Consider the following 53,721-nt stretch of genomic DNA (forward strand, 5'->3'; position numbering starts at 1 on the left):
GCGACGGGCTGAGCGGGGGCGCTTGGGGCGCCGCGCGGGGGCGCGCGGGCGGCGCGGGCCCCGGTGCCGCGGGGCGCGTCAGCGCGGGGTGGGGCCCGCGAGGATCGTCGCGCCCGACGGGTCGGCCGCCGCGTCCCAGGGGGTCGGCATGCCGATCGGGTTCGGCTGCGGGTAGAGCGGCGCGCAGGCGTTGGCGAGGGGGGCGAGCGCCGCCGCGACCGCTGCGAGCCGGGCATCGCTGAGGCCCGACCAGGGGGTGGTCGCGAGGCGGTTCGTCAGCTGCTCGGCGCGGTCGATCGTGTCACGGCCGGCGGAAGTGATGAGGCCGTCGGAGTCGAGCATCCCGCGGTCGACGAGGTCGGACTGTTCGTCATCCCACTCCTCGTCGCTCCAGCCGCGCGACCGCTTCATCGACGAGGTGTCGAGGTCGAGGCCGCTCCGCAGAACGACGGTGGTGAGGCCCGCGATGTTCTCGGTGACCAGGGCGAGCACATGACCGTCGCCGCGGTGCTCGCGGAGGGTGGCCGTCGCCTGCCAGAGGTCGCGGTACGGGTCGCCGGTGGCGGTGAGGGCGCGGTTCGCTGCGGCGAGCGGACGCCCGATGGTGTCCACTTCGGCCGCGATGGGGGCGAGGGCCGCGACGGCGCGGGCCGCGACATCCTCGTCGGGCACCAGGGTTCGGAGGGTGGATGCCGCACCGGCCGCCCGGGCATCCAGAACTGCGGCGGGCGAAGCGACCGACCACGCAGCGGGCAGCGCGCGCTCGACGAGCATCGGGGCGAACCCGCTGAACAGGGCGGTGACGGGGGCAGCGGACACCGCGCCGAGCGGGGCGGACCGACCCGCAAAGTAGCCGTCCCAGTAGCGTGTCAGGCCGATGGCGGCGAAGGCCGCACGCGACTCCGCCGAGAAGTACGTCACCGCGTGGATGGGTTCGAAGAGGGTCCAGAGCCCTCTGACCAGTGTGTCCCTCGACGTCATCGTTGCCTGCTTCCTCGACTGCACCACGTGGGCCCGTCCGGCCGTGGCCGGTGCCCGAGCCCAGTCTAGGATGGTGGCGTGACCGTCAGCGAAGACCCGCAGCCCCCGTCCGTGCTGGCTTCCGGCGCGCTGCCGCCGGAGGTGCTGGTCCCCGCCGTGCTTGTCCCCGCCGTCCTGGTCATCGGGGAGGCGCTCGTCGACATCGTCGTGCGGGACGGCGACGCGAGTGCCGCAGACGACAGAGCTCCGGTCGTGCATCCGGGTGGCAGCCCGCTGAACGTCGCCTACGGGCTCGCGCGGCTGGGCGTGCCCACGACCTTCCGCGCGCAGGTCGGCTCAGACGAGTACGGGCGGACCATCATCCGGCACCTCGAGCAGGCCGGCGTGGTGCTCGAGCAGGCCACGGCTCTGGATGCCCCGACCTCCACCGCCACGGCGCACCTCGACGCCGAAGGCCGGGCCAGCTACGAATTCGACATCGTGTGGGAGCTCGACCGCGGCGAGATCGCGGACGGCACGAGTATGCTCCACACCGGATCGATCGCGTCGGTGCTGCGTCCCGGGGCCGGCGAGATCCGCCGGTTGTTCGCGGATGCCCGGGCGCGAGGCGACGTGCTGCTCAGTTACGACCCGAACGTCCGGCCGAGCATCACACCCGACAGGGAATCGGTCGTGGCTGATGTCGAAGCGCTCGCAGCGGATGCGCATGTGGTGAAGCTCAGCGATGAAGATGCCGAGTGGCTGTATCCGGGCGTCGATCTCGAGACGGTCGTCTCGCGCTTTCTCGATGCGGGGAGCCTACTCGTGGGTGTGACGCGGGGAGGGGAGGGCTGCCTGCTCGCGGCCCCCGGCGTTCGCGTGGCACTGCCCGCGCAGCCAGTCGAGGTGGTCGACACCATCGGAGCGGGCGATTCGTTCATGTCGGGGATGCTGTATGCGATCCTCCGCGACGGACTCGTGCCCGAGATTCTGGCCGGACGCCTCGACGGTGAGCAGGTAGAGGCCATCGCGCGCACGGCGCTCGAGAGTGCCCGCATCACGGTCTCCCGGGCCGGGGCGCACCCGCCATCGCTCGCCGAGCTCGGTTGACTCGGCGATTTCGGTGAACTCGCTGCAATCTGACGTCCGGGCCGCCCGCGGGCCTACGATCGGGTCATGGCTCTTCTTTACAAAGCGGTACTGACCCCATCGAAACTCGAGCTGCTGCAGGGGTGGGTGCCCGGGCAGCCGTGGTTCAGTGCTGCGGACGAGCCTTCGCGAGGCACGGATGCCTCCAGCGGCGCGTTGGCGCAGGTCGGCTCCTTCCGGTTCGACGACCCCGCGGGTGAGGTGGGCATCGAGACGATGCTGCTCCGGGCGGAGGAGGGGGAGACCGCTGGGCCGGTGCTGCAGGTTCCGGTGACGTACCGCGCGGCCCCGCTCGACGGAGCCGACGCTTCACTGATCGGACGAGTCGAGCACTCGGTGCTCGGCACGCGGTGGGTGTATGACGCCTGCGGTGACCCGGTCTACGCGGCGGTGCTCGCCACGGTCATCCTGAACGGCGGAAGCCACGTCGAGCAGCACTGGGTGGTCGACGGCGAGGAGGTGGCGAAACCGCTCGACACGCTGGTCGAGGGCACGGGCGGGCGAGCGGTGCTCGGCAGCGGTGGGGCGGGGCCCGGTGGGGGCGCAGGCGCGGATGTCGGTGCTATGGACGGAGGTGCTGTGGACGGAGGTGCTGTGGACGGCGGGGATGCGGATGGCGGAGGTGGCGCCGGCGCACACAGTGGTGGGGGCGCCGACGCTGATCCCCGGCCGGAGTCGACCGTGATCGTCGCCGTCGAGACGGGAACCGAGTCGACGCTGATCCGTACCGGCGACCTGGTGATCGAGGTGCTGCGCCGGGTGACCGGCGAGGGTGCGCTGTCTGCTGCCGAGGCGGCGTCTGCCGCCCGCGCCGACTCAGCGGCGGCGATCGCGGGCACGAGCGCAATGCTGCTCGGCCGGTGGCCCGGTGAGCCCGAGCCGCGTCTGTTGGCGAGCGCCACCGCCGCGGCATCCGGGGCCTGATGGAGGTGGCCGGCGGCGCGACCGGCTCGAACGGCTTAAAAGCCCGCTGATAGCCTGATCCGCGCTTCCGGCGCTCCGAAAATCCACCCCGTCCCCGACAGCGAGACCGCCACTTCGGGCCGAGACCGCCGAGTGGAGCTGGCGATCCCGACCGCACCTGGCGGTCCCGAGGGAGGGTCGGGCGGGACGGGCCGAGCGGGAAGGCTCGGGCCGGAGGGCGCGGCGCCCGCTACCTGGCGGCGGCCGTGGCCAGCAGTGGCACGAGCTGGTCGAGCACGACGGGGATGCTCAGCACGCTGGCCGCGCTGTACGCCTTCGTGACCTCGGCGTCGGGGTCGAGGATGACCGAGCAGCCCCGGGTCGCCCAGGGGGTCGCGAGTGATGGCCTGCATGAGGGCCCCGCCGAGGCCGAGCGCGCTGCCGACGAGGAGGGCGAGAAGCATCCGGGGCACCCTGAAGTTGTTGACGAGCAGCAGCAGGAGGAGCAGCAGTGCCAGCAGGAAGAGCGTGCGGCGGCTCGCGGTGGCTGCGACCGCTCCGCACGGGGGAGCTTCTGTGCGCGTGCGCGGCAGAGTCGACGCCACGGTAAGCCTTACCTTACCGTCGGCACCTGTGTTGCCGCCTGTGTCGGCGCCGGGCAGGTGCTGAGTTGAGCGTCGGGTCTCAGGGCAGGCGGAAGACGATTCCCGCGTAGGTGAGTCCCGCGCCGAACCCGACGGAGAGCACGAGGTCACCCGACTTCAGCGTGCCGGCCTCGCGCATGCGCGCGATAGCGATCGGGATCGACGCCGACGATGTGTTGCCCGTCGTGACGATGTCGTCGGCCACGATCAGGTCGTCGCGGGCGCCTGCGTCCTTCACTTTATGGGCGATCGCCTCGACGATCCGGAGGTTCGCCTGATGCGTGACGAGCGCGTCGATGTCCCCGAGGGCGACCCCGGATGCGTCGACGGCACGCAGGGCGACAGGAGCGATCGCGGTCGACGCCCAGCGGAACACCGACTGGCCCTCCTGGAAGATGAACGAGTCGCGGTCCTTGATGTGGATGGTCGACACGAGTTTCTCGGCTGAGCCCCACGCCACCCGGCCGATCTCATCGACCTCGCTCGCCGTCACCACGACGGCTCCCGCGCCGTCGCCGAAGATGATCGCGTTGCCACGGTCGGTCTGGTCCACCCAGTCCGTGAGCTTCTCGGCGCCGATCAGCAGCACGTTCCTCGCGGCGCCGTTCTTGATGGCGCTCGACGCAACACCGAGGCCGTAACAGAACCCTGCGCAGGCGGCATTGAGGTCGAACGAGCCCGGAGCTTCGATGCCGAGTCCGGCGGCGACCTGCGTCGCGGCGTGCGGGATCTGCGACGGCATCGTGCAGGTGGCCACGATGACGGTGTCGATGTCGGCGGGCAGCATCCCGGCATCCTCGAGGGCCATGCGGCCGGCTGTGACAGCCATGGAGACGACGGTCTCGTCGGCGGTCGCGAAACGGCGCTCACGGATGCCGACCCGGCGGGTGATCCACTCGTCGTTGGTGTCGAACGTCTGGGACAGATCGTCGTTCGTGACGATGCGCGAGCCCCTGTCGAAGCCGAAGCCGGCGATGCGGGCCCCGGGCGAGGTGGGGGCGGGAACGATCTGCGCTGTGCTCATCGGATGCTGGCTCCTCTTGGTACGAAGTACCTCGTCAACGATAACGACAATCGCCCCCGTGCGGTGACGGCTCAGGCGAAGGCGGAGACCCCCGTGATGGAACGCCCGATCAGGAGGGCCTGGATGGTCTCGGTGCCCTCGTAGGTGTGCAGCGACTCCAGATCGGCGAGGTGGCGCGCGACCGAGTGCTTCAGCAGGATGCCGTTGCCGCCGAGCAGGTCCCGCGCGTTGGACGCGATGGCGCGGGCGGTTCGCGTGCTGGTGAATTTCGTGAGACTGGCCTGCGTGGCCGTGAGGGCGCTGCGGGCATCCAGAGCCGTCGCCTGGAAGCAGTACAACTGGATCGTGCCGAGCTCGCTCAGCATGCGGGCGAGCCGCTCCTGCACGATCTGCGAAGCGGCCAGGGGACGGCCGAACTGGCTCCGCTGGGCCGCGTACTGCACCGCCGCCTCGTAGCAGGCGGTGGCGTGCCCGAGGGCGGCCCAGGAGACTGAGAGGCGGGTCGCCTGGATGGATCGGGCCGTCTCGCGGAACGAGGTCGCCCCGGGCAGAAGGGCATTCTCCGGCACGAACACCTCACGAAGTACGATGTGCGTCTGCCAGATCGCGCGGAGTGAGGCCTTCTGCTCAATGACCGTGGCCCGGTATCCGGGAGTCTCCTGGTCGACGAGGAAGCCGCGCACCGCCCCGTCGGCCGTTCGTGCCCAGACGATCGTGAGGCCGCCGAGGGAGCCGTTGCCGATCCACTTCTTCTCGCCGTTCAGGAGGTAACCGGCGGTACCGTCCCGGGTCGCCTCCGTCGCGGTGCTCTCGAGCGCCACGGAATCCGAGCCGTGCGTCGGTTCGGTGAGGGCGAAGGCGCCGAACTCCGTCGCGCGGGCGAGGGGTTCGAGCCAGCGGCTCTTCTGCTCGTCGGTGCCGAAGGCCGCGACCGACCGGAGCGCGAGCCCGCCCTGCACGCCGATGAACGCCCCGAGCGAGCCGTCGCCCCGATTGATCTCGAGGTTCACGAGCCCGGCGGCGAGTTTCGACATCGGAGCGAACCCCGGGATGTCGGTACCCTCCCGCAGCAGGTCGAGCTCGCCGAGGCGGCGGGCGAGCTGCGCGGGGAACTCCGCGCGGTCCCAGTAGCCGTCGATCACCGGCAGCACCTCGACCTCGACGAAACCGCGCGCGCGGGCGGCGTAGGCGAGGTCTTCGGCGGGCAGGCCCTCGAACAGCCCGAGGGGATCGGTGTCGAGCGCGGTCGTGAGCTCGTACTCGGGCTCGGTGGTGCCGACTTTGGGTGCGCTTCGCTGGGCCACCTGGTGCTCCATTCAAGAGAGAAGGGCCCCCGCCGAAGCGAGGGCCCTTCCCAGTATGCGGTTGCGGGTTACGCAGCGCCGCCTGAGGTGTTCAGGTCGCCGTTGACGCCGGCCGGGAAGAACCCGCCCTTCTTGACGGCCTTCGGGTTCAGGTAGGCGATGTTCAGCACCTGGCCGGGCGTACGGCTGTAGGTGATGCCGTTCGAGTCGGTCGGAACGAGGTTCGCCTTACCGTTGACCGTGATGCCCTGGTCGAGGCTGGTCGAGCCGTCGAGGCTGTCGCGGGCGGCCGAGATCTTGTTGACCGTGTCGATGACCGCGGGGGTCTCGACGCCGATGCGGTAGAGGCTCGTGCGCACGATTCCGGCGTGGTACGCCTCGACTGAGAGGATGCCCGCAGCGGCTTCGAGGTACGTCTTGTTGGTGACGAGAGCTGCTGCACCCTTGTAGGCGGTGACTCCGACGTCTTCGAAGATGAAGGCACCGATGAGGAAGCTGACCTCGTCGGCATACGGGTCGAAGGTCTGGCCCTGCTTGATCACGCCGGCCGCGACGGCAGCCGAGGTGAAGGCGTCCGAGATGTTGATCGCGGGGCGCGAGACGGCAGCGGAGCCGAGTGCTGCACGCAGGAACGCGACGTGCGCACGCTCGTCGGCCGCGATCTCCTCGGCGTAGGCCTTGATCGCGGGCGTCGCGAACTTGACCTGCTTGCCACCGGTCACCGCACCGACGGTCTGCTTGCCACCGGTGAGGCTCGCGGGCAGACCCGCACCCGTCACGGCGTGCAGGTAGAACTCAGCCTCGAGGTATTCGAGGTTGAGCGCGAAGTTCAGGATCGAACCGTCGCTGATGCCGGCAGCCGAGACGGCGGGGGCCGCGACAGCGCCGGCGGCCGGGGCGAGAACGGCGGCGCCGATGCCGGCGGCACCGATCCCTGCGGCTGCGAGCAGCTTGCGGCGGTCGAGCTTGGTCTCAGCGCTGCGGTTGATGGCGTTGGTGATGAATTTCTCGTCGAACATGTGGAGCTCCAAACGGGTGAGAAGAAGAAAAGAGAAAGGTGTTCAGTGACGCCAGTGGTGAAGCTGACGCCAGTGGTGAAGCTGGCGCGAGAGGTGACGCCGAGGCGTTACGCGTTCGCCTTGCGACGGAAGGCGAAGACCACGCCGGCTCCGACGAGCAGGAATCCACCGGCGAGGGCGCCGATGCCTGATGCGTCGAGACCCGTGTTGGCCAGGCTGCCGGTTCCGCTGCTGCCGGATCCGCTGCCGCCCGATCCGCTACCGCCACCGTTGGCCGGTGTGGTGGGGGTCGGCGTCGGGGTGGGGGTCGGCGTCGGGTCGGCGACGACCGTGAAGGTGCCGGTTGCCACTCGCGCGGAGCGGTCACCCGTCAGGGCGACGGTGTAGTCGCCGACGGGGGCGTTGGCCGCGAGGATGATCGCACCCTTGGCGCTGCCGTCCTTCGCATCAGCGAAGAGCTGGGCGGCCGTGTCGGCACCGGGCAGAACGACGACCGTGCCGGTCGGATCCTTGATGAGGAGCGTGAGCGACTCGGCGGGGCTGAAGCCCGTGGCCGTGAAGGCGATTCCGGTCAGGGCGGTGTTGGAGACGGTGGTCGAGGTCGGGTCGAGCGTGAGGCTCAGCGGGATCAGCGGCACCGGTGCGGTCGCGAAGTAGAACACGATGGCCTGGCGGTCGGCTCCGGGGAGTTCGTTTCCGTCGGCGTCCGTCTGGTAGGTGAGAACGCGGATGCCGTCGGTCTCGACGGTGCCTCCACCGGGCTCGAGGTCGCTGAAGTCAGTGGTGATCGACCACGTCTTGTCGGCCTTGACGGTGGTCTTGCCGGCGCTGTCCTGGTTGCCTGCGCGGCCCGTGTACTGGATCTCGACGGTGGCACCTGGGGTGCCGGTTCCCTTGAAGACCGGGGTGGCCGTGTCGACGGTGCTCAGCTGCTCGGGCGAGGTGACCGCAAACGGATCACCGGGCACGGGTGCGTCCTTGAAGGTGAAGGCATAGGGAGGGAGGGTCGCGACGACGGTTCCTGCTTCGTTGTCCTTCAGCTCCTTGACCGTGACGTTGACCAGGGTCTGACCGGGCGCGAGGGCGCCGAAGTTCGCGATCGCATTCCAGTTGCCGTCGCCGTCGACCTGAACGCCGCCGAAGATGGCGGGCGTGTTCACGGTTCCGTCGGCAGCGGTGTAGTACACCTGCACGGTGTCGCCAGCGTTGAGGTTTGTGCCGGTGAAGCCGGTGAGGCCGGGGCCGGCCTGCGCGACGTTGGTGTCCCCGGCTGCGGGGGAGGTGACGCTGAATTCGCCAGCAGCGAAGGCTGCGGGGGCGAGAGCGAGCGACGGTACGACAGCGAGAGCCGCTGCTGCGCCGAAGATGGCCAGTCTTTTCGCGAGACCGCGCGAAGCCGGTGGCCGGCTCGTGGCGCGCTCAGGTAGGGAAATACCGTGCATGGGTGCTCCTGAAGTGGAATTGACAAAGGAAGAGCGCCCCCTGCGACGGCGACATCGGGAAGAACGTATCCGATGAGACATGCATTTGTCACTTGTTTTTTCATATGTTCACCTTTTTGACTTCAAAGCAGACTTTCAGCTATAAGCACTGTTTGGCGTGTCCACCTTTTTCGGCCTACAGTCAGCTATTCGAACGTATCTTCGAACAAACAGGAGGAGGCGCGTGGTGCAGGTCGACGAGGTGGTGGCCGTCTGGCTGAAGGAGGGGCGGCCGAATCGGCTCGTCTGGGGCTCCCGGAGGTTCCGGGTGACGGACTCGCCGACGCGCCCACCAGCATCTCTGGCAGTTGCTGAGAACGTATGACTGAACTCGCGATATAGCTTGACGCGCAACATCCTGCTGCCTACTCTGGGTAAAACGCGATATAGCTCGAAGGAGAAAGTACATGGCGCTGGAGAAATGGCTCATCGGAGGGCCCAAAGTGATCGACCTCGAACTGGTGCGTTCGGTGAAGATCAGCCTCATCGGCGGCAGGATCGATGTCATCGGCCACGATGAGCCCGGCGCGCGCGTCGAGATCCACTCGGTACAAGGCAAGGACCTGAAGGTGTCGATCGACGACGACCTACTCGAGATCGACCACCCGCAGCTCCGCTGGGACAACTTCATCGACGTCTTCGCCTCCTTCCGGGGAACGGCGAAGGCCGACATCAGCCTGCTCGTCCCTCGCCACATCGCCCTGAAGTTCGGCGTCGTATCGGCGAGTGCCCTCCTCTCGGGGCTGGCGGCCGACGCCAAGGTCAGCACCGTCTCCGGAGACATCGTGATCGACGGGGTCGCCGGCAGCCTCGAGATCAACACGGTCAACGGTGAGGTCTCCGTGCAGAACCACACGGGGCCGATCGTGGCGCACAGCGTCTCGGGCGATCTCACGGTGAGTGGCCGCATCCCGACGTTCTCGGCCGACGGCGTCTCCTCAGCCGTGTTCCTCGACATCACCGGCCCCGTCGACGCCCTGACCAACAACACGGTCTCCGGCGACTTCACCGTTCGGCTCGACGAGGGCTTCGGCGCGCGTTACAACGTGAACACGGTCTCGGGTGTTCTGACCCTCGACGGTTCGACCTTCCGTTCGACGCGCGGCAAGGGCAACAACTTCACCAGCGGCTCGCTCGACGGCCACTTCGTGGAGGTTCGTGCCAACTCCGTCTCGGGCGACATCACCTCGATGAGGAGAGTGGATGCTCCACCGACGACCGGCGAACCGGGGCTCCTGCCTCAGGGCGGAGTGCCCGCGTGAACCCCGTCTTCGGCCACGGTCACCTGCGGCTGTACCTCCTGAACCTCCTCGCTGAACAGCCCCGGCACGGCTACGAACTCATCCAGGCCCTCAGCGACCGCTTCGGCGGCACCTACAGCCCGAGCGCCGGCACGATCTACCCGCGCCTCGCGAAGCTCGAAGAAGACGGCCTGGTCACCAAGTCCACGGATGGCCGGAAGACCGTCTACGAGATCACCGATGCGGGCCGCGCAGAACTGGACTCCCGCCTGCCCGAGCTCTCGAACATTGAAGACAAGGTGACAGACTCGGTACGGATGCTCGCCGACGGCCTCAGGGCAGGCGTGAACGATGCGATGCGAAGCCTCCGTGCCGAACTCGCGGCGGCGGCGCGTGACACGCGCGACGGCGCCGATCAGTCGGCCGCTGCAGCATCGCAGAGCGCTGACGCCGTGCGCACCCTCAACGCGTCGACCCTCCGCGAGGTGGATGTTCTGCTGAACAGCTTTCGCGCGGCCGTTCGCACAGAACTCCGGAAGCGCGCAGCCGACGGAGCACTCGACCAGGCGGCCGTCGCCACCTTCACCTCGGAACTCCGCCGTATCCAGTCCGACCTGAAACAGAGCGTGCGTTACTGACGGTGTCGGCCGGGAATCAATCCGGGGGTGCGCGGTTAGAATGAGCGGATAGATTGCCGCATTCGAAGGTGGGAAGCATGTCGGAGACCAGGGGACTGACCCTCGCAGAGAAAGTCTGGAACGACCATCTGGTCGTCAAGGGTGAAGACGGTGCCCCCGACCTCCTCTACATCGACCTCCACCTCGTGCACGAGGTGACGAGCCCGCAGGCCTTCGACGGCCTGCGGCAGGCTGGCCGCCCGGTGAGGCGTCCCGACCTGACCATCGCCACCGAAGACCACAACACCCCGACACTCGGCATCAACAAGCCGATCGCCGACCTGACGAGTCGCACCCAGATCGACACCCTCCGGGGCAACGCGAAGGAGTTCGGCGTGCGCCTGCACTCGCTCGGCGACGTCGAGCAGGGCATCGTGCACGTCGTCGGCCCGCAGCTCGGGCTCACCATGCCCGGCATCACGGTGGTCTGCGGCGACTCGCACACCTCGACCCATGGCGCGTTCGGTGCGATGGCGTTCGGCATCGGCACGAGCGAGGTCGAGCACGTGCTGGCCACGCAGACCCTGCCGCTGAAGGCTTTCAAGACGATGGCGATCACGGTCGAGGGCGCGCTCCGACCGGGCGTCACGGCAAAGGACATCATCCTCGCGGTCATCGCGAAGATCGGCACCGGCGGCGGGCAGGGCTACGTGCTCGAATACCGTGGATCGGCCATCCGGAGCCTCTCGATGGAGGGGCGGATGACCGTCTGCAACATGTCGATCGAAGCCGGTGCGCGGGCGGGCATGGTCGCGCCCGACCAGATCACGTACGACTATCTCGAAGGCCGCCCGCATGCTCCCGCCGGAGCCGACTGGGACGACGCCGTCGCCTACTGGAACACCCTCCAGACCGACGACGACGCCGTCTTCGACGCCGAAGTGTTCCTCGACGCAGACACCCTCGAACCGTTCGTCACCTGGGGTACGAACCCCGGCCAGGGCGTCTCGCTGAGCGAGAACGTGCCCGACCCGTCGACCATCATCGATGCGAACGACCGGGCGAACGCCGAACGGGCTCTCGAATACATGGCGCTCACCGCCAACACCCCGATGAAGGAGATCGCCGTCGATGCGGTCTTCATGGGGTCGTGCACGAACAGCCGCATCGAAGACCTACGGGCCTTCGCCTCGGTCATCAAGGGGCAGAAGAAGGCCGACAATGTTCGCGTCATGGTCGTTCCGGGCTCTGCCCGGGTGCGCATCGAGGCCGAAGCCGAGGGGATCGACAAGATCGTCGAGGAGTTCGGCGCCGAATGGCGCTTCGCCGGCTGCTCGATGTGCCTCGGCATGAACCCCGACCAGCTTGCGCCGGGTGAGAGGTGCGCATCCACCTCCAACCGCAACTTCGAGGGCCGCCAGGGCAAGGGCGGGCGCACCCACCTGGTGTCGCCGCTGGTCGCGGCCGCGACCGCGATCCGTGGAACGCTGTCGAGCCCGTGGGACCTCGAGCAGGCCCCTGAACTCGCCACCACAGACGAACTCGCCACCACAGCACCGAAGGCGGTCTAGACCATGGAAGCCGTTTCCGTCATCACCGGCATCGCCGCACCGCTGAAGCGGTCGAATGTCGACACCGATCAGATCATCCCCGCCGTCTTCCTGAAGCGGGTCACCAAGACCGGCTTCGAAGACGCTCTCTTCTCCGGCTGGCGCCAGGATCCCGAATTCGTGTTGAACCAGCCCGCGTTCGCCGGGGCGAAGGTGCTCGTCGCCGGCCCCGACTTCGGCACCGGCTCCTCTCGCGAGCATGCCGTCTGGGCGCTTCGTGACTATGGCTTCGCGGCCGTGCTGAGCTCCCGTTTCGGCGACATCTTCCGGGGCAACTCGGGCAAGCAGGGGTTGCTCGCGGCTCAGCTCACCGAGGCCGACATCGAGTCGATCTGGGCCGCGATCGACGCCGAACCCGGCCGGGAGATCACCGTCGACCTGCTCTCGAAGACGGTCTCTGTCGGGTCGCTCACAGTCCCGTTCGACATCGATGACTACACTCGATGGAGGCTGCTCGAAGGTCTTGATGACATCGGGCTCACTCTGCGAAGCGAGGCAGAGATCACAGATTTCGAGAGTCGCCGGCAGAGCTGGCGACCGAAGACCCTCCCAGTGAAGTAGGCAGCACCCTTATATGAACACTCTCCTCCAAGACGCCCAGCTCGTTCTCGACGCACAGAAGGCGGCGGCCCACGTGGGTCTTCTCTCCGACACGATCATCGTGCACGGCGGTCGCCCGCTCCGGGGCCGGATCGACGTGCGCGGCGCGAAGAATCTCGTCACGAAAGCCATGGTCGCGGCCCTCCTCGGTGACACCAAGAGTGTGCTCCGCGACGTGCCCGACATCAGCGACGTGCACGTTGTGTCGCGTCTCCTCGAGATCCACGGCGTCGAGATCACCGGGAGCCCCGAGTCCGGCACCCTCGTGCTCGACCCGGCCAATGTGGCGATCGCCCAGAGCGCCGAGATCGACGCGCTCTCGGGCTCGTCGCGCATCCCGATCCTGTTCTGCGGCCCGTTGCTCCACCGTCTCGGGCACGCCTTCATCCCCGACCTCGGCGGCTGCCGCATCGGTGACCGCCCGATCGACTTCCACCTCGATGCGCTCCGTGCCTTCGGCGCCGTCGTCGAGAAGCTCCCGAGCGGCATCAACATCACCGCGCCCCACGGGCTGAAGGGCGCCAACATCGAGCTGCCCTACCCGAGCGTCGGCGCCACCGAGCAGGTCCTGCTCACCGGTGTGCGCGCCCAGGGCACCACCGAGCTGAAGAACGCGGCCATCGAGCCCGAGATCATGGACCTGATCGCGGTGCTGCAGAAGATGGGCGCGATCATCTCGATCGAGCCGAACCGCGTCATCCTCATCGAGGGCGTCGAGAAGCTCAAGGGTTACGACCACCGCGCGCTGTTCGACCGCAACGAGGCCGCGAGCTGGGCATCCGCCGCCCTCGCCACCAAGGGCGACATCTTCTGCGTCGGCGCGAAGCAGCAGGAGATGATGACCTTCCTGAACGTCTTCCGCAAGATCGGTGGCGACTTCGACATCGAAGAGGACGGCATCCGCTTCTTCCACCCGGGCGGCGACCTCAAGCCCGTCGTGATCGAGACCGATGTGCACCCCGGCTTCATGACCGACTGGCAGCAGCCGCTCATCGTCGCTCTCACCCAGGCGATCGGAACGTCGACCGTGCACGAAACCGTGTACGAGAACCGCTTCGGTTTCACCGACGCTCTCGTCGAGATGGGCGCCGACATCGAGGTGCACAAGAACGGCCTCGAGGGCGGCAACCGCCGCGTTCCCCGTCGTGCGCTCGAGCAGGCCGCGGTCATCACCGGCCCGACCAAGCTGCACGGTGCCGACATCGAGGTTCCCGACCTGCGGGGCGGCTTCAGCCACCTCATCGCAGCTCTCACGGCCCAGGGCACGTCGCGCGTCTCGAACGTCGGGCTGATCAGCCGCGGCTACGGCGACTTCACCGGCAAGCTCAAGAAGCTGGGAGCCGACTTCTCCTTCGAGGCGTAGGCGTGGGCGTGGCTGGGGGCCAGGCCGATTCGCGCCGCTCGGAGAAGAACCTCACCTTTCGCCTGCTGGCCGCCCCGGTCATCCCGGTGGTCGCCCTGTTGGCGAAGCTCGAGGTTCAGGATGCCCAGAAGCTCCCGCGCGCGGGAGCCTTCGTGTTGACACCGAACCACTACAGCGACATCGATCCGGTCATCATCGGCTGGTCGGTCTGGCGGCTCGGTCGGGTTCCGCGGTTCCTCGCCAAGGCGTCGCTGTTCGAGGTTCCGGTGCTCGGCAGGGCGCTCCGGGCGATCAAACAGGTGCCCGTCGAGCGGTCGGGCCGTACGCACGGCAACAATCCGCTCGACGCGGCTCTTTCGTTGACCTCGGCGGGGGAGGGTGTGATCGTCTACCCCGAGGGCACGCTGACCCGAGACCCTGGGCTCTGGCCGATGCGGGGCAAGAGCGGCGCCGTGCGGATCGCGCTCGAGAACGGTCTGCCGGTCATCCCGGTCGCCCACTGGGGAACCCAGGCGATCCTGCCCCGGTGGAGCAAGAAGATCAGCGTGTTCCCGCGGAAGACGGTTCACATCAAGTACGGCGACGAGGTCGACCTCGCGCGTTTCCGGGGAGCGCCGCTCACCCAGTCGGCGCTTGCCGAGGCGACGGCGCTGGTGATGGATGCCATCACCAGACTTCTCGAAGACCTTCGGGGCGAGAGAGCGCCGACCGAGCGCTGGAACCCGGCCGAGCACGACCAGAGCGAATACGGGCGACTGTGAGAACCCGACGGTGAGCCCCCTCTTCGGGCGGCGGAAGCCCCCGATCGTCGTTCCGCCCGTGCCGCAGGTCACCATCCTGGGGGCGGGCAGCTGGGGCACGACGTTCGCCAAGATCCTCGCCGACGGCGGTGCCGACGTGACGCTCTGGGCCAGGCGACCCGAGCTCGCGCGGGAGATCGGCCTGGCCAAGCGCAACAGCGACTACCTCCCGGGCATCAACCTGCCGCCGAGCATCCGGGCGACGTCGTCGCTCGCGGAGGCCGTCGGGTCGTCAGCGTTCGTGTTCGTGTCGATTCCAAGCCAGTCGCTGCGGTCCAACCTCGCTGCGCTCTCTGGGCTGATCGGGCCCGAGACGATCGTCATCAGCCTGATGAAGGGGGTCGAGAAGGGCACCGGCCTCCGGATGAGCGAGGTGCTCGAACAGGGGCTCGTCATTGATCGGGACCGGCTGGCCGTGGCATCCGGGCCCAACCTCGCCCTCGAGATCGCCAAGGAACAGCCGACGGCCGCGGTCATCTCGTCTGCCTCGCTGGCGACCGCTGAGGCTGTCGCAATGGTCGCCACCAATCGCTACTTCCGTTCGTTCGTGAACACGGATGTCATCGGTACCGAATTCGGCGGGGTGCTGAAGAACCTCATCGCCGTGGCGATCGGTATCGTCGACGGGGTGGGCTACGGCGAGAACACGAAGGCGTCGATCCTGACCCGTGGGCTTGCCGAGATGACCGATTTCGCCGTGGCCTTTGGTGCGCGCCCCGAGACGATGTCGGGGCTCGCCGGTCTCGGGGATCTCATTGCGACCTCCTCGTCTCCGCTCTCCCGCAACAACACGGCGGGCCGCCTGCTCGGCCAGGGCTACAGCTTCACCGATGTCGTCGCGCGCATGCAGCAGACCGCCGAGGGGCTCGCGTCGGTCGCGCCGATTCTCACACTGGCGGCAGCCCGCGGGGTCGACATGCCCATCGTGCAACAGGTGAGCCAGGTGCTTGCCGGTACGCTGAACCCTCGGGACATCGCGCCCCACCTCACAACCGATTCACTCGAACCCCAGGGCGAAAGGCCGATCGATGGCAGAAAGAACCGTGGTGGCCCTGCTCTTCGGCGGCCGTTCCAGCGAACACTCGATCAGTTGCGCAACGGCGGGCGGGGTGCTGGCGGCCATTGACCGCTCGCTCTACGAGGTGATCCCGATCGGTATCACCCGTGACGGAGCCTTCGTGCTCGAAGACGATGACGCTTCGAAGTTCACGCTCGACGCATCGGCCATGCCGTCGGTTCTCGACAACGGCACGCGGGTGGCCTGGCCGTCGTCTGCCCTGTCGCGCGAGCTGACGGTTCTGGATGCCGCGGGCGCCGCACGCTCACTCGGAGACATCGACGTGGTGTTCCCGATCCTGCACGGGCCGTGGGGCGAAGACGGAACCGTCCAGGGCCTGCTCGAACTCGTCTCTCTGCCGTACGTCGGGTCGGGCGTGCTCGCGTCGTCGCTCGGCATGGACAAGCACTTCACGAAGACCGTGCTCGCGGCATCCGGCATCGCCGTCGCGCCCTGGCAGACGGTGACTGCCGCGGCGTGGGCTGCGACGCCCACAGCGGTTCAGGATGCCGCGGCGTCTGCGCTCGCACTGCCGGTGTTCGTGAAGCCGGCGCGCGCGGGTTCGTCGGTCGGCGTGAGCAAGGTCAAAGACTGGTCCACGTTCGCCGCGGCAATGGAGGTCGCCTTCGCCGAGGACGACCGGGTGCTCGTCGAGGAGGGGATCGTCGGGCGCGAGGTGGAGTGCGGCGTACTGGGCTCCCTCGGTGGGGCGGAGCCCCGGGCATCCGTCGCCGGGGAGGTCGTGATGACCGACCGCGAGTTCTACGACTTCGATGCCAAATACCTCGGGGCTGCGGGCATCGAGCTGGTGTGCCCCGCCGTGTTGACCGACGCTGAGCTGGCCGAGATGCGGGAGCTCGCCGTGCGCGCCTTCACCGCGATCGGCTGTGAAGGGCTCGCGCGGGTCGACTTCTTTCTCACGCCGACAGGTTTCGTCGTAAACGAGATCAACACAATGCCCGGGTTCACGCCCATCAGCATGTTCCCCGCCTGCTGGATCGCCACCGGGGTCTCCTACCCCGCCCTGATCACGCACCTCCTTACCCTGGCCCTCGAGTAGCCCCCCGCCCCCGCCCCCTGCCCTCCCCCCGCCCCCTGACCACCCGACGCGATCCGCGGGCAAAAATGCACCCAAAACCGGAGTTATGGGTGCATTTCTGCCTGTCGTGGCCGTGGCGGGCGGTAGGAGAAGGAGAAGGTGAGGGTGCGGGTCAGTCGGGGATGTAGTTGAACTCGTCGGGGTTCGGGCCCGTGCGCTCGTCGCGGTTCAGGCCATCCAGGGCCGCGAGGTCAGCGTCGGTCAGTGCGAAGTCGAAGAGGGCGAAGTTCTCCTCGACGCGGGAGCGCGTCACCGACTTGGGGAAGACGATGTCGCCGCGCTGGATGTGCCAGCGCAGGGTGACCTGGGCGGGGGAATTTCCGAGGCGGTCGGCGATGGCCGTGATGGCCTCGTCGTCGAGCACCTTGCCCTGGGCGATGGGCGACCAGGCCTCGGTCGCGATGCCGTGTTCGGTGTCGAAGGCCCGCAGAACATCCTGCGTCAGGTACGGGTGCACCTCGATCTGGTTGACGGCGGGCACGATCTCAGCCTCGTCGAACAGGCGCTGCAGGTGGTGCTGCTGGAAGTTCGAGACGCCGATGGCCTTGACCCGTCCCGAGGCGAGGATCTCCTCCATCGCCTTCCAGGTCTCGAGGTAGTCGCCGACCTTCGGCAGCGGCCAGTGGATCAGGAACAGGTCGAGGTACTCGAACCCCAGTGCCTCGAGCGTGCCGTCGAACGCCTTGAGCGCGGCATCCCGGGCGTGGAAGCCGTTGTTCAGCTTGCTCGTGACGAAGATGTCCTCGCGTGCGAGGCCCGACGCGGCAACGGCCTGCCCGACCTCTTTCTCGTTGCCGTACATCTCGGCCGTGTCGATGTGGCGGTAGCCGACTTCGAGGGCGGCGAGCGTGGCGTCCTTCGTGTCGGTGGGATGGATCTGGAACACGCCGAAGCCCAGCTGGGGGATCTCCACGCCGTTGTTCAGGGTCACTGTGGGAACTGTCATGCTTCCAACGCTACGCTCGCTTCGACAAGGCAGGCCAATTGGCAGCTGACCCTTGCGCTCGCGCGTCTGGATGCTCGTCATAGGCTTCAGGGCATGAGCAATCCGTTCTTCGAGTCCGGCACCGTGCCGTATGCGTTGCCGCCGTTCGAGGGGTGGCGTGCCGCAGAGATCGCTCCGCTCCTGGCGCGCCGAGGGCTGGACGGCTAGCGCTCGGGCGTGCGCGGCCCGACCGGCCGGGCCCGCAGGGCCCTGCGGGCGGTGGCGTCGAGCGCGGTGACGACGGCGATCCCCGCCGCGTAGGCGAGGAGGTCGACGGGCGAGAAGGTACTGCCGAGCAGCAGTGCAGCGGGTGGGAACGTGCTCGCGATGCTCAGGGGAACACCGGTGAGCTGGAAGAGCTCCACCGCGGCGCAGAGGACCAGGGCAACGAGGCCGACGCGCACCGGGTGCACTCGCGGTGCGATCACAGCGACCACGAGGTAGACGAGCACGGCGTAGAGCGCGTCGCCGGCGATGTCGCCAGGAGCGCCGGTGGCCTGGGTGTGCACGGAAAGCCCGGCGACGATCGTGACCAGCGCCGCGGAGCCCAACGCGAGGCGCCTCCGCAGTGTGCGGCTCCTCGGCAGTCCGTCGTGCGGCGGAATACCCGGGTCCGGAGCGGAGGCCGTGGGATCCATCAGGGCGGGGCGGGGGCGTCAGCCGGCCGGAGTCGGCGGAGTGGTCTCGATGACGAACGGCGCGCCGGTGTCAGCGGGTGCGGACGTGGCGGGATCGGGTATGGGGGCGGTGGCTCCGCCTGTTGCTCCACCGGTGGCGGGGTCGGTTGCCCCGCCCGTCGCTCCGCCCGTGGCGGTGCCTCCCGTTCCGAGCACATTATCGGGATTGGTGCAGACCGACGTCTGCGGGATGGAGGCGATGGCGCTCTGCAGGTCGATCAGCACGGTGGTCGCAGAGACCGCAGTGGAATCCACGATCACCTGGGTCGCAGGGTTCCGGCCGAACGTCGTGTAGGTGTAGCTGGGCTTCTCGGAGTCGTCTTCGATCCACTGGATGCTCTGGCCGGTCTGCCCGGTCGTTGTTCCGATGTCGAGGCAGGGGAGCGTCGTCGGGCCGTACTCGGCCACCCCGCAGCGGAGAAGCACCGAGGCAGGCGAACCCCACGCCGCCGTCGCCTGGGCATTCGTCTCACGGCTCGACTCGTCCGCGACCGTCAACGGAAGCCTCACCATCACTTCGGCGCACCCGGGGTCGGTGGCGCCGGCTGCGGGATCGAGAGCCACGGTCGGAGCGCAACCTGTCACGGCTGCGACGACGAGGGCAGCCGCGAGGGCACCCGGAACCAGGAGGCGTTTACGGGGAGGCATCACCAACAGGCTACCGTTGAGCTGTGGACACCCGTGGGGCAGACCCTCAGCTTTCGCGCGAAGACGCACCCGGCAACCCGCGTGCCGGAGGGCAGGCCGCCGCTTCGCCGGAGGACACCCTCGCCAGCGTCGGCGAGGTCGCTGCCCTGGCGCGCATCTTCCCTCGGCTGCCGGATGCCGACGCGGCGCTGGTCGGCCCGGGAGACGACGCCGCCGTCGTGGCCGCGCCCGACGGTCGGTTCGTGGTGACGACGGACACGATGATCCACGGCCCCGATTTCCGGCTCGCCTGGTCGACGCCGCACGATCTGGGCTGGAAGGCCGCCGTGACGAACCTGTCGGATGTCGCAGCGATGGGAGCCACGCCGAGCGCACTCGTCGTGGCTATCGCTGCACCACTCGGCACGACGGTCACTGCCCTCGAGGGCATCGCCGACGGGCTCCGGGACGCCTGCGCGGCGCTCTCACCCGGCACCGGCGTGGTCGGCGGAGACCTGTCGGTGTCGAACACCCTCGTGCTGGCGGTGACGGCGTTCGGAGACCTGGCTGGACGTGCGCCGGTACTGCGGTCGGGGGCGCGCCCGGGCGACCGGGTCGCCGTGGCGGGAGCGCTCGGCCTTGCGGGGGCGGGTATCGCCAAACTGTTCGCCGAGGGGCAGTCCGACGCCAGCGCGCCCGACGGCCTGCCACCAGGCACGCAGCACGGCCTGCCAAAAGTCGTGCCAGCGACCGGCCGTCAGGCCGGCATCCTCAGCCCCGACGTCGCCGCCGGGCGTGCTGTGCGTGCTGCGCACCCCGCCATTGTGGAGGCGCAGCTGGCGCCGGTCTCGCCTCTGGCAGCCGGACCGCGCGCGGCCGATGCCGGTGCCACCGCGATGCTCGACGTGTCTGACGGGCTGGTGCTCGACGCGGGGCGTATCGCCGTGGCGAGTGGGTGTTCTCTCGAGTTGTTCCATGACGCCATCGAAGCCGAAGGCCGGACCCTCCGGGAGCTCGACGGCTCGATCGGTGGAGACGCAGAGGATTTCGTGCTCTGTGGAGGAGAGGACCACTCCCTCCTTGCGACCTTCCCGCCGGGTGCGACACTGCCGGAGGAGTTCCGGGTGATCGGCGAGGTGCGCGAAGGGGAGGACGGGCATCCGCGGGTCACCGTGGGCGGCAGAGCCTACGTGAGGCCGGGTGGCTGGGACCCGTTCGACGACTGGAACGGCGCAATCGGCTGAGTCTGGATCCCCGATTAGACTGTGGGATTGTATTGGCGCGATCGAGCAGTGAACGCGTGACCTGGCTGAACGGAATGAGCGCGAACATGGGCAAACTGATCTATGGCACGCCTGGTGTGGAGATCGAGTTCGACGACCGGGTGCTCGCGCACCTGCGAGTGGTCATCGTCACGAAGCTCCGCCGGGCCGAGTCGTTCACAATGCAGTACGCCTACGGTCCGGATGCGGGAGCCGGTCACGCGTCTCTCTGGATGCATCCGTCGATTCCGCTGCAGTTCAAGTTCTACGGCAGCAAGGAGCCGGTGCTGAACCGTGCCTGGATCGAAGCGCTGATGCTCGGTGCGAGCACCACCGTCGGCCTGCAACTGCTCCCGGAGCCCGACCCCGGGCGCTGACGTTCCGACCCTCCCGAAACGCAGAGCCGACTTTCCCGTTTGCGCCGCCCTTCGGGCGTTTTGGTGCACAAACGGGAAAGTCGGCGTGGGTGGGCGAGGGGCGCGCGGGTGGGCGGACGCTCAGCGGCTGAGCGACGCACCTTCGGTAGCGGGAGCTGCGTCACGGTCGAGCGTCGTCGCCAGAGGCTTCTCCTTCACGAAGAAGAGCAGAACCGTCGCGATGAGCACTAGCGGCACCATGTAGAGGAACACTGGGGTCAGAGCGTCGTTGTACGACCCGACGATGATGTCGCGCACCGCGGACGGCAGGCTCCGCACCAGATCGGGTGTGAACGAATTGCTGCCACCGGCCGTGCCCGCACCGGCGGGAAGGCGCTCGGCCATCAGCGAGGTCAGCTTGGCGACGAACAGCGAACCGACCACGGCGGAGCCCAGTGAGGCACCGATCTGGCGGAAGTAGTTGTTCGACGCGGTCGCCGTGCCCACCTCACGGAGGGGGAAGGAGTTCTGAACGATGAGGATCAGTATCTGCATGCACATACCGAGCCCGATACCCATGATCGCGAGGTAGGCGCAGATGATCCAGACGGGCATCCCGGCAGTCATGGTCGACAGCAGCAGGAGCGCGACCGCCGTGATGACCGTGCCGATGATCGGCAGGAACTTGTAGTGGCCCGTGCGGCTGACCAGCTGGCCAGACCCGATCGAAATGACCAGCAGGCCCGCCATCAGCGGAATCAGCAGCAGACCGGCCTGGGTGGCGGTCGCCCCCGTCACCATCTGCATGTAGGTCGGCAGGTACGCCAGGGCTCCGAACATCGCGATGCCGATGATCAGGCCGGCGATCGTCGTCAGGTTGAAGTTGCGGTCCTTGAACAGATGCGGAGGCATGATCGGCTCCACGGCGCGCCGTTCGACCATGATGAAGGCGATCGCCGCCAGCACGGTTCCGGCGATCAGGCCGACGATGGTGGGCGAATCCCAGGCGTAGGTGTTGCCACCCCAGGTCGTGGTCAGCACGAGGCCGGTCGACGCGAGGGCCAGGAGCACCATGCCGGGGAAGTCGATCCGCGGCTTCGTCTGGGACCCCTTCGGCAGGTGCAGGAACATCACGGCTGACAGGATCGCCAGGAGGCCCAGGGGGATGTTCATCCAGAATCCCCATCGCCAGCCGGGACCCTCGGTGAACCAGCCGCCGAGCAGCGGACCGGCAACCGACGACAGCGCGAACACGCCGCCCATGATTCCCATGTACTTGCCGCGCTCGCGGGCAGGCACGACGTCGGCGATGATGGCCTGCGAGAGGATCATCAGCCCGCCGCCACCGAGGCCCTGGATGGCGCGGCCCACGATGAGCTGCCCCATGTCGGGGGCGAGCCCTCCTACGATCGAGCCGAGGATGAACAGGCTGATCGCCGCGATGAAGAGGCCCTTGCGGCCGATGAGGTCGCCGAGCTTGCCGTAGACCGGCAGCATGATGGTGGATGCCAGGATGTAGGCGGTGGTGACCCACAGCATGTACTGCACGCCGTTCAGTTCACCGACAATCGTGGGCAGTGCGGTGCTGAAGATGGTCTGGTCGAGCGATGCGAGCAGCATCGTCACCATCAGGCCGGCGAAGACGAGCAGGATGTTGCGTCTGGTTGCCTGATCGGCCGCAGGCGTTGGTGCTGCGGCGACTTTCGGTGCGGTTGCGGTACTCATTGGATCTTCTTCGTTACCTCTCTGACGAGCGAGACCGCTCGTGATTCAAGCTGTTCTGGGGGAGTTGTGCTGCCGGTGGCGACCCACTCCCTGATCGCGATCCGAACGCCGCTGCCGCAGAGCGCGAGCAGCATCTCGGCGTTGGTCTCTCGAGGGGACGGATCGGGATCGCTCTCGACGAGCGTTCTGACGGCGGCGATGAGTTCATCGGCCATGCGCGTCATCTGGTTGAGCTGCCGGGAGAGCAGCTCGGGGTGCGCCTTGACGAGGTTCATGCGCTGTTCGCGGAGGTCGGTCTCGCCGATCATCGGCGCGATGACCGCGAGCAGCAGCCGCACGACAGACGACACGAGCTCGCTGCCGTCGGCGCGAACGGTGTAGAGGCCGATCGTCTGGCTGGTGAGCTGGAAGTCGCGCACGCCCAGTACGGCGTCTTCCTTACTGTCGAAGTAGTTGAAGAACGTGCGCGGCGAGACTCCCGCTTCTTCGCTGATCGCATCGACGGTCGCCGGGGCCAGTCCGTCCCGAAGCGCGAGCGTGACCGCAGCGAGTTCAAGCCGGGCTCGTGTCTCGATGCGCTTGCGATCGCGCAGCCCGAGCTCGGAGGGAATATTCATAGCCGCAACTTTACGCTTTATGCAAAGTTACGCAAGTGCAAACTTGCAGTACTGCAGCTATTACTCAGATTGGGTGCGAATTCTGAGAGAACTCAGATCACGCCGTAGTGAGCCACCACAGCGTCGTCTCGCCGTAGTCCTTGCGGCGATCGGCCACCAGGGTCGCCGGAAGTGTCGGCTGAGGGGAGCGGGAGGTGCGTTCGACCACGATCACGGCGCCCGGCATGACCCGGGAGCCGAGCATCCGCAGACCGTCCGCCAGCTCGTCCTCGGGCAGGTCGTAGGGCGGGTCCACGAAGACGATGTCGAACGTCGAGACGGTCGCGGCGAGAAAATGCGCCACCGACTGGGTCAGAACGTGGATGCGCGGCTTCCCAGCGCCGCGCTGCCCGGCACCGGCGGCCGCCTTCTGGATGACCGCAGCATTGTTCTTCGCCACGCGGGCAGCCCCGGGGTTCTTCTCGACCAGGGTGATCTCCGCGGCGCCGCGACTGGCGGCTTCCAGTCCGAGCGCTCCCGAGCCGGCATACAGGTCGAGCACTGCGGAGCCGGCCACGACGCCTCGTGCTTCGAGGGCCGAGAAGATCGCCTCGCGCACGCGGTCGCTGGTCGGGCGCGTGCCTGTCGGCGGGACGGCGAGCCGCTGGGATCCGGCGTATCCGGCGATGATGCGGGTCATTGAAGAAACCCTAGCGCTCCCGCTGTCGGGGGCGACGCCTAGAATCGGCGTATGAATGCGGCGGCAGGTCCATCCGGAGGCAGGGCGAGTCGTGCAGCAGCCGCGCTCGCCGCACCGATCGACCCCGACATCGGGAAGGTGCCGCCGTCTCCCGCTGTTCCCCGGGGCAGCGCGACGCTCGACTCGAAGGTCGCGGCCATCCTCGGCGGCCGCACTGCCGGCGCCCTGCAGAAGGCGTTCGGCATCAGCACGGTCGCCGACATGCTCGCCCACTATCCGCGCCGTTACGCACGCCGGGGTGAACTGACCGCCCTCGACGAACTGCCCAAAGGCGAGACGGTGACGATCGTCGCCGAGGTGCGGTCGGTGTCGGAGCGCAGCATGAAGGCCCGCCGCGGCTCGATCCTCGAGGTCTCGATCTCCGACGGCCACGGCATCCTTTCGCTCACGTTCTTCAACCAGTCGTGGCGCGCGAACCAGCTCCGCCCCGGGGTGCGCGGAATCTTCGCCGGCAAGGTCTCCGACTACCGGGGGGCGCTGCAGCTCGCCCATCCCGACTACGAACTCTTCGACGACCTCACTCTTGACACGGGCTCCGCGTCGGCCAAGAAGTGGGCGGAGATGCCGATCCCGATCTATCCGGCGAGCGCGTCGATGGCGAGCTGGCAGGTGCAGAAGTCCGTCGAACTGGTTCTGGATGCCCTGGGTGCCGTCGGCGACCCGGTGCCGGTCGACGTGCGAACCGAGCGCGGTCTCGTCGACTTTCGTGAAGCGCTCGAACTCGTGCATCGCCCGCAGCGCGACAGCGACTGGAAACGGGCGCGGGAGGCGCTGCGGTACCAGGAGGCGTTCGTGCTCCAGATGGCACTGCTCGAACAGCGCCAGGCCGCGCATGCGCTGAAGGCCGTGCCACGCGTGCCGAAGCCCGGTGGCTACCTCGAACGGTTCGACCGTGCGCTCGCCTTCACCCTGACCGGCGACCAACAGCTCGTGGGCAGCGAGATCAGCACCGATCTGGCACGCGGCGAACCGATGAACCGCCTCGTCCAGGGTGAGGTGGGGTCGGGCAAGACGCTGGTGGCGCTGCGGGCGATGCTCGCCGTCGCCGACTCGGGCGGTCAGGCGGCCCTCCTCGCCCCCACCGAGGTGTTGGCCTCGCAGCATCTCCGCTCGATCGTCCGAACACTCGGCCCGGACCTCGCCGCCGAACTCGTTCCCACCCTGCACACCGGCCAGCTCCCCGTCGCGGCCCGGCGCAAGGCCCTGCTCCGGATGGTGTCGGGCCAGGCCAAGATCGTGATCGGCACCCATGCGCTCCTGAGCGACAACGTGCAGTTCTACGATCTCGGCCTCGTCGTCGTCGACGAGCAGCACCGCTTCGGAGTCGAACAGCGCGAGGCGCTCCGCAAGAAGGGCGCCCAACCCCCGCACGTGCTGGTGCTGACGGCCACGCCGATCCCGCGAACCGTGGCGATGACCGTGTTCGGCGACCTCGACATCTCGACGATCAGCGAGCTCCCTGCGGGTCGGCAGGGCATCTCGAGTTTCGTGGTGCCTCTCGCCGAGAAGCCCGGCTGGGTCGGGCGGATCTGGGAACGGACGGCCGAGGAGCTGGCGCTCGGTCGGCAGGCCTTCGTGGTCTGCCCCGCCATCGAACCCACCGTGGCCGAGAACGCCGACGCTCTCGAAGACGACAGTCTTGAAGACGACACTGAGGAGGCCGACGGCCCGGAGGGCGGGGCCGGGCCGAAACGCCCGCTCGCCTCGGTGTCGACCGTGCTGCTCGAGCTCCGCGCCAATCCCCTGCTGGCCAGGGCGCGCATCGAGCCCCTGCACGGCCGCATGACGGCCGATGAGAAAGACCAGACCATGCAGGCCTTCGCGGCCGGCGAGATCGACCTCCTGGTGGCCACAACGGTCATCGAGGTGGGTGTCGACGTTCCGAACGCCTCCACCATGGTGGTTCTGGATGCCGAGCGGTTCGGTGTCTCACAGCTGCACCAGCTCCGCGGCCGGGTGGGGAGAGGCAGCGTGCCGGGGCTCTGCCTCCTGGTGACGAACGCACCGCTCGAGACGCTCGGACGGGAGCGAGTGGATGCCGTGGCCTCCACCATCGACGGCTTCGAGCTCGCCCAGATCGATCTCGAGCTCCGCCGGGAGGGCAACGTGCTCGGCAGCAACCAGTCCGGCGGCCGGTCGTCGCTTCGTTTGCTCCGAGTGGTGAGCGACGGCGACCTCATCGGCGAGGCGAGGCAGGCCGCGGCAGAAGTGCTGGCCTCCGATGCCACGCTCGCCGGGCATCCGGAGCTGCGGGCGGCCCTCACGCGTCGACTCGACGAGAACGATCGGGCCTTCCTTGCGAAGAGCTGAGCCGGGGGCTTGCTAATCTGAGGGCATGAGCACCATTGCGGTCGTCCCCGGTTCGTTCGACCCGGTGACCCTCGGCCACCTCGATGTGATCGGGCGTGCCGCCGGGATCTTCGATGAAGTCCACGTGCTGGTGGTGCACAATCCCGACAAGTCGGCTCTGCTGCCGATCGCCCAGCGTGTCTCCCTCATCCAGCAGGCGATCGTCGACGGCGGTCTGCCGGGAAACATCATCGTCACCTCATGGAGCGTCGGCCTGCTGGTCGACTACTGCGTCGAGGTTGGCGCGAAAGTGCTCGTCAAGGGCATCCGCTCGCAAGTCGACGTGGCCTACGAGACGCCGATGGCGATCGTGAACCGCAACCTCTCGGGCGTGGAGACGGTCTTCCTGCTGCCCGACCCGGGGCACGCCCACGTCTCCAGTTCGCTCGTGCGCCAGGTCGCCGGTCTCGGTGGCGACGTCTCGCCCTACGTGCCGCCGGTGGTCGCCGAGTTCCTCCAGTCCCCCCGCTGACCTTGCCGGGCGTGAACGTGCCTGCGATCCAGGTGTATGCCGTCGCCGGCATGGGCGAGGTGGCGGCGGGTGATTCGCTCGACGAGCTCATCGCCGAGGCTCTCGCGGGGCAGGGCCTCGACGTCGAAGACGGCGACATCCTCGTCGTGACCAGCAAGATCGTGTCGAAGGCCGAGGGGCGTTCAGTGCGGGCGGATGATCGGGAAGAGGCCATCACGGCCGAGACCGTTCGCGTGGTCGCCACTCGCGCGCATCCGGGTGGCGTGACGCGGATAGTGGAGAACCGTCTCGGCATCGTGCAGGCCGCAGCCGGCGTGGATGCGAGCAACACGCCGGCCGGCACCGTGCTGCTGCTGCCGGTCGACCCCGATGCGTCGGCCAGGCGGCTCGCTGCAGCCCTCCGCGAGCGGCTCGGGGTTCGGGTGGGCATCCTCGTCTCCGACACGCTCGGGCGCGCGTGGCGCGAGGGCCAGACCGATGCCGCGATCGGTTCTGCCGGCGTGCTGGTCGTCGACGACCTGCGCGGGGGAATCGACACGTTCGGGCAGAGGCTCGAGGTCACGCAGATGGCCGTCGCCGATGAGATCGCCGCCGCCGCAGACCTGGTGAAGGGCAAGGCGAGCGGGATGCCCGTGGCGCTGGTGCGCGGGCTCTCGCAGTTCGTCGTCGAATCGCTCGAGACGCCTGCGCGGGCGTTGACGCGCACCGGGCCGACGGACATGTTCCGGCTCGGAACCGACGAGGCGCTCGCCGAGGGCCGGGCGGCCGGCTACGCCGAGGGTTTCGAGGCCGGGCGCCTGTCCGGGCTGGCCGAGCGGCCGTGATGGAGTGGATCGTCGTCGTCCCGGTGAAGGGATCGGATCTCTCGAAGACCCGGCTTGCGGATCTGCCTGCCTCAGTGCTCGAGCGGCGACGACTGGCCCTGGCTTTTGCGCTCGACACCGTGGAGGCGCTCCGCGCCTCGTCGCAGGTCGCGGAGATCCTCGTCGTGACGGGCGACACCGAGTCGGCCGCCGCGCTGTCGTCGCTCGGCGCCCGCATACTGGCCGACCCCGGCGAGGGGCTGAACGCGGCCATCACGGTGGGGATCACCGAGGCGCGGTGCCGACACCCTGAGGCCCCCGTCGCCGCGATCACGGCTGACCTGCCGTCGCTCACCACAGCGGATCTCGACGATGCGCTGCACGCTGCCGCCGGTCATACCGCAGCGTTCGTAGCTGATCTGCAGGGTGTCGGAACGACCACGATCACGGCCCAGCCCGGTGTGCCTCTCGTGCCCCGGTTCGGCCAGGGATCTGCGGCCGCTCATAGAGCGGCCGGGCTGGTGCCACTCGCGCTGCCGTCGTTTTCGACGATCCGCCGTGACGTGGATACCCCAGCTGATGTAGTGGATGCGGTGTCGACTTTCGGTAGATACACCCAACAGGTGTTGGCCGCCGACGCTGCAGACCCCCGAAGTTTCCCGGACCGGAGATGAGATATAATCGACTACGGGGCCGCGCCCGGCTCCACTGAATCCATTCGAATGGAGGTGACGTCGATGGGTACCATGAAACCTTCGCCGCGACCTTAGTCGCAAGCGTCACCGACATGATCTCCCGCACTGGGCGATGGGGAGTCGGTGGCGTCAAGGTCTGTCATGGGTTTGGCGCCTGAGATCCAGTTCCGCAGCTCGTGACCGGCGAGCACGCGCGGCGGATTGTGGTCGCCCACCGGCCAGCCCGGTGCTGCGAGGAGGTCGAGTGAGCGGTTCGAGGCGAGGATCACGATGTTGCCGGCGCGAACAGGGTCGGGAATGCTGTGAGGCTCCGGATCGGGACGGGTGTCGTCAAACATCCGCCTGTCCATCGTGACCACAACGTGATCGAAGAGCAGGCTGAGTGAGGCCGCCTGCCGACGGATGTACGCACATCCGGGCCCGTCGAGGAGGTTGACGGCGAGCATCCCGCCCGGAGCGCACATCGATTCCAGCTGAGTGTAGAACTCGATACTCGCGACCTGCGACCCGATTGTCGATCCCGCCCAGAGGTCGACCACAGTGACGTCGGCGCTCACCCATGGCGCGCGCGGATTGCCCGAATCGCTACCCGCACCACCGTCGACGATGGCTCGTGCGTCACCGAACAGGAGGCGCACATCGCTGCCCTCGCCGAGCGGCAGGATGCCGAGCACGTCGATGGTGCGCTCCGCCTCCGACTCCACCGCGTACTGCACCGATCCTGGCCGGGTGGCCTGGACGTAGCGGGGCAGGGTCAGGGCACCGGCGCCGAGGTGGGCGAAGACGAGGGGGACTCCCGCCGCTGCCCGGGTGTCGATGGCCCGGGCGATATGGCGGGCATAGTCGAAATCGACCAGGGTGGGGTCGGCCAGGCAGATCTGAGACTGTGGCACACCGTCGACGGTCAGGCGGTAGGTGCGTGTCGGTTCGTCGACGACCGATAGTTCTGCCTGCTGGCCGTTGACGACGCTTCGGTAGATGATCTCGTCGGCTGGCATTCCTCTACTCTATGACAGACGACAAAAACTCATCAACTGTGAGCTTTCGGTTTGGGCGCCCGTAACGAACACGTGTGATGAACCCCAGTGACCTTCCCACGTTCGCCCGCGACTACGGGCATTTCGGCGTGAGCTCCGATCCGGAGGCCTTCGGGCTCGAGACCTCCGTTGTCGACACATCGGCCGGGCCGATCACGGTCCGGCACGGCCGCCGTTCTCACCGGGCCGACGCAAGGGCGATCATCCTGCTGCACGGTGCGGCGGGCTCCTGGAGTACCTTCACGCCACTCCTGGCGGCTGCTTGGTTCCTTGCGGAGGCCGGCGGGCCCGCCCCGCTCGAAGACCTGGTGATTCCCGATCTCGCGGGCTGGGGCGATTCCGCTCTCGCGGCCAAGGCCGACGATCGCACCATTGAGGCCGTCGCCGCATCGGTGGCGGAGGTTGCCCGCTCCCTCGGCTACGGCCGGTGGATGATCGTGGGCCACTCCCTCGGCGGCTTCGTCGCCCTCGAACTCGCCGCCGCCCAGCAGACGGCCACCGAGCGTGTGCTCCTGGTCTCGCCGACGACGTTCGGCGTCGCAGCGGCCGTGCGGCACCCGTTCCGGGAGCTCCGGAACCTGCCCGCCTACGTCGGCATGCTCGGGGTGATGCGGGTGCTCTCGCGCCTCGGCCGGTTCGGCACGCGATTCGTCGCTGTGATCGGGCCGACCCGGTTCTTCCGACGGTCGATGGGGCCGCTGTTCGCCCACCCAGGCAGGATCGCGCAGAGTGTGTACCGTGCGCTCGCCGCCGAGGCTCGGCCCCTGTCGTTCGTGCTGGCGTCGGCTCGTGCGGGCGAGTACGACGCCAGGCGCTGGGCGGGCATCCGGTGCCCGGTTCGTTCGCTCCGCGGCAGCAGGGATGTCTTCGTCGCCGACGATGACCACGTTCGGCTGGCGGCGACGATCCCTGACTTCGAGGGCGGCATCCTCGACGATGCGGGCCACTTCGGTCAGATCGAGCGGCCCGTCGAGGTGCTCGAGCGGCTGTTCCCGGCCACCAGCGCGTCGGCGGCGAGCTGAGCAGCCTGGTCGACGGTGTTCATCCAGAGCGGAACGACGCTCACCCGGAGCCCGGCGGCCTGGATCCCGTCGGCGAGGGAGGCGTCCGATTCGTCGATCAGCCAGGCATCCAGAAGCCCGCCGTTCGCCCGGGAGCCGTAGTGCATCCCCACCGCATCGGCGGCCACGGCCACGCCGATGGCATCGAGACAGGCCTTGGCCATTCCGCGCACCGGCGAGCCCGAGATGATGGGTGAGACGCCGACCACGGGCGCGAGTGTCGACTGCAGGGCCTCCCGGATGCCCGGCACCGGCAGGATCGTGCCGATCGAGACCACGGGGTTCGACGGGGCGACCAGCACGACATCCGCGCCGAGAATCGCCTGCACGACGCCCGGCGCCGCCGTGGCGGACTCGAGACCGTGCTGTTCGAAACGAAGGGCCGGCAGTGACGCGCGGTAGTGCACCCACCACTCCTCGAAGTGCATGGTGCGGGTGCCGTCGGCCGCGTCGGGCCCGCCGACGACGCCGTTGCCGTCAGCAGCCACCACCACGTGCGTCTCGACCGGCTGGTCGCTCATCGGGAGCAGCGTGACCCCGAGATTCCAGCGCGCGGCGATCTCGGCCGTCACCTCGCTCAGTGTGAGTCCCTCGCGAAGGAGATGGGAGCGGGTGATGTGGGTGCCGAGGTCGAGGTCGCCCAGGGTGAACCAGGGCCAGCCCACCCCGTAGGCGGTCAGTTCGGCGCTCACCCGCTCGGATTCGCCGAGCCGTCCCCATCCGCGTACCTCATCGTTCGCGCCGCCGAGGGTGTACATGATCGAGTCGAGGTCGGGGCAGACCCGGAGCCCGGTCAGCCAGAGGTCGTCCCCGGTGTTCACGACCACCGTCACCTCGGCGCTCGTGCCACCGCTCCCGTCGGGGAGGGTGTCACGCAGATGCTGCCTCAGCCCCCGCAGGAACTTCGCTCCACCAACGCCACCGGCCAACACGGTTATCTTCACATTCCATCCTCACACCTGTGCTGCCGCCGACGAAACCGTGCGCCGCGCGGGGGCTCCGGCTCAGCGCCAGCCATCGAGCCGGGCCGCGACCTCCTCGAGCACCGACTCCGAAGCGGCATACACGCCCTCGGCCCGCGGCCAGTGCGTGATGACGTCGGTGAAGCCGAGACCGGATGCCCGCTCCACCATCCGCTCGAAAACCCCGGCGTTCGCCAGCGACACCTGCCCGCCCGAGTCGAGCGACAGATACCGGTCGATCGTCGCCGGGTCCCGTCCCTCCGCGTCTGCTGCGGATTCCAGCCGTTGCACCAGGGTCTCGACCGCGGCCCACCAGTCTTCGCCGACCGCACCGTCTGCCCCCGTGGTGACCCAGCCCCGGCCGAATCGGCTCACGAGTGCCAGGCCCTTCGGGCCGTTGGCTGCCAGAACGAAGGGAACGCGCGGCTCCTGCGCCGGCTGGCCCACCATTCGCGCATCGCGGGCGGTGTACCACTCGCCGTCGAACGTGATTCCGGATGATTCGGCCGCCCCCGGGGCATCCGGAGCCGCTTCAAACCGCAGCAGCCGGTCTGTCAGCTCGACGAATTCGGCGAAACGCTCGTGGCGCTGACGGGGCGTGAGCTCCTGCTGGCCGAGCACGAAGGCGTCGAAGCCGGTACCGCCGGAACCCACCCCGAGCAGGAAGCGGCCGCCTGAGATGTCGTCGAGGGTCGCCACCTCCTTCGCGAACGGAACGGGGTGACGGAAGTTCGGTGATGACACGAAGGTTCCGAGCCGGATGCGCGAGGTGACCGTTGCGGCTGCCGTGAGGGTCGGCATCGTCGCCCCCCACGGTTCACCGGCCAGCGATCGCCAGGAGAGGTGGTCGTAGGTCCACGCGTGGTCGAAGCCGAACTGCTCGGCGGCCTCCCATTTCGGGCGGGCCACGGCCCACGGGTCCTGGGGGAGGATGACGATTCCGAAGCGCATGCGCCCAGTCTAGGGATGCCCGCCGACACCGGCCCGGCGCAGAATGGATGGCCCGGTCAGACCGCCCGGATCACCCCGGGAGGCGTCTCCCCGAGGGCAGCCGCGGCGAGCAGTGCGGCAACCTCCTGCACGTCGTTCTGCACGAGACCTGCCGTCACCCTGACGTGCGCGCGCTGGCCGCCCCCGGGTTCCGTCGACGGCTGGAACGAGGTGCCCGCAGCCACCCGGATACCGCTCGCGGCCAACGACACCATGGCCCCCTTCTCGTCGCGCACCGGCAGCCAGAGGTTGATGCCGTCTGCCGAAGCGACAGTGAGCCCGTGGTTCTCGAGTGCCGCAGCGAGAGCCTGCTGGCGTGCCCGGTAGGTGTCACGGGCCTCGGCGACCTGCGCCGCCGACTCCGGAGCGGTGAGCAGCTCGAACAGGATCACCTGCAGCATCCGCGAGGTCCAGCCCGGCCCGAGCATCCGTCGCGCGACGATACGGTCGATGAGCGCGGACGGACCCGCGAGGGCTCCGATCCGCAGGTCGGGGCCGTGGGACTTCGCATAGCTCCGGATGTGCAGCACCCGGTGCGGCAGCCACGAGCCGAGGCTGAGCGCGGGCGCAGAACTGATCTCGGCCGAATGGTCGTCTTCGATGATCACCGGGTCTGTCAGGTGCGAATGCGCCCGCAGCACCCGCACGAGTTCCTCGGCGCGCCTCGGGGTCATGGATGCGCCGGTCGGATTGTGGGCCCGCGGCTGCAGGATGATCGCGGCCGGGTTCGTGGCGAGGGCCCGGGCCAGGGCTTCCGGCCGCATGCCGTGTTCGTCGATGGCGACGGGTACCCGCTCCGCCCCGAACTGTTCGAGCAGGTCGAAGAACGGCGGGAACGAGGGGTCTTCGACGAGCACCCGGTCGCCGTAGCGCACCACCATCTCGAGCGAGCGGGAGACCGCATCGAGTGCGCCGTCGAGAATCGTCAGGCTTTCGGGTGAGTAGGGCCAGGATGCCCGGAGCTGGCGTTCGAGTTCTGGCAGCACCCGCTGGGTGAGGTAGCTCGACGTGTCGGCCCGAGCGGGTACGCGGGCCAGGGCCAAGCCGAGGGAGGGGAGGAGGGCCGGATCGGGTGTGCCTGAGGAGAGGTCGAGGCGGGCCTCGACGTGAGTGCCGGCGAGTTCGGCGAAGTGGGAGGGCATCCAGGGCGTGCCGGCCTTCAGCACGAAGCTGCCTGCGCGGCCCCGGGAGGTGATGAGGCCGACCCCGGCGAGGGCCTGCCAGGCGCTCGAGACGGTCGCCGGGCTCACCCCGAGAGCGCGTGCGAGATCACGCACGGTGGGCAGCCGGTCGCCGGAGGCGATGCCGCCCGACCGTATCAATCGGGACACCGCCGCGGCGATGGCCTCGGGCGTCCTGTTCTCCACAGCCTCGACGATCTGGTCGATCATCCACACCTCTTGACTTATTTTTACGCCTGCGTCACAGTCTGAAACACGAGAGAAATGTTCAGAACCAATAATAACAAAACGGGCTTCGAGAGGAATTGCACCAATGACGGTTGTACGCGCAGCGATCACGCAGACGACCTGGACAGGCGACAAGGAGTCGATGATCCAGAAGCACGAGCAGTTCGCGCGGGATGCGGCGGCTGACGGTGCCCAGATCATCTGCTTCCAGGAGCTGTTCTACGGCCCCTACTTCGGAATCACCGAAGACAAGAAGTACTACCGCTACGCCGAGCCCGCCGACGGGCCGATCGTGCAACGGTTCGCCGCGCTCGCCAAGGAGCTGAACCTCGTCATCATCCTGCCGATCTACGAGGAGGACATCACGGGTGTGTACTACAACACCGCGGTGATCGTCGAATCTGACGGCACGATCCTCGGCAAGTACCGCAAACACCACATCCCGCACGTCGACCGGTTCTTCGAGAAGTTCTACTTCCGCCCGGGCAACATGGGCTACCCCGTCTTCGACACCTCTGTCGGCAAGATCGGCCTGTACATCTGCTATGACCGGCACTTCCCCGAGGGGTGGCGGGAACTCGGGCTGAACGGCGCGCACATGGTCTTCAACCCGAACGCCACCAAGCCGGGGCTGTCGAACCGTCTCTGGGAGGTCGAGGGGCCGGCCGCTGCGGTCGCGAACGGTTACTTCGTGATGCAGCCCAACCGGGTGGGCCGCGAAGACAACGAGTACGGCGAACTCGCCGTCGACTTCTACGGCACCAGCCAGGTGATCGACCCGCGCGGAAACTTCGTGGGCGAACGCGGATCCGGTACCGACGAAGAGATCCTGATCCGCGACCTCGATCTCGACCTGGTGCGTGAGATGCGCGACGACTGGCAGTTCTATCGCGACCGCCGGCCCGAGTCGTACACCTCGATCCCCAAGCCGTAGGTTGTTCGAAACGAGGGAGTTGAACCGATGAAGACACTCATTTCCAATGGCACCGTGGTGAACGCGACGGGTGTCGCCACCGCCGACGTGCTGATCGACGGCGAGACGATCGCGGCCGTGCTGGCGCCCGGATCGGCCCTGCTCGGGTTCGACGTCGCGGCCAACGTCGACCGGGTGATCGACGCGCGCGGCAAGTACGTCATCCCGGGCGGGATCGACGCACACACGCACATGGAGATGCCGTTCGGCGGCACCTTCGCGAGCGACACCTTCGAGACCGGCACCCGTGCGGCGGCGTGGGGCGGCACCACCTCGATCGTCGACTTCGTCGTGCAGTACGCGGGCGAGAACATCCTCGACCAGTACCAGGCGTGGCACCAGAAGGCCGCGGGAAACTGCGCCATCGACTACGGCTTCCACCAGATCCTCTCGGACGTGCAGGACTCCTCGCTCACGGCGATGGATGAACTGCTGAACGAAGGCGTCAGCTCGTTCAAGCTCTTCATGGCCTACAAGGGCGTCTTCCTGAGTGACGACGGCCAGATCGTCAAGGCGATGCAGCGCGCCAGCGAGAACGGTGCGCTGATGATGATGCATGCCGAGAACGGCAGCGTCATCGACCTGCTCGTGCAGCAGGCTGTGGCCCGCGGCGACACGTCCCCGTACTTCCATGGCACCACGCGTCCCTGGCAGGCCGAGGAGGAGGCCACCCACCGCGCGATCATGCTCGCGAACCTCACCGGTGCGCCGCTGTACATCGTGCACGTGAGCGCGAAGCAGGCCGTCGAACAGATCGCCATCGCCCGCGATCGCGGCCAGAACGTGTTCGCGGAGACCTGCCCGCAGTACCTCTACCTCTCGCTCGAAGAGCAGCTCGGGGCATCCAGTGCCGAATGGGGCGACTTCGAGGGTGCGAAGTGGGTCTGTTCCACCCCGTTGCGCTCGCGGGCAGAAGGTCACCAGCACCACATGTGGCAGGGGCTCCGCACGAACGACCTGCAGGTCATCTCCACCGACCACTGCCCGTTCTGCATGAAGGGCCAGAAGGACTTAGGGGTAGGCGACTTTTCGAAGATCCCGAACGGCATCGGTTCGGTCGAACACCGCATGGACCTGATCTACCAGGGTGTCGTGATGGGCGAGATCAGCCTGCCGCGCTGGGTCGAGCTCACGTCGACCACGCCCGCCCGCATGTTCGGCATGTACGGCAAGAAGGGTGTGATCCAGCCCGGAGCCGACGGAGACGTGGTGATCTACGACCCGAACGGCCACACCTCGATCGGCGTGGGTGAGGGCCGCTCGCACCACATGAACATGGACTACTCGGCCTGGGAGGGCTACGAGATCGACGGCCACGTCGACACCGTCATCTCCCGCGGCAAGGTCATCGTCGACGACAACGAATACCTCGGCACCAAGGGCGACGGCAAGTATTTCAAGCGCGGCCTTTCGCAGTATCTGATCTAGCCATATTCTGCGCAGCCGGTCCCCGCCCGGCTGCGCGTACGACACTCGGCCCCACCTCCTCGACAGAAAGCACCACATGGAATTCGGAGCAGTTCTCCAGACCCACCCGCCGGCGTCGCGCACCCTCGCGCTCGCGAAACTCGCCGAGCAGCACGGATTCGACTACGCGTGGACGTTCGACTCCCACCTGCTCTGGCAGGAGCCGTACGTCATCTACAGCCAGATCCTGAACGAGACGCACCGCATCAAGGTCGGCCCGATGGTGACGAACCCGGCGACCCGCGACTGGACGGTGACGGCATCCATCTTCGCGACCCTCAACGAGATGTACGGCAACCGCACCATCTGCGGCATCGGCCGGGGCGACTCAGCGGTGCGCACCACGAACGGTGCCCCGACGACGCTGAAGACCCTGCGGGAGTCGATCCACGTGATCCGGGAGCTGGCGAACAGCCGCTCAGTGGAGTACAACGGCGCGACCGTGCAGTTCCCCTGGAGCCGTGGCTCCGAACTCGAGGTCTGGGTGGCGGCCTACGGCCCGCTCGCGCTGAAGCTCACCGGGGAGGTCGGTGACGGCTTCATCCTGCAGCTCGCCGACGTCGACATCGCCGAATGGATGATCAAGACCGTCCGGAATGCGGCCGAGAAGGCCGGGCGTGACCCGATGTCCATCAAGTTCTGCGTGGCGGCGCCGATGTACGTCGGCGACGACTGGGAGCACATGCGTGACCAGTGCCGGTGGTTCGGAGGCATGGTCGGCAACCACGTGGCCGACATCGTGTCGAAGTACGGCACCGATTCGAACGTGCCGAAAGCGCTCACCGACTACATCGAAGCGCGCCAGGGCTACGACTACAACCAGCACGGCCTCGCCGGCAATGAGCACGCGAACTTCGTTCCCGACGAGATCGTCGACCGCTTCTGCCTGCTCGGCACGGCCGACCAGCACATCGAGAAGCTCAAGGCGCTGAAGGAGCTCGGCGTCGACCAGTTCGCGGGCTACCTCCAGCACGACAACAAAGAGGAGACCCTGCGGGTCTACGGCGAAGCCGTCATCCCGGCGATGCGAGAGCACATCACGGCGACCGCATGACGATGACAACGGGAGCGGGCCTGGCGCGCCGTCGCTGGAGCGCCCTGCTCTGGGGCCTGCTCGGCGTGGTGCTGCTCGCGGTCCTCTGGGAGGGCTACAAGGCGATCGGCCCGCCGACCGGCGTGGTGCTGTTCGACACGAGCATCCTGCCGAAGACCGACGACCGCTCCATGCCGCACCTCGTCGACATGCTGTCCCGGGCGATCGAGCCGGTGAACACGTCCGCAGGATCCCCGCCGGTCTGGGTGGCGGTCATCGGCGCGGCGCTCACCAGCCTCGGCGTCGCCGCAGTGGGCTGGGCGATCGGGTCGGTGGTCGGCTTCCTCATCGCGCTCCTCATGCAGCGCCTGCAGGTCGCCGAGCGCGCCGTGCTGCCCTGGCTCATCCTCAGCCAGACCGTGCCGCTCATCGCTCTCGCTCCGGTGATCGTCGCCTGGGGTGGCAAGATCCAGATCGGTGCCTTCTCCTGGGATCGCTGGATGTCCGTGGCCGTCATCGCCTCGTACCTGGCGTTCTTCCCGGTGGCCGTCGGTGCACTCCGCGGGCTGCAGTCGCCCGACACGATCCATGTCGAACTGATGCGAACGTACAACGCGGGCTGGTTCCGCACGCTGCTGAAGCTCCGGCTGCCCGCCAGCGTTCCCTACCTGCTTCCCGCCCTCCGGCTGGGGGCCGCGAGCGCCATCGTCGGCACGGTGGTGGCAGAGGTCTCGACCGGCTACAAGGGTGGCATCGGTCGCATGATCATCGAGTTCGCACAGTCGGGCACCTCCGACCCGGCCAAGGCCTACGCGCCGATCGCCGGCGCAGTAGTGCTCGGGCTGGTCTCGGCGGGAATCGTCGCGCTGATCGGCCTCACCCTCAAGCGTTTCAACCGACAGGAGGCGGCCTCATGACCGATACTGCCCGCACCACCGCTCCCACACCCTCCGAGGTGCTTCCGGCCATCTCCGTGCGTTCGGCCGGCAAGATCTTCACGGTGGCGAAGGGTGCCGAGGTTCAGGCGCTCACCGGCATCGACCTGACCGTCGCCCCGGGCGAGTTCGTCTCCCTCATCGGCCCCTCGGGCTGTGGCAAGAGCACCCTTCTCCGTCTGATCGCCGACCTCGACTCCGCCACCAGCGGCGAGATCCTCGTGTTCGGCAAGACTGCCCGGCAGGCCAGGCTCGACCAGGAGTACGGCATCGCCTTCCAGAGCGCGGGGCTCCTGCCGTGGCGATCTGTGCAGGCGAACATCGAGCTGCCGCTCGAACTGCACGGCGTGGGCAAGGCCGAGCGCGCCGCGCGAGCCGAAGAACTGATCGAACTCGTCGGGCTCACAGACTTCCGGAGCCGCTTCCCCGACCAGCTCTCCGGCGGCATGCAGCAACGGGTGGCCATTGCCCGCTCGCTCGCCGAGAGGCCGAAACTGCTGCTGATGGACGAACCGTTCGGCGCCCTCGACGAGATGACCCGCGAGCGCATGCAGCAGGAGCTCGTGCGCATCTGCTCGGAGACGGGCGCCGCTGTGGTCTTCGTCACGCACTCGATCCCCGAGGCCGTGTTCCTCTCCGACCGGGTCGTCGTGATGTCGCCGCGGCCGGGCCGCATCGTCGACATCGTGTCGGTGGATCTCGGTCCGGGTACCTCCCGCAGCGACTCCCTCCGCGAGAACCCGGCGTTCTTCGCCGGGGTGACCGCCGTGCGGGAAGCGCTCCACGGATCACCCGTCGCCCCCCTCGGAGCGGATCTCCGATGACGACCACCGTCTCCGCCGCTGCCATGGTCACCGATCCGTCTGCCGGCGGAGCGAGCGCCGGCCGAGGGGCCGCAGGGCGATCCGTCGCGCGCTCGGTGCTTCCCCCTGTCGTTCTCGGGGTGGCCTTCCTGCTCGTCTGGCAGCTCGCCGTGGTCGCCTTCGACATCAAGCCCTACCTGCTGCCGAGCCCGACCGACATCGTCGGCCAGATCGTCGTCGTCTTCCCGTTGCTCTGGTCCTCCCTGCTCGCAACCGGCCTGAATGCGCTGATCGGGCTCGTGCTCGGCGGTGTCCTCGCCGTCGTGCTCGCCCTTCTCGCCTCGCGGGTCACGATCTTCGACCGGATGATCGTGCCGATCGTCGCGGCCGTCGCCGTCGTTCCGATCGTCGCTCTCGCGCCCATCCTGAACACGATGTTCGGTTCGACCTCCGACACGCCCCGGCGGGTCGTCGTGCTGATCGTCGTCTTCGCGCCGATCTTCATCAACACACTCCGCGGCCTCCGCCAGGTGCGGCCGGTGCATCGTGACCTGATGCGGGCCTACGCCGCCTCGAACTGGCAGCTCACCCGTACCGTCACGCTCCCGGGGGCCGTTCCGTTCATCTTCACCGGTCTCCGCATCGCGGCGCCGCTAGCCGTGATCTCTGCCATCGTCGCGGAGTACTTCGGCGGGCTGCAGAACGGTCTCGGTTCCCGCATCACCTCCGCCGCGGCGAACAGCGCCTACCCCCGGGCCTGGGCCTACGTGTTCGGCGCGATCATCCTGGGCCTCGTCTTCTACGGCGTCACCCTGCTGCTCGAACGGCTCGCGAGCCGCCGCCGGGCCTGAGAACGTTCCACCCGCACCACCGTTCCACCTGCACCACCCCCGCATCACCTTCACCGCACCACCCGTCCAGCACACAGATCAACGGAGGAAAGATGAAGCACAGCAGACGCATCACCCTCGGCGCGGCAGCCATCGCCGCGTCGGCAGCCCTCATCCTGAGCGGATGCTCGAGCTCATCGGGCACCGGCGACACTGCCAGCTCGAGCGGGGGAGCCCTGACCCCCGTGAAGCTGCAGTTGCAGTGGTTCACGCAGGCGCAGTTCGCGGGCTACTACGCCGCCCTCGACCAGGGCTACTTCGCCGACGAGGGCCTCGACGTCACCATCGTCGAAGGCGGAACGGACATCGTTCCCCAGACCCAGCTGGCCGACGGCGCCGTGGACTACGCCGTCGCCTGGGTTCCGAAGGCGCTCGCATCGCGCGAGCAGGGCGCCGGCATCACCGATGTCGCCCAGATCCTTCAGAAGTCGGGCACCCTGCAGGTGTCGATGGCCGACAAGAACATCACGACCGCCGCCGATCTCAAGGGCAAGACCGTCGGCAACTGGGGCTACGGCAACGAGTTCGAGATGTTCGCCGGCATCACCAAGGCGGGTCTCGATCCCGCGACCGACGTCAAACTCGTTCAGCAGGCGTTCGACGAGTCGGGCCTCCTCGACGGGTCGATCGACGCCGCGCAGGCCGAGACCTACAACGAGTACGCGCAGATCCTCGAGACCATGAACCCGGCGACCGGCAAGCTGTACCAGCCGAGCGACCTCAACGTGATCGACTGGAACACCGAGGGCACCGCAATGCTCCAGGATGCGATCTGGGCGAACACCGAGAAGCTCAACAGCGACCAGGCCTACCAGGACCAGACCGTGAAGTTCCTCACGGCCGCGCTCAAAGGCTGGATCTACGCCCGTGACAACCCCGAGAAGGCTTCTGCCATCGTCGTGGCCAAGGGATCGCAGCTCGGCGCGAGCCACCAGCTCTGGCAGACCAATGAGATCAACAAGCTCATCTGGCCGTCGGCAGCCGGCGTCGGAATCATCGATGACGCCTCCTGGAAGCAGACCGTCGACGTCGCCATGACGGCCAAGAACCTCGAAGGCACCACCGTCATCACGAAGGCGCCCGACTCCGACGCGTACACGAACACCTACGTGCAGAAGGCGCTCGACGCGCTGAAGGCAGAGGGCGTCGACGTCACGGGCACCTCCTACAAGCCCATCACCGTCACCCTCACCGAGGGCGGCAAATAAGAATCCGCACCACCCCGGGCCGGGCATCCGTCGTCGCCCTCACAAGCGGCAGGCACCGGATGCCCGGCTCACCACTCGACACGAAGAAGGCACCACTCATGGATCTCAACCCCGAAGACGGAAAGCTCGCCTACGAACTCGACCGCGCCCACGTCTTCCACTCCTGGTCGGCTCAGGCCGCGCTGAAGCCGATGGTCATCGCCGGCGGCCTCGGCAGTACCGTCTGGGACTTCGACGGCAACCGCTACCTCGACTTCTCGAGCCAGCTCATCAACGTGAACATCGGTCACCAGCACCCGGCCGTGACCGCGGCCATCCGCGCGCAGACCGAGGTGCTCACCACCGTCGCCCCCGCAGCGGCGAACCTCGCGCGGGGCAGAGCCGCCCAGCGCATCCTCGAACGGGCCGGCCACGACTTCAGCAAGGTCTTCTTCACCAACGGCGGCGCGGACGCCAACGAGAACGCCTTTCGCATGGCCAGGCTCTACACCGGGCGAGACAAGATCCTCTCGACCTACCGCTCGTACCATGGCAACACCGGGGCAGCGGTCGTCGCGACAGGCGACTGGCGGCGGATGCCCAACGAGTACGCTCGCGGCCACGTCCACTTCTTCGGGCCCTACGAGTACCGGAGCGAGTTCTGGTCCTCGAGCCCGGAGGAGGAGTCGGCCCGAGCCCTCCACCACCTCGAACGGGTGATCGTCTCCGAGGGGGCGTCGGGGATCGCCGCCATCGTGCTCGAGACGATTCCCGGCACCGCGGGCATCCTCGTGCCGCCGCCCGGCTATCTCGCCGGAGTGCGGGCGCTCTCGGACAAGTACGGCATCATGCTCATCTTCGACGAGGTGATGTGCGGGTTCGGGCGCGCGGGCGGCTGGTTCGCGTTCCAGGCGCTCGGCCAGGTCGAGGGCGAGACGGTCGTGCCCGATCTCATCACCTTCGCGAAGGGCGTCAACTCGGGGTATGTGCCGGTCGGCGGGGTCATCATCCCGCCCTACATCGCTGAAGCCTTCGATGACACCGTCTTCCCCGGCGGCCTGACCTATTCCGGGCATCCACTCGCCATGGCCTCCATCGTCGGCGCGCTCGATGCAATGGCAGCCGAGGGCATCGTCGCCAATGCCGAACGCATCGGCCGCGACGTGCTCGGGCCCGGACTCCGCGCGCTGGCCGAGAAGCACGACGTCATCGGCGAGGTGCGGGGGATCGGTGTCTTCTGGGCGCTCGACCTGGTCGCCGACCGCGAGACGCGTGAGCCCCTCCCCGCTCGGACGATCGGTGTGCTCAAGGCGAAGCTGCTCTCCCTCGGACTCCTTCCGATGTTCGCCGACAACAGGCTGCACGTCGTGCCGCCCTGCGTGGTGACCGAGGAGGAGGTCGCCCAGGCGCTCGGCATCTTCGATGAGGCGTTCGCGTCGATCGCGGTGCGCGCCTGACGGGTGGCTGACGGCGGTGCGGCCGCACGTCACGCGCCGCGCCGCCCCGCCCCGCCACCCCGCACCTGAGCCACGCTTTCGCCGCTCGAACGAGTAGCGTTCCTACATGGACGTACGCCGGCTCGAACTGCTCCGAGAACTCGCGGAGCGCGGCAGCATCACCGAGGTAGCCCGGGCGACCCACCGCACGCCCTCAGCCGTCTCGCAGCAGCTGCGCGTGCTCGAGCGCGAGGCCGGCCTTCCCCTCACCGAGAAGGCCGGCCGCGGCATCGTGCTCACCGACGCCGGCCGGGCCCTCGCCCGGAGCGCCACGGATGTCGCCATCGCCCTCGAGCGCGCCGATGCGCTCTGGGACGAGTTCCGCCACGACCCCACGGGCGAGGTGTCGCTGGCGACCTTCCCGACCGGCGGCCAGATGCTCCTGCCCGGGGTGCTGCACCGGCTCGCCGGGCAGTCGGGCCTGACCCTCCACGCCAGCGACCGCGACCCCGTCTCCGAGGGCTTCCCCGACCTCACCAACGACTTCGACATCGTGGTCGCCCACGCGCCGTCCCGTCCGCCCTCGCTCTGGTACGGGCGGGGCCTCAGCATCGTGCATCTGATCACCGAGCCCCTCGACGTGGCGCTTCCCCCCGGGCATCCCCTCGCCGACCAGGCCAGCGTCAGCCCCTCGGACCTGATCGGTGAACAGTGGATCGGCGTCCCCTGGGGATACCCGTTCGAACGCACCCTCTACGACATCTCCGCAGCGGCGGGCGCGCCCGTCAACATCGTGCAGCGGTTCGCCGACACCCGCGTCACCGAGGCTCTCGTGTCCTCGGGCCTCGGCGTCGCGATCCTGCCCCGGTACACCGCCGGCGGCGCGTATCTCACGTCGGATTCCCTGCCGCGCATCGCGCTGAAGCCACTCTCCGGCATGCGGGCCGAGCGGCACATCTACGCTCTGATGCGCCCCGACCGCGCCGAGCGGCTCGCCGTGCGCACCATCGCCGATCTCCTCCGGGCCGAGGCCGACGCGATCCGCGAGGCGAACCCCACCCCCACCTGACCCGCCGACAGCAGACACCGGGCGACGACCCGCCGACCACCCGCCGAGGCAGGGTAAGCTCTCGCAGTGAGCAAATTCAACAAGACCCCGTTCACGGTCAACGTCTGGGACCTGATGCACGTGCCCGGCGAGCTCCGCGAACGCCAGCTCGACATCGTTGTGCCGGAGAAGATGGGTGAGGGCCTCGTCGCTGTCCAGGCAGGGGCGACACTCGAGATCGATGCCCGCCTGGAGAGCCTCCACGACGGCATCCTGGCCACCGTGAGGGTCGACACCGAGGCCTCCGGAGAGTGCAGTCGCTGCCTCCGAGACATCGAATTGCCGGTTCGAGTCGAGTTTGCGGAGCTTTTCGCGTATTCTCTTGACGAAGCTTTTGATTACGAGGTTCAGGCCGATCACATCGACCTCGAACCACTGATCAGGGATGCGGTTGTTCTCGCACTCCCGTTTCAGCCGGTTTGTCGGCCAGATTGCCCAGGACTCGACCCGGTCACGGGTGAGCGGCTGGAAGACCTGCCCGAGCGTGCCCCGCAGGAAGAATTCGATTCCCGTTGGTCGGCGCTGACCGGGCTGCTGGGCCCAAGCGGCTCGGGTGCACACGCTGAAACACTCCCAGAAGCTTCCACAGACACGGCAACCGACGGTGCGACTCCGTCTGCGAGCCCCACCGAGAGAGAAAAGAGTTAGCTCATGGCTGTACCGAAGCGAAAGATGTCGCGGGCCTCGACCCGCATGCGTCGTGCCCAGTGGAAGGCCACCGCGCCGACCCTGGTGAAGACGATCGAGAACGGCAAGACCACCTACAGTCTCCCGCACCGCGCGAAGGTTGTCGAAGACTCCGCCGGCACCGCGCTGTTCCTTGAATACAAGGGCCGCAAGGTCGCTGACGTATAGCATTTTCTCTGGCTCGCCCGCTGGGCGACGCGAATGAATCTGCGGCCGGGGTTCCGGCGATGTCAGACGGGGTGCGTTCGATCGGAGTGAGGCAGTGAGCAAGACGGCTGCAGCACCCGACCGGGCGCACCTTTTGTCGACTCTCGAGGTCCAGATTCCGGATGATCTGCTGCACCTTGCGCTGACCCACCGTTCCTGGTCGTACGAGAACGGCGGAGTGCCCACGAATGAGCGCCTCGAGTTCCTCGGCGACTCCATCCTCGGCCAGGCCGTGACGGTCATGCTCTACACCCGCTACCCCGACCGGGGCGAGGGTGAGCTGGCCAAGCGGCGCGCGAGCCTCGTCAGCACGGTGGCCCTGGCCGGTATCGGCCGGTCGATCGGGCTGGGAGCGTTCATCCTGCTCGGCAAGGGCGAAGACCTCACGGGCGGCCGGGCCAAGGCGTCGATCCTCGCCGACACGGTCGAGGCGCTCATTGGTGCGACCTACCTCGGGCTCGGTGGCGACGTCGCCACCGCTCTGGTGCTGCGCCTCGTCGAGCCGCTCATCTCGAACCCGGAGACCTTCGGCGAGTCGATGGACCCGAAGACCGAACTGCAGGAGCTCGCGGCAACCCTGGGCGACGCTGCCCCGGTCTACGAGATCGCCGAGAGCGGTCCCGACCACCGCAAGACATTCGTTGCAACGGTCACTGTCGGCTCCCTCGCCACCGCGACGGGTGAGGGGTCGAGCAAGAAGCAGGCCGAGTCGATCGCAGCCCGCCGGGCGTGCCTTTTGCTCGCGCCCCCTCGCCAGCAACAGGCCGCCCCTCTGGCGCCTGCTGCCTCGCCACCCGCGACGCAGCAGGCGCCGTAGTGCCCGAACTCCCCGAAGTCGAGGTCGTGCGCGCAGGTCTCGAACCCGCCGTGACCGGCTCGCTGATCACGGGCGTCGAGGTCTTCGACGTGCGCTCCCTGAAGCGGCACAGCGCGCTCGCCGGCCCGTTCGAGAGCCTGCTCTCCGGGCACCGGATACTCGCAGCCGTCCGCCGCGGAAAGTTCCTGTGGTTCCCGCTCTCCTCGGGCCGCGCCCTCGTGACGCACCTCGGCATGAGCGGGCAGGTGCTGCTGCGGGCACCGGGCGCGGTCGAAGACGGGCTGCTGCGCATCCGGGTCAGCATCGAGCATCCGGTGCAGGGTGAGCTCTGGGTGAACTTCGTCGACCAGCGCATCTTCGGCTCGATGGCCGTCGATGAGCTCGTTCCGACACCGGATGGCCGTGCCGCCGGATTCGCGGGCGCGGCCCTGCTCGAACCGGAGTGGGCGGCGCTCATCCCGAGCCAGGTGGCGCACATCGCGCGCGACCCCCTCGACCCTGCATTCGACGAGACGGCGTTCTTCTCGGCCCTGAAGCGCAAGAACACGGGAATCAAACGTGCCCTGCTCGACCAGACGCTCGTCAGCGGCATCGGCAACATCTACGCCGACGAAGCGCTCTGGGCCGCGAAACTGCACTACGAGCAGCCGACCTCGTCTCTCGGACCGCGGGTCGCCAGGCATCTGCTGGCGGAGGTGCGTCTCGTGCTCACGAAGGCCCTCGCCGAGGGCGGCACGAGTTTCGACGCCCAGTACGTCAATGTGAACGGGGCCTCGGGCTACTTCTCGCACAGCCTGAACGCCTACGGGCAGCAGGGGAAGCCGTGCCCGCGCTGCGGCCACCTCATCGTGCGCGAGCGTTTCATGAACCGCTCCTCCCACTTCTGCCCCCACTGCCAAAGACTCCGCCGCCCCGCTGCGGCCGCCCCCCGCCGCGCCGCAGCCATCCCGCCGCCCGCCACCACGCCGCCCGCCGCCACCACCCCCTGAACCGATCCACCGAAAACTGTCGCCTCACCTCCCGCAGAGCGACAGTTTTCGGTGGATCGGTCGCTCAGACCGACTTCGACGCAGCGCGCAATTCCGGCTCCTCTGTCGAGTAGCGCGCGCCGACGTGGCCGAGCACGGCGACGATCACCGTGATGAGCGCCGACAGCGACACACCCCAGCCGAGCCCGAGGCGGAGCAGCAACGCTCCCACCCCGGCGCCGGCCGCGATCAGCACGATCGCCGCGGCCCGCCGGAACCACGGCTGACCCTTCCCACCCGCCAGGCGCGAGTCGGCGGCGAACCCGGTGATGGTCGACGTCACGACGACAGTGGTGACATCCTTCACGCCGATGTGCCGCGCAGTGCCAGCCTGGATCCCCATCGCGATCGCGAGGAACATCGTCACGATGTACTCCTGTGGCTGCGGGGGTGTGCCGCCGTACACCAGCAGGCCGACCGCGAGCCCCACCATGATCACGGCGACCGCGGTCAGCAGCGAGGTGCTCCGATGGGTCCAGCCCTCCTTGATCGGCCGCAGCACCCGGCCGGCGATCACGGCGCCGAGCATGAAGCTGAGCAGGGCGATGACCGGCCCGATGACCGGCAGCCCGTCGGCCCCGGCCAGCGCCATGCCGAGGATGACGACGTTGCCCGTCATGTTCCCCGTGAACACCCGGTCGAGCCCCAGATAGCCGACTGCATCCACCACCCCTGTCGAGAAGGTGAGCGCGAGCATGAGGGCGAGGTGGAGGTTCGGGATGTTACGGCCGAGGCGCTTGGGCACGGGGATTCCTTGTCAGCGCGGCACTCGGCGCGCAGTACTCTCGAAGGGTGGACGAAAGGGCAGTGGAAGATGCAGTTTGACCCGCTCCAGCCGAACGCCGGCGCGATTCGATCCCCACACTATCTGCCTGCAACCGGCCGGAATGTGCTCTGGGGCCGCCTGCCGTGCGCCCGGGACGAAGCCGTGCTCGAGATCGAGTCGGGCGACGAGGTCACCATCGACACTCTCAGCCACGAGGGCATCCTCGAAGACCAGGGCCGGGACCCGCTGCGGTACTTCCAGGGCCACGGCGTCGACCGTCAACACATCCTCGACGACGCGATCGCCATTGCGGCCTCCAACTACCCGCGCGACAGGGCGGCCGACGGCCCGCACGTCGTGACCGGCCCGATCCGGGTGCGCGGGGCGAAGCCAGGCGACCTGCTGAAGATGACCCTCGTCGAGGCGCTGCCGCGCGTTCCCTACGGCGTCATCTCCAACCGGCACAGCAAGGGAGCGCTGCCGGGTGAGTACCCGGCGAGCCTCGGCGCCGTCAGTGTGTTCTCCCGCGTCGACGAAGACCCGGACGGCCGCCGCGTCGGCGTTCTGCCCGTCACCCCGGGGGGCCCGGACGTCGTGCGCTTTCCGCTGGCACCCTTCCTCGGCATCATGGGTGTCGCGGTCGCCGGTGACACCCGGCCGCACTCCGTTCCGCCCGGCGCGCACGGCGGCAACATCGACATCAACCTGCTGACCGCCGGCAACTCGCTCTATCTCCCGGTGCAGGTGGCCGGCGCCCTCGCCTATGTGGGTGACCCGCACTTCGCCCAGGGCGACGGCGAGGTGGCGCTCACCGCCATGGAGGCGTCGCTCCGGGTGACCGTGCGCTTCGAGCTTCTCAGCCAGTCGGATGCCCTGCAGCAGTTCGGCGCGCTCGTCGGCCCGCTCGCCGAGACCCGGGAGTTCCTCGTGCCGACAGGTATGAGCGTCGACCTCGACGAGGCGGTGCAGCACTGCGTGCGCGCGGCCATCTCCCTGCTGGGTGCCCGCTACGGCATGGAGCCGCACCTCGCTTACGCCTACCTCAGCGCGGCGACCGACTTCAACATCTCGCAGGTGGTCGACATCGTGAAGGGCGTCCACGCCCGCATCCGGGTCGCCGACTTCGCCGCGATCTCGAACTAAGCCAGAAAGTGGCCCCGCAATACGCGTGAAACATCTGTTGCATAAGCTTGTTTTCTGAAACACTTGACTCAGAGACATCCACAGCGCGCGAGGAGCACCCCATCAGCAGCCAGCCCATCAACCCACCGTCGCGGCTCCTGATGGGCCCGGGCCCGATCAACGCCGATCCCCGGGTGCTGCGTGCCATGTCGGCGCAGCTCCTCGGGCAGTACGACCCGGCGATGACCGCGTACATGACCGAGACGATGGGCCTCTACCGTGAGGTCTTCCGCACCGCGAACGAGCAGACGCTCCTCGTCGACGGAACCTCCCGGGCCGGCATCGAAGCGGCTCTCGTCAGCATGATCGAGCCGGGCGATCGTGTGCTCGTGCCGATCTTCGGTCGCTTCGGTCACCTGCTCCGCGAGATCGCCGAGCGCTGCGGGGCCGAGGTGCACGTGCGCGAGGTCGAGTGGGGCCAGGTCTTCACCCCCGAGCAGATCGAGCAGGCCATCCGCGAGACGAAGCCAAAGATCCTCGCCGTCGTGCACGGCGACACCTCCACCACCATGGCGCAGCCCCTCGACGAACTCGGCGCGATCTGCCGCGAGCACGACGTGATCTTCTACACGGATGTCACGGCCTCCCTCGCGGGCAATACCTTCGAGACCGACGCCTGGGGTCTCGACGCGGTCACCGCGGGACTCCAGAAATGCCTCGCCGGACCGAGCGGATCGGCTCCCGCAACGTTCTCGCCCCGCGCCGTCGAGCTGATCAACTCGCGCAAGAGCATCGAGGCGGGCATCCGTTCAGAAGGCGACGAGGTTCTCCGCGCCCCCATCCGTTCGAACTACTTCGACCTGGCCATGATCTTCGACTACTGGGGCGCCAAGCGCCTGAACCATCACACCGAGGCCACTTCGATGCTCTACGGTGCTCGCGAATGCGCCCGGCTGCTCGTCGACGAGGGCATCGGCAACGCCGTCGAGCGGCACCGGATTCACGGAGGAGCCATGCTCGAGGGCCTGAAGGGTCTCGGGCTCGAGATCTTCGGCGACCTCTCGCACAAGATGAACAACGTGACGGCCGTGTACATCCCCGACTCGGTCTCGGGCGACGCGGTGCGCGGGGAGTTGCTCGACGACTTCGGAATCGAGATCGGCACGTCGTTCGGCCCTCTGCACGGCAAAGTCTGGCGCATCGGCACGATGGGCTACAACGCTCGGAAGGACACCGTGTTGACGACACTCGCGGCGTTCGAGCAGGTGCTGCGCCGGGCAGGCGCGACGGTCACGGCCGGCGGGGGAGTGGGCGCGGCCTACGAGTTCTACGCGAATGCGAATGCGGATGCGGCTGCGGACCCGACCGACGGCGGGGCGGCCAGGGAGGCCGAACTGGCCGACCTCGAGCGAGCCGGCCTGTGACAACGCGGCATGCGAGCACCGACGTGATCGACCGCACCGGCGCGCTCTCCCTCCTTGCCCGCTCCGACGAGCTCGCCTCGTACAGCACCCTGCCGGGTGGCCTGATCCGTCGCGTCTACCTCACCGCTGAGCACCGCGCCGTCAATGCACTCGCCGGCCAGTGGATGATCGAGGCCGGCATGCGCACCTGGCAGGATGCCGCGGGCAATCAGTGCGGCCGCCTCGAGGGCAGCACCCCGGGGTTGCCGGCCCTGCTCCTCGGATCGCACCTCGACACGGTGCCCTCGGCCGGACGCTACGACGGCATCCTCGGGGTGCTCATCGCCATCGCGGCGGTGGACCGCATCCACGCCAGCGGCATCCGGCTCCCTTTCGCGCTCGAAGTGGTCGCATTCGGAGACGAGGAGGGAACCCGTTTCGGCCGCGCCCTGCTCGGCAGTCGAGCGCTCGCCGGAACCAGCGACCCTGCCTGGCTCGACCTCACCGACGAACAGGGCATCACCCTTCGCGAGGCCTACCGCGCGTTCGGGCTCGACCCCGACGCACTCGGCGCCGCGGCCCGGCGGCCGGAAGACCTCGTCGGCTATCTCGAAGCCCACATCGAGCAGGGCCCGTACCTCGAAGAGGCGGGCCACGCGCTGGGCATCGTCTCCACGATCGCCGGTGCACGCCGGTTCTCCCTCACCGTCAACGGCCGGGCCGGTCATTCGGGCACCCCGTTCGACCGCCGGCACGATGCGCTCGCGGGTGCCGCGGAGATCGTGACCCTCATCGAAGCCACGGCCCGGAGCGCCGGCCTCATCGCGACCGTCGGCCACCTCGAGGTTTTCCCCAATGCCGTGAACGTGATCCCGGGCCGGGTGGAGCTGAGCCTCGACCTGCGCGCCGAGTCCGACGCCGATCGCGACAGGGTCTGGGAGCAGATCAGTGACGCCCTGACGGAGATTTGCGACCGTCGCGGCTTGACCGTCGACGCCCGCCAGACGCACAGCGCACCGGCCGTGGCCTGCAGCGCGCGGCTTCGGGGCGCCGTCGCCGCGGGAATCGCCCGCACGGGCAACGCCGATCCGCTGCTCCTGCTCAGCCGCGCGGGACACGACGGGATGGCCGTGGCCGCGGTCACCGAGATCGCGATGCTCTTCATCCGCTGCCGGGGAGGTGTGAGCCACCATCCCGACGAGCACGTGCTCGCGGCGGATGTCGCGGCGGCGACCGACGCGTTCGAAGCCGCCGTGCTCGCGCTCGTCGCAGCCGAGACGTCGCGGCCGACCCCCGCCCCGTCGCGCCCGTCCGCCAACCCGTCCGCGGTTCCGCCCGCCGCCCACGCCGACGCCACCCCGCCGGCCTGATGCCGCGCCCGGCCGCTCCCGACGCGCCCATCGGCCAGCGCATCGATGAGAGCTACGCCGAACTCTCCCCGCAGGAGCAGCGCGCCGCCGACGTCATCCTCGCCCATCTTGATGACCTCGCGCTCTACAACGCCAGCGAGATAGCCCGGTTGAGCAGCGTCTCCAAGGCCACGGTCAGCAGACTCTTCCGCAGCCTCGGTTTCGCCGATGCGCAGGAGGTGCGGGAGCACGCGCGGGCCCTTCGAAGCCAGGGGATCCCCCTCGGCGGTGTCACCCTCGACGCCGAGCGCTCCTCGGCGATCGACACCCACCTCGCGCAGGAGCAGTCGAACCTCGCGGTGATGCTCACCACCGTCTCCGACGGCAGACTCGGCGAGGCGGCAGCCCTCATCGGGCGCGCGCGCCGGATCGTCGTGATCGGCCTCCGCAACTCGTATCCGGTCGCGCTGCACCTGCGCCAACAGCTCGTCCTGGGGTTCGAGGATGTGCGGCTCGCCCCGCAGCCCGGCCAGTCGATTGGCGAGGAACTGGCCGGACTGACCGACGGTGACGCCGTGGCGCTCGTCGGGTTCCGTCGTCGCCCGAGCGGGTTCGGCGGGGTTCTGGATGTCGCGTCCGACCTCCGGGTGCCGGTCGTGCTGCTCGCCGACAGCTCGGCGCGGCGTCACTCCGGCCGTGTCGCGGTGTACCTCGAGTGCCCCGTCGACAGCGTGCTCGCCGTGGACAGCTACGCCGCCGCAAACAGCCTCGTCGCTCTGCTCGCGACGGAGAGCCTAGCGGTCGCCGCTCGCGACAGCCGCACCCGGATCGCCTCCATCAACCGCCTCTACGACGGGCTCGACGAACTCGAACCCCGGTCCTGACGTGCGGGTGGCCTCACGGCCGAACGGTCTCCGCGCTGTCGATGTCCTCGCCGATCTCGAGATCCGAACACTCCACCGAGAGCGCGTCGTGCGCCCGCAGGTAGGCCCGCGCCCCCGAATCTCCGGCGAGGTCTTCGCAAAGATCCGCCCAGTGCACCCGGCCGATGAACACCGGATGCCCCGGACGCGAGTCGAACATCGCCTGCACGAGCGCCTCGCGCCGCTCGCTGCGCACGGAATCGGCCGCGGCTCTGACGCGGTCGATGGTCTCCGGTCGGAGCGAGGGAGTGTCGACCAGCGTCACGATGACTCCGTCGAGCTCGATCGAGGAGAGGGCGTCGATCCCGGCCCGGAGCGACTCCGACATCCCCTCGGCCCAGAGGTCTGCATTCCGCACGATGAGGCGCGGCTCGTTGCCGAAGGCGACCGCGATCAGCTGCGCGGCCTGCTGCGAGCCTGCCCCCAGAACGACGACGACCGGCGAGCATCCGGAATCCAGCAGTACCCGGGTGCCGCGCACGACCCAGGGCTCGCCGCCCCCGGTCTGAACCAGGGCCTTCGGCATGCCCATCCGACGGCCCGCGCCGGCGGCGAGCAGCATCCCGGCCACGCCCGCTTCGTCACTCACCCGTTCATCGTAGGTGTCAGCGCGCCGCTCCGCCCTAAGCTGAAGACACCGTCTGTCGACCAGGAGGTCACCCTGCTGAACCTGCAACCGTCCGAGCTCCGTGAGCTGCTCGTCCCGTGCCTGGCGGTTCCGCGCTGGGTGGACGAGGTGGTGGATGCCGCACCCTACGATTCGGTCGACTCACTTCTGGCAGGAGCCCGGCACGCTGCAACACCGCTGAGTCCCGCAGAGGTCGCTGAGGCTCTTGCCGAACACCCGCGGATCGGCGAGAAGCCGGCGGGGGAGGGTGCAGCGCAGAACTTCTCCCGGGGGGAGCAGGCGTCGACCGATGCGGACGACGCGGTTGTCAACGCAGGGTTAGCCGAGGGGAATGCCGAATACGAGCACCGCTTCGGCCGGATATTCCTGGTCAGGGCGAAAGGACGCACCCGCGCTGAGATCCTCGGGGAACTCCGCCGCAGGATGCTGCTCGACGATGCCACAGAGCTGCAGATCGTGGGTGCCGAACTGGCCGACATCGCCCTGCTCCGCCTCGAAACCTCCCTGGAGCAGTTGTCATGACCCGGAGCCACGTCACTTCACACGTTCTCGATTCGACTCTGGGGCGCCCGGCGTCGGGGGTACCGGTCTTGCTCGATCGTTCAGCCGACGGGGTCTGGATGCCCGTGGCCTCTGCCATCACCGACGACGACGGTCGCGCCACCTCCCTCGGGCCCGCCCTGTTGTCGGCGGGTACCTACCGGGTGACGTTCGACACCGCGGCGTACTTCGAAGCGACGGGGCAACAGATCTTCTACCCGTCGGTGTCGGTGTCGTTCGTATTGGCCGAGGAGGCCGAGCATTACCACATCCCCCTCCTCCTGAGCCCCTTCGCGTACTCGACCTACCGGGGCAGCTGAGGCGTGTTTTCGGGGGTTCGCGAGTCGATTTGCATTCTCGCCAAGACCTCCGTAATGTAACTACACGTCACCCCAAAGGTGCCGGAAAGCCGAAGTGCTTCTGGGCCTCAAGTGGGGGCCATCACACCTCAGAAACAGAAATGCCTCTGGCGTTTCTGTCGCTGCAGCGTAAGATGTAAAACCACTCCCGCAACGATCGGTTCGGGTTCTTTTGGCGACTTCGGTTGCAGCGAAGAACGCGGATTTGACAACGCGGCGGGAAGTGCTAAGGTAGTGAAGTTGCCCCGAACAGGGTCTGGTTCTGAGAACTGGATCGGTTTGGGAGCGTCCGATCTTTGAGAACTCAACAGCGTGCACATTGTCAAATGCCAAATCCCCGTGGCACTTTTTGGGTGTCCGGGTTCCTTTGGGAAATTGAAATTAGTAGGCCCTTCTTTGGGAGGGTTTACGGACAAGCAAGTC

54 protein-coding genes are annotated in these 53,721 nt (G+C 68.2%); 36 read left to right on the forward strand and 18 right to left on the reverse strand.

Going from position 1 to position 53,721, the window contains the following annotated elements:
* Nucleotides 1-78 precede the first annotated feature (78 nt).
* Entirely contained in the window at nt 79-981 is a 903-nt protein-coding gene (locus B7R22_RS04300; protein WP_116410578.1) for an SCO6745 family protein, read from the reverse strand.
* A 78-nt stretch (nt 982-1,059) separates the two neighbouring features.
* Between B7R22_RS04300 and B7R22_RS04305 the strand changes: the two genes are divergently transcribed.
* Together B7R22_RS04305 and B7R22_RS04310 are read left to right on the forward strand one after the other, a co-directional pair.
* Nucleotides 1,060-2,070: a carbohydrate kinase family protein gene (locus B7R22_RS04305; RefSeq protein ID WP_253258873.1), complete on the forward strand. Its 1,011-nt coding sequence runs from the start codon at nt 1,060-1,062 to the stop codon at nt 2,068-2,070.
* A gap of 66 nt (nt 2,071-2,136) precedes the next feature.
* Nucleotides 2,137-3,033: a maltokinase N-terminal cap-like domain-containing protein gene (locus tag B7R22_RS04310; RefSeq protein ID WP_116410579.1), complete on the forward strand. Its 897-nt coding sequence runs from the start codon at nt 2,137-2,139 to the stop codon at nt 3,031-3,033.
* A 35-nt stretch (nt 3,034-3,068) separates the two neighbouring features.
* Here B7R22_RS04310 and B7R22_RS20420 read toward each other — a convergent pair whose 3' ends face one another.
* The 5 genes from B7R22_RS20420 to B7R22_RS04335 form a co-directional block, all read right to left on the reverse strand.
* Nucleotides 3,069-3,476 (reverse strand): iron chelate uptake ABC transporter family permease subunit, encoded by a 408-nt coding sequence (locus B7R22_RS20420; protein ID WP_216363392.1) that lies wholly within the window; start codon nt 3,474-3,476, stop codon nt 3,069-3,071.
* A gap of 220 nt (nt 3,477-3,696) precedes the next feature.
* Nucleotides 3,697-4,680, reverse strand: coding sequence for a beta-ketoacyl-ACP synthase III (locus B7R22_RS04320; protein WP_116410580.1), 984 nt, complete (start codon nt 4,678-4,680; stop codon nt 3,697-3,699).
* Between the two features lie 71 nt (nt 4,681-4,751).
* Nucleotides 4,752-5,984: an acyl-CoA dehydrogenase family protein gene (locus B7R22_RS04325; RefSeq protein ID WP_253258874.1), complete on the reverse strand. Its 1,233-nt coding sequence runs from the start codon at nt 5,982-5,984 to the stop codon at nt 4,752-4,754.
* A gap of 68 nt (nt 5,985-6,052) precedes the next feature.
* The gene (locus tag B7R22_RS04330; protein ID WP_116410582.1) at nt 6,053-7,003 is read right to left on the reverse strand and encodes a ferritin-like domain-containing protein; all 951 of its coding nucleotides are present in this window, start codon (nt 7,001-7,003) and stop codon (nt 6,053-6,055) included.
* Nucleotides 7,004-7,110: 107 nt separating this feature from the next.
* Nucleotides 7,111-8,445 carry an LPXTG cell wall anchor domain-containing protein gene (locus B7R22_RS04335; protein WP_116410583.1) on the reverse strand — a complete coding sequence of 445 codons (1,335 nt, stop codon included), beginning with the start codon at nt 8,443-8,445 and terminating at the stop codon, nt 7,111-7,113.
* Nucleotides 8,446-8,891: 446 nt separating this feature from the next.
* Between B7R22_RS04335 and B7R22_RS04340 the strand changes: the two genes are divergently transcribed.
* The 8 genes from B7R22_RS04340 to B7R22_RS04375 all read left to right on the forward strand — a co-directional run bounded on the left by B7R22_RS04340 (nt 8,892) and on the right by B7R22_RS04375 (nt 16,832).
* Complete coding sequence (locus B7R22_RS04340; protein WP_116410584.1) at nt 8,892-9,746, forward strand: DUF4097 family beta strand repeat-containing protein; 855 nt, start codon at nt 8,892-8,894, stop codon at nt 9,744-9,746.
* The gene (locus B7R22_RS04345) at nt 9,743-10,363 is read left to right on the forward strand and encodes a PadR family transcriptional regulator (protein WP_116410585.1); all 621 of its coding nucleotides are present in this window, start codon (nt 9,743-9,745) and stop codon (nt 10,361-10,363) included. Before B7R22_RS04340 ends, B7R22_RS04345 begins: the two co-directional genes overlap by 4 nt.
* A gap of 77 nt (nt 10,364-10,440) precedes the next feature.
* Nucleotides 10,441-11,913 (forward strand): 3-isopropylmalate dehydratase large subunit, encoded by a 1,473-nt coding sequence (gene leuC, locus B7R22_RS04350; RefSeq protein WP_116410586.1) that lies wholly within the window; start codon nt 10,441-10,443, stop codon nt 11,911-11,913.
* A 3-nt stretch (nt 11,914-11,916) separates the two neighbouring features.
* On the forward strand, nt 11,917-12,513 hold the full coding sequence (gene leuD / locus B7R22_RS04355) for a 3-isopropylmalate dehydratase small subunit (RefSeq protein WP_116410587.1): 597 nt from the start codon (nt 11,917-11,919) through the stop codon (nt 12,511-12,513).
* 13 nt (nt 12,514-12,526) lie between these two features.
* The gene (gene murA / locus B7R22_RS04360; RefSeq protein ID WP_116410588.1) at nt 12,527-13,915 is read left to right on the forward strand and encodes a UDP-N-acetylglucosamine 1-carboxyvinyltransferase; all 1,389 of its coding nucleotides are present in this window, start codon (nt 12,527-12,529) and stop codon (nt 13,913-13,915) included.
* Nucleotides 13,916-13,917: 2 nt separating this feature from the next.
* Nucleotides 13,918-14,676 carry a lysophospholipid acyltransferase family protein gene (locus B7R22_RS04365; protein WP_116410589.1) on the forward strand — a complete coding sequence of 253 codons (759 nt, stop codon included), beginning with the start codon at nt 13,918-13,920 and terminating at the stop codon, nt 14,674-14,676.
* Nucleotides 14,677-14,749: 73 nt separating this feature from the next.
* The gene (locus tag B7R22_RS04370) at nt 14,750-15,841 is read left to right on the forward strand and encodes an NAD(P)H-dependent glycerol-3-phosphate dehydrogenase (protein ID WP_253258877.1); all 1,092 of its coding nucleotides are present in this window, start codon (nt 14,750-14,752) and stop codon (nt 15,839-15,841) included.
* On the forward strand, nt 15,744-16,832 hold the full coding sequence (locus B7R22_RS04375; RefSeq protein ID WP_116410591.1) for a D-alanine--D-alanine ligase family protein: 1,089 nt from the start codon (nt 15,744-15,746) through the stop codon (nt 16,830-16,832). Before B7R22_RS04370 ends, B7R22_RS04375 begins: the two co-directional genes overlap by 98 nt.
* A 151-nt stretch (nt 16,833-16,983) precedes the next feature.
* Here B7R22_RS04375 and B7R22_RS04380 read toward each other — a convergent pair whose 3' ends face one another.
* From B7R22_RS04380 to B7R22_RS04390, 3 genes are all read right to left on the reverse strand, one after another.
* Nucleotides 16,984-17,817, reverse strand: coding sequence for an aldo/keto reductase (locus tag B7R22_RS04380; RefSeq protein WP_116410592.1), 834 nt, complete (start codon nt 17,815-17,817; stop codon nt 16,984-16,986).
* Between the two features lie 203 nt (nt 17,818-18,020).
* Entirely contained in the window at nt 18,021-18,494 is a 474-nt protein-coding gene (locus B7R22_RS04385; protein WP_116410593.1) for a DUF2809 domain-containing protein, read from the reverse strand.
* Nucleotides 18,495-18,512: 18 nt separating this feature from the next.
* Nucleotides 18,513-19,181, reverse strand: a complete 669-nt coding sequence (locus tag B7R22_RS04390; protein WP_116410594.1) for a DUF3515 family protein — start codon at nt 19,179-19,181, stop codon at nt 18,513-18,515.
* A gap of 23 nt (nt 19,182-19,204) precedes the next feature.
* Here B7R22_RS04390 and B7R22_RS04395 point away from each other — a divergent pair, with 23 nt between their 5' ends.
* A complete protein-coding gene (locus B7R22_RS04395; protein ID WP_116410595.1) occupies nt 19,205-20,404 on the forward strand; it encodes a thiamine-phosphate kinase in 1,200 nt (399 codons plus the stop codon).
* A 56-nt stretch (nt 20,405-20,460) separates the two neighbouring features.
* Entirely contained in the window at nt 20,461-20,799 is a 339-nt protein-coding gene (locus B7R22_RS04400; RefSeq protein ID WP_253258875.1) for a DUF7882 family protein, read from the forward strand.
* 120 nt (nt 20,800-20,919) lie between these two features.
* Here the strand turns inward: B7R22_RS04400 and B7R22_RS04405 are convergent, their stop codons facing one another.
* From B7R22_RS04405 to rsmD, 3 genes are all read right to left on the reverse strand, one after another.
* Nucleotides 20,920-22,503, reverse strand: coding sequence for an MDR family MFS transporter (locus tag B7R22_RS04405; RefSeq protein WP_116410596.1), 1,584 nt, complete (start codon nt 22,501-22,503; stop codon nt 20,920-20,922).
* Nucleotides 22,500-23,120: a TetR/AcrR family transcriptional regulator gene (locus tag B7R22_RS04410; RefSeq protein WP_116410597.1), complete on the reverse strand. Its 621-nt coding sequence runs from the start codon at nt 23,118-23,120 to the stop codon at nt 22,500-22,502. The genes B7R22_RS04405 and B7R22_RS04410 overlap by 4 nt, the downstream gene beginning before the upstream one ends.
* Nucleotides 23,121-23,217: 97 nt before the next feature.
* A complete protein-coding gene (gene rsmD, locus B7R22_RS04415; protein WP_116410598.1) occupies nt 23,218-23,799 on the reverse strand; it encodes a 16S rRNA (guanine(966)-N(2))-methyltransferase RsmD in 582 nt (193 codons plus the stop codon).
* 51 nt (nt 23,800-23,850) lie between these two features.
* Between rsmD and B7R22_RS04420 the strand changes: the two genes are divergently transcribed.
* The 4 genes from B7R22_RS04420 to cofC are packed head-to-tail and all read left to right on the forward strand — an operon-like array spanning nt 23,851 to nt 28,157.
* Nucleotides 23,851-26,169 carry an ATP-dependent DNA helicase RecG gene (locus B7R22_RS04420; protein WP_116410599.1) on the forward strand — a complete coding sequence of 773 codons (2,319 nt, stop codon included), beginning with the start codon at nt 23,851-23,853 and terminating at the stop codon, nt 26,167-26,169.
* 25 nt (nt 26,170-26,194) lie between these two features.
* Nucleotides 26,195-26,680 carry a pantetheine-phosphate adenylyltransferase gene (gene coaD / locus B7R22_RS04425; RefSeq protein WP_116410600.1) on the forward strand — a complete coding sequence of 162 codons (486 nt, stop codon included), beginning with the start codon at nt 26,195-26,197 and terminating at the stop codon, nt 26,678-26,680.
* A gap of 11 nt (nt 26,681-26,691) precedes the next feature.
* On the forward strand, nt 26,692-27,504 hold the full coding sequence (locus B7R22_RS04430; protein WP_116410624.1) for a coenzyme F420-0:L-glutamate ligase: 813 nt from the start codon (nt 26,692-26,694) through the stop codon (nt 27,502-27,504).
* Nucleotides 27,504-28,157 carry a 2-phospho-L-lactate guanylyltransferase gene (cofC, locus tag B7R22_RS04435; protein ID WP_116410601.1) on the forward strand — a complete coding sequence of 218 codons (654 nt, stop codon included), beginning with the start codon at nt 27,504-27,506 and terminating at the stop codon, nt 28,155-28,157. Before B7R22_RS04430 ends, cofC begins: the two co-directional genes overlap by 1 nt.
* A 92-nt stretch (nt 28,158-28,249) precedes the next feature.
* Here the strand turns inward: cofC and B7R22_RS04440 are convergent, their stop codons facing one another.
* On the reverse strand, nt 28,250-29,176 hold the full coding sequence (locus tag B7R22_RS04440; protein WP_116410602.1) for a spermidine synthase: 927 nt from the start codon (nt 29,174-29,176) through the stop codon (nt 28,250-28,252).
* 77 nt (nt 29,177-29,253) lie between these two features.
* Here B7R22_RS04440 and B7R22_RS04445 point away from each other — a divergent pair, with 77 nt between their 5' ends.
* The gene (locus B7R22_RS04445) at nt 29,254-30,237 is read left to right on the forward strand and encodes an alpha/beta fold hydrolase (RefSeq protein WP_116410603.1); all 984 of its coding nucleotides are present in this window, start codon (nt 29,254-29,256) and stop codon (nt 30,235-30,237) included.
* Here B7R22_RS04445 and cofD read toward each other — a convergent pair.
* Genes cofD through B7R22_RS04460 form a run of 3 tightly spaced genes read right to left on the reverse strand, consistent with a single transcriptional unit; the run spans nt 30,168 to nt 33,619 of the window.
* Nucleotides 30,168-31,220, reverse strand: coding sequence for a 2-phospho-L-lactate transferase (gene cofD / locus B7R22_RS04450; protein ID WP_116410604.1), 1,053 nt, complete (start codon nt 31,218-31,220; stop codon nt 30,168-30,170). The two genes, B7R22_RS04445 and cofD, sit on opposite strands and share 70 nt — an antisense overlap.
* A 60-nt stretch (nt 31,221-31,280) precedes the next feature.
* Complete coding sequence (locus B7R22_RS04455; protein WP_116410605.1) at nt 31,281-32,189, reverse strand: LLM class flavin-dependent oxidoreductase; 909 nt, start codon at nt 32,187-32,189, stop codon at nt 31,281-31,283.
* Nucleotides 32,190-32,245: 56 nt separating this feature from the next.
* Nucleotides 32,246-33,619, reverse strand: coding sequence for a PLP-dependent aminotransferase family protein (locus B7R22_RS04460; protein WP_116410606.1), 1,374 nt, complete (start codon nt 33,617-33,619; stop codon nt 32,246-32,248).
* Nucleotides 33,620-33,722: 103 nt separating this feature from the next.
* Here B7R22_RS04460 and B7R22_RS04465 point away from each other — a divergent pair, with 103 nt between their 5' ends.
* From B7R22_RS04465 to mutM, 13 genes are all read left to right on the forward strand, one after another.
* Nucleotides 33,723-34,571 carry a nitrilase-related carbon-nitrogen hydrolase gene (locus tag B7R22_RS04465; protein ID WP_116410607.1) on the forward strand — a complete coding sequence of 283 codons (849 nt, stop codon included), beginning with the start codon at nt 33,723-33,725 and terminating at the stop codon, nt 34,569-34,571.
* A gap of 27 nt (nt 34,572-34,598) precedes the next feature.
* A complete protein-coding gene (hydA, locus tag B7R22_RS04470; protein WP_116410608.1) occupies nt 34,599-36,038 on the forward strand; it encodes a dihydropyrimidinase in 1,440 nt (479 codons plus the stop codon).
* Nucleotides 36,039-36,114: 76 nt separating this feature from the next.
* Nucleotides 36,115-37,131, forward strand: a complete 1,017-nt coding sequence (locus tag B7R22_RS04475) for a TIGR03842 family LLM class F420-dependent oxidoreductase (protein ID WP_116410609.1) — start codon at nt 36,115-36,117, stop codon at nt 37,129-37,131.
* Nucleotides 37,128-38,027 carry an ABC transporter permease gene (locus B7R22_RS04480; protein ID WP_116410610.1) on the forward strand — a complete coding sequence of 300 codons (900 nt, stop codon included), beginning with the start codon at nt 37,128-37,130 and terminating at the stop codon, nt 38,025-38,027. Before B7R22_RS04475 ends, B7R22_RS04480 begins: the two co-directional genes overlap by 4 nt.
* Entirely contained in the window at nt 38,024-38,869 is an 846-nt protein-coding gene (locus B7R22_RS04485) for an ABC transporter ATP-binding protein (protein WP_116410611.1), read from the forward strand. Before B7R22_RS04480 ends, B7R22_RS04485 begins: the two co-directional genes overlap by 4 nt.
* Nucleotides 38,866-39,699 carry an ABC transporter permease gene (locus B7R22_RS04490; RefSeq protein ID WP_253258876.1) on the forward strand — a complete coding sequence of 278 codons (834 nt, stop codon included), beginning with the start codon at nt 38,866-38,868 and terminating at the stop codon, nt 39,697-39,699. Before B7R22_RS04485 ends, B7R22_RS04490 begins: the two co-directional genes overlap by 4 nt.
* 92 nt (nt 39,700-39,791) lie before the next feature.
* Nucleotides 39,792-40,946 carry an ABC transporter substrate-binding protein gene (locus B7R22_RS04495; protein WP_116282202.1) on the forward strand — a complete coding sequence of 385 codons (1,155 nt, stop codon included), beginning with the start codon at nt 39,792-39,794 and terminating at the stop codon, nt 40,944-40,946.
* Between the two features lie 98 nt (nt 40,947-41,044).
* A complete protein-coding gene (locus B7R22_RS04500; RefSeq protein ID WP_116410612.1) occupies nt 41,045-42,382 on the forward strand; it encodes an aspartate aminotransferase family protein in 1,338 nt (445 codons plus the stop codon).
* Nucleotides 42,383-42,488: 106 nt separating this feature from the next.
* Nucleotides 42,489-43,430: a LysR family transcriptional regulator gene (locus B7R22_RS04505; protein WP_116410613.1), complete on the forward strand. Its 942-nt coding sequence runs from the start codon at nt 42,489-42,491 to the stop codon at nt 43,428-43,430.
* 66 nt (nt 43,431-43,496) lie between these two features.
* The gene (locus B7R22_RS04510; protein ID WP_116410614.1) at nt 43,497-44,117 is read left to right on the forward strand and encodes a YceD family protein; all 621 of its coding nucleotides are present in this window, start codon (nt 43,497-43,499) and stop codon (nt 44,115-44,117) included.
* 3 nt (nt 44,118-44,120) lie between these two features.
* The gene (rpmF, locus tag B7R22_RS04515; protein ID WP_116282206.1) at nt 44,121-44,324 is read left to right on the forward strand and encodes a 50S ribosomal protein L32; all 204 of its coding nucleotides are present in this window, start codon (nt 44,121-44,123) and stop codon (nt 44,322-44,324) included.
* Between the two features lie 94 nt (nt 44,325-44,418).
* Nucleotides 44,419-45,180 carry a ribonuclease III gene (gene rnc, locus B7R22_RS04520; RefSeq protein ID WP_116410615.1) on the forward strand — a complete coding sequence of 254 codons (762 nt, stop codon included), beginning with the start codon at nt 44,419-44,421 and terminating at the stop codon, nt 45,178-45,180.
* Nucleotides 45,180-46,169, forward strand: a complete 990-nt coding sequence (mutM, locus tag B7R22_RS04525; protein ID WP_116410616.1) for a bifunctional DNA-formamidopyrimidine glycosylase/DNA-(apurinic or apyrimidinic site) lyase — start codon at nt 45,180-45,182, stop codon at nt 46,167-46,169. The genes rnc and mutM overlap by 1 nt, the downstream gene beginning before the upstream one ends.
* Before the next feature lie 64 nt (nt 46,170-46,233).
* On the opposite strand, the gene B7R22_RS04530 is transcribed toward mutM, so the two are convergent.
* Nucleotides 46,234-46,953 (reverse strand): YoaK family protein, encoded by a 720-nt coding sequence (locus B7R22_RS04530; protein WP_367379174.1) that lies wholly within the window; start codon nt 46,951-46,953, stop codon nt 46,234-46,236.
* Between the two features lie 69 nt (nt 46,954-47,022).
* Here B7R22_RS04530 and B7R22_RS04535 point away from each other — a divergent pair, with 69 nt between their 5' ends.
* The 4 genes from B7R22_RS04535 to B7R22_RS04550 are packed head-to-tail and all read left to right on the forward strand — an operon-like array spanning nt 47,023 to nt 51,732.
* On the forward strand, nt 47,023-48,117 hold the full coding sequence (locus tag B7R22_RS04535) for an acetamidase/formamidase family protein (protein ID WP_116410617.1): 1,095 nt from the start codon (nt 47,023-47,025) through the stop codon (nt 48,115-48,117).
* A 47-nt stretch (nt 48,118-48,164) separates the two neighbouring features.
* Nucleotides 48,165-49,520: a pyridoxal-phosphate-dependent aminotransferase family protein gene (locus tag B7R22_RS04540; protein WP_437184134.1), complete on the forward strand. Its 1,356-nt coding sequence runs from the start codon at nt 48,165-48,167 to the stop codon at nt 49,518-49,520.
* A complete protein-coding gene (locus B7R22_RS04545; protein ID WP_116410619.1) occupies nt 49,517-50,869 on the forward strand; it encodes an allantoate amidohydrolase in 1,353 nt (450 codons plus the stop codon). The genes B7R22_RS04540 and B7R22_RS04545 overlap by 4 nt, the downstream gene beginning before the upstream one ends.
* Nucleotides 50,869-51,732 carry a MurR/RpiR family transcriptional regulator gene (locus B7R22_RS04550; RefSeq protein ID WP_116410620.1) on the forward strand — a complete coding sequence of 288 codons (864 nt, stop codon included), beginning with the start codon at nt 50,869-50,871 and terminating at the stop codon, nt 51,730-51,732. Before B7R22_RS04545 ends, B7R22_RS04550 begins: the two co-directional genes overlap by 1 nt.
* A 13-nt stretch (nt 51,733-51,745) precedes the next feature.
* On the opposite strand, the gene B7R22_RS04555 is transcribed toward B7R22_RS04550, so the two are convergent.
* The gene (locus B7R22_RS04555) at nt 51,746-52,360 is read right to left on the reverse strand and encodes a nucleotidyltransferase family protein (protein ID WP_216363391.1); all 615 of its coding nucleotides are present in this window, start codon (nt 52,358-52,360) and stop codon (nt 51,746-51,748) included.
* Between the two features lie 81 nt (nt 52,361-52,441).
* On the opposite strand from B7R22_RS04555, the gene uraD reads away from it, so the two are divergent.
* Both uraD and uraH read left to right on the forward strand, forming a co-directional pair.
* Complete coding sequence (uraD, locus tag B7R22_RS04560; RefSeq protein WP_301182590.1) at nt 52,442-52,921, forward strand: 2-oxo-4-hydroxy-4-carboxy-5-ureidoimidazoline decarboxylase; 480 nt, start codon at nt 52,442-52,444, stop codon at nt 52,919-52,921.
* Nucleotides 52,918-53,259, forward strand: coding sequence for a hydroxyisourate hydrolase (gene uraH / locus B7R22_RS04565; RefSeq protein WP_116410621.1), 342 nt, complete (start codon nt 52,918-52,920; stop codon nt 53,257-53,259). The genes uraD and uraH overlap by 4 nt, the downstream gene beginning before the upstream one ends.
* The last annotated feature ends 462 nt before the right edge of the window (nt 53,260-53,721 follow it).

The sequence above is a fragment of the Subtercola boreus genome, from assembly GCF_003399635.1.
In the GTDB taxonomy this organism is placed as follows: Bacteria; Actinomycetota; Actinomycetes; order Actinomycetales; family Microbacteriaceae; genus Subtercola; species Subtercola boreus_B.

Excerpts from the sequence above, each read along its gene's own strand:
- B7R22_RS04300 (WP_116410578.1), bottom strand. The coding sequence starts at position 981 with ATGACGTCGAGGGACACACTGGTCAGAGGGCTCTGGACCCTCTTCGAA.
- B7R22_RS04310 (WP_116410579.1), top strand. The coding sequence starts at position 2,137 with ATGGCTCTTCTTTACAAAGCGGTACTGACCCCATCGAAACTCGAGCTG.
- B7R22_RS20420 (WP_216363392.1), bottom strand. The coding sequence starts at position 3,476 with ATGCTTCTCGCCCTCCTCGTCGGCAGCGCGCTCGGCCTCGGCGGGGCC.
- B7R22_RS04320 (WP_116410580.1), bottom strand. The coding sequence starts at position 4,680 with ATGAGCACAGCGCAGATCGTTCCCGCCCCCACCTCGCCCGGGGCCCGC.
- B7R22_RS04330 (WP_116410582.1), bottom strand. The coding sequence starts at position 7,003 with ATGTTCGACGAGAAATTCATCACCAACGCCATCAACCGCAGCGCTGAG.
- B7R22_RS04335 (WP_116410583.1), bottom strand. The coding sequence starts at position 8,445 with ATGCACGGTATTTCCCTACCTGAGCGCGCCACGAGCCGGCCACCGGCT.
- B7R22_RS04340 (WP_116410584.1), top strand. The coding sequence starts at position 8,892 with ATGGCGCTGGAGAAATGGCTCATCGGAGGGCCCAAAGTGATCGACCTC.
- leuC (WP_116410586.1), top strand. The coding sequence starts at position 10,441 with ATGTCGGAGACCAGGGGACTGACCCTCGCAGAGAAAGTCTGGAACGAC.
- leuD (WP_116410587.1), top strand. The coding sequence starts at position 11,917 with ATGGAAGCCGTTTCCGTCATCACCGGCATCGCCGCACCGCTGAAGCGG.
- murA (WP_116410588.1), top strand. The coding sequence starts at position 12,527 with ATGAACACTCTCCTCCAAGACGCCCAGCTCGTTCTCGACGCACAGAAG.
- B7R22_RS04375 (WP_116410591.1), top strand. The coding sequence starts at position 15,744 with ATGGCAGAAAGAACCGTGGTGGCCCTGCTCTTCGGCGGCCGTTCCAGC.
- B7R22_RS04380 (WP_116410592.1), bottom strand. The coding sequence starts at position 17,817 with ATGACAGTTCCCACAGTGACCCTGAACAACGGCGTGGAGATCCCCCAG.
- B7R22_RS04385 (WP_116410593.1), bottom strand. The coding sequence starts at position 18,494 with ATGGATCCCACGGCCTCCGCTCCGGACCCGGGTATTCCGCCGCACGAC.
- B7R22_RS04390 (WP_116410594.1), bottom strand. The coding sequence starts at position 19,181 with ATGCCTCCCCGTAAACGCCTCCTGGTTCCGGGTGCCCTCGCGGCTGCC.
- B7R22_RS04405 (WP_116410596.1), bottom strand. The coding sequence starts at position 22,503 with ATGAGTACCGCAACCGCACCGAAAGTCGCCGCAGCACCAACGCCTGCG.
- B7R22_RS04410 (WP_116410597.1), bottom strand. The coding sequence starts at position 23,120 with ATGAATATTCCCTCCGAGCTCGGGCTGCGCGATCGCAAGCGCATCGAG.
- rsmD (WP_116410598.1), bottom strand. The coding sequence starts at position 23,799 with ATGACCCGCATCATCGCCGGATACGCCGGATCCCAGCGGCTCGCCGTC.
- B7R22_RS04420 (WP_116410599.1), top strand. The coding sequence starts at position 23,851 with ATGAATGCGGCGGCAGGTCCATCCGGAGGCAGGGCGAGTCGTGCAGCA.
- coaD (WP_116410600.1), top strand. The coding sequence starts at position 26,195 with ATGAGCACCATTGCGGTCGTCCCCGGTTCGTTCGACCCGGTGACCCTC.
- cofC (WP_116410601.1), top strand. The coding sequence starts at position 27,504 with ATGGAGTGGATCGTCGTCGTCCCGGTGAAGGGATCGGATCTCTCGAAG.
- B7R22_RS04440 (WP_116410602.1), bottom strand. The coding sequence starts at position 29,176 with ATGCCAGCCGACGAGATCATCTACCGAAGCGTCGTCAACGGCCAGCAG.
- B7R22_RS04445 (WP_116410603.1), top strand. The coding sequence starts at position 29,254 with ATGAACCCCAGTGACCTTCCCACGTTCGCCCGCGACTACGGGCATTTC.
- B7R22_RS04455 (WP_116410605.1), bottom strand. The coding sequence starts at position 32,189 with ATGCGCTTCGGAATCGTCATCCTCCCCCAGGACCCGTGGGCCGTGGCC.
- B7R22_RS04460 (WP_116410606.1), bottom strand. The coding sequence starts at position 33,619 with ATGATCGACCAGATCGTCGAGGCTGTGGAGAACAGGACGCCCGAGGCC.
- B7R22_RS04465 (WP_116410607.1), top strand. The coding sequence starts at position 33,723 with ATGACGGTTGTACGCGCAGCGATCACGCAGACGACCTGGACAGGCGAC.
- hydA (WP_116410608.1), top strand. The coding sequence starts at position 34,599 with ATGAAGACACTCATTTCCAATGGCACCGTGGTGAACGCGACGGGTGTC.
- B7R22_RS04475 (WP_116410609.1), top strand. The coding sequence starts at position 36,115 with ATGGAATTCGGAGCAGTTCTCCAGACCCACCCGCCGGCGTCGCGCACC.
- B7R22_RS04480 (WP_116410610.1), top strand. The coding sequence starts at position 37,128 with ATGACGATGACAACGGGAGCGGGCCTGGCGCGCCGTCGCTGGAGCGCC.
- B7R22_RS04485 (WP_116410611.1), top strand. The coding sequence starts at position 38,024 with ATGACCGATACTGCCCGCACCACCGCTCCCACACCCTCCGAGGTGCTT.
- B7R22_RS04490 (WP_253258876.1), top strand. The coding sequence starts at position 38,866 with ATGACGACCACCGTCTCCGCCGCTGCCATGGTCACCGATCCGTCTGCC.
- B7R22_RS04495 (WP_116282202.1), top strand. The coding sequence starts at position 39,792 with ATGAAGCACAGCAGACGCATCACCCTCGGCGCGGCAGCCATCGCCGCG.
- B7R22_RS04500 (WP_116410612.1), top strand. The coding sequence starts at position 41,045 with ATGGATCTCAACCCCGAAGACGGAAAGCTCGCCTACGAACTCGACCGC.
- B7R22_RS04505 (WP_116410613.1), top strand. The coding sequence starts at position 42,489 with ATGGACGTACGCCGGCTCGAACTGCTCCGAGAACTCGCGGAGCGCGGC.
- rpmF (WP_116282206.1), top strand. The coding sequence starts at position 44,121 with ATGGCTGTACCGAAGCGAAAGATGTCGCGGGCCTCGACCCGCATGCGT.
- B7R22_RS04535 (WP_116410617.1), top strand. The coding sequence starts at position 47,023 with ATGCAGTTTGACCCGCTCCAGCCGAACGCCGGCGCGATTCGATCCCCA.
- B7R22_RS04550 (WP_116410620.1), top strand. The coding sequence starts at position 50,869 with ATGCCGCGCCCGGCCGCTCCCGACGCGCCCATCGGCCAGCGCATCGAT.
- uraH (WP_116410621.1), top strand. The coding sequence starts at position 52,918 with ATGACCCGGAGCCACGTCACTTCACACGTTCTCGATTCGACTCTGGGG.